Below are 57,671 nucleotides of genomic sequence, written 5' to 3'. Positions count from 1 at the left end.
TCAAATAAGGCTGGTAAACGTGACAATGCTTTACGTAAAAATAAGTTGTTATCATCTACAACATTAAACAATAAATAATAACCATGAAGGCTAGGCTCTGCACAAACACCAAACTGCTCTCTTGCCATGTAAGATCCACTCTTAAACAAATCGATTAATACCTAATTTTACACAGTTTATGACTAATGGCAGTAAACTTTGAAAAATATTTCAAGGTTAAACTGTTTTATCACGCAAGATTAGGCTGTTAATCTTGTAAAAAAAAGCCCGTGTAGTTAAGTACACAGGCTTATTGGTTTTTAAATTAACTGTTATCGCGATTTAGCCACGGGTAAACTCAGGGTAAGCTTCCATGCCACAATCAGACTTATCACAGCCTTCATACTCGTCATCTTCACTTACTCTAATACCGATTAACTTCTTCAAGATAAACCAAACTACTAAGCTCGTTGCAAATACCCAGACAAAAATTGTTGCTGCACCAATTAATTGACCGCTAAAGCTTGAGCCGCTGTTTGTTACTGGTACTAATAATAAACCTAGTAAGCCCACAACACCGTGTACAGAAATAGCACCAACTGGATCATCAATCTTAATTTTGTCTAAGCCGATGATTGATAATACAACAACAATACCTGCTATAGCACCAAATAAAGTGGCTTGCATAGGTGTTGGCGTAGAAGGCTCTGCAGTAATTGCCACTAAGCCTGCTAATGCACCATTAAGCGCCATAGTTAAATCGGCCTTTTTAAAGAGTAACTTAGCAAAAATTAATGCAGCTACAGCGCCTGCAGCGGCAGCAGCATTGGTGTTTAAGAAAACCATAGCAACTGAATGTGAGCTAGCAATATCGCCAAGTTTTAAAACTGAACCACCGTTAAAGCCAAACCAACCCATCCATAAAATAAATGTACCTAAGGTTGCCATAGGTAAGTTTGAACCTGGTATAGCGTTTATTTGACCATTTTTACCATATTTACCCTTACGAGCACCTAATAGTAAAACACCGGCTAGAGCTGCTGCTGCACCAGCCATATGAACAATGCCTGAACCAGCGAAATCTGAGAAACCAAGGTCAGATAATGTATACAAACCGAATACCGCATTACCACCCCAAGTCCAGCTTCCTTCCATTGGGTAGATAACACCTGTTAATACTACCGCGAACGCTAAAAATGCCCATAATTTCATACGCTCAGCAACAGCACCTGAGACTATAGACATCGCCGTTGCCACAAATACTACTTGGAAAAAGAAGTCTGAAGCGGCTGAGTATATTGCCCCACCGGTGAAACCGTCTTCTCTTGCAGAAAAATCAGCTAACACTTTTGCTGGGTCAACAGTTTCTATGCCCGATAAAAACATACCGCCACCGTACATAATGTCGTAACCAACAAATAAGTACATCATGCAAGATATGGCATAAAGTGCGACGTTTTTCGTTAAAATTTCTGTGGTATTTTTAGCTCTAACTAAGCCGGCTTCTAACATTGAAAAGCCAGCAGCCATCCACATGACTAAAGCACCACAAATTAGAAAATAAAAAGTGTCCATTGCGTACTGAAGTTGAAAAATATTTTGTTCCATGATTATCTCCTAGATCGCTTCTACATCTTGTTCGCCAGTACGAATTCGTACAGCATGTTCAAGGTCATAAACAAATATTTTGCCATCACCAATTTTGCCGGTATGTGCAGCTTCTGCTATTGCATCAACTAATCTTTGAACAAATTCATCATTCACGGCGATTTCAAGTTTTACTTTCGGAAGAAAGTCTACTTGGTACTCAGCACCACGATATAATTCGGTATGGCCCTTCTGACGACCAAAACCTTTAACTTCACTTACGGTTAACCCTTCAATACCAATTTCAGAAATAGCCTCTCTGACATTATCAAGCTTGAATGGCTTTATAATTGCGCTTACTAGTTTCATGTTATTTTCCCTTAATTATTATTGATTATTACTTATCAAGCTTTGTGCCAAAGAATATTAACAATAAAAAACAATACGTTAGAGGTTTTCTCATTCAGGAGGGCGCACCACAATAGTGCGAATAAAATTGATTTGTGAGCAACTGGTGCAATATTTACGCCGTTACCTAGCGGTTATAAAGTAGCTACTGATAGAATGTTGTTGAAGATAGTAATTAATTAAAAAAGTAACGCGCTGCAGCAAAGCATACTCAGTTTCAGAAAACGTTAGGTTAGGGAATAAGGGGGGGGAACTGTCAAAAAAACAGTAAATTTGATAATGTCTAGAGAGGTATTCTAAGTAATTAATTTTGTTAAGGTTAGCTAAAACTCGCGAAATTATATCGCACAATTGACCAGCATGTGAATCGTTCAATAAAACTTAACCTTGCTTAAATTCAACATAGGTTAAGCCACTAACTAATATATAAACTATAGCGCAGGATAATGGCCACTAGCCGCTAAAAAATAGTGGCTGCGCCTGGATTTATAATCGATAAAATAGTTAAACGTTCAAAATCACAATAATTAATCGCTCCTTGCAGCATTTCGTCAGTAATAGGTAACTGTTGCATAGCATCTTCAGTAAATAACAACTCAGTGTCATGTGCACTGCAATCAAATTGACTTAACATAATTCTTTTTGATAAGTAGAGTAGTTTTATTTCATCTGTGCTGTAAGTAAAGTCGCTATTATCTTGGTTGCGAATAGGCTCGATAATACTAAATGGCAATTGCCATTGTTTTAATAACTCAGCTGCACATTCACCGTAGGTAAAGTTGAGTGTTTGTTGTTGCTTATCCCACGGTAACTCTGTTGCAGTAAATTTATTGGCAACTAACGCCTTTTCCGGAGAAAGCTGTTGAATAACAAGCTCGCCTAAATTATGCAGCAATCCAATGATGAATAGGCGTTCTGCGTTTGGGATCCTAAGGTTTACCCCGAGATATTTAACGATAAGGGCACAATCAACACTCTTACACCAGAAGTCATCCAAGTAGTCTTGTTCAACGTTTAGGGCTTTAAAAGCACGACTAGTGAAAAATGCGATGACTAAATTGTATACCTCAGTAATGCCTAACACTAATACCGCTTTAGAGATGGTATCAATTTTACCCGGATAGCTAAAAAGTGAACTATTAGCGAGCTTTAATATAGTGCTGGTTAATGCAGGGTCTAATATGATTACGTCGGCAATATCGTCAATCGTAGAGCTGTCATCGTCAATTAACTCTTTTATACGAATAAATGAATCTGACAGTACAAATATTTCACTCGCCTGTTCTGCATAATCGTTCACATTCATCATAATGATCCTAAAAACTCTTCGTGGGGTAATTAATTAGACTGAAAAATAATCTCACGTTCTAAACTCAGTCTAGCTTATGTTATTTCAAATAAAATATTTAATTTACCTGCAAGCTAACATGATAAGAGGTAAATTTTCTCATATTAATAACACCAGTATCAAAAATTAAATACTGCCCTTTTATGCCCAGTAATGTTCCAGAAACCTCAGCCGTTTTATCGAAGTTAAAAGATGAAATCTTAGTTAAATATTGTTGCACTGGAAAATGCAAATCAACAACGTTTTCATCTAAAGCGATAACCGCATCTTCACCATACTTAAGACTAATACTTGCTAACTTTTCTGCTATTTTAGGTTTCAACTCTTGGGCAATAGCTTTTAGGTCCATATTTTCAGCACTACCTTTGAGCATTGCACGCCAATTGGTTTTATCTGCAATGAATTCAGCTAAAGCTATTTCAACTAACCCCGACTGTAAGCGAGTACTCACTTTAAAAATAGGTAATGCTTGAGTTGCGCCTTGATCTATCCATCGTGTTGGAATTTGTGTATGGCGCGTAATACCTACTTTTAAACCTGAGGTATTAGCTAAGTAAACATAATGAGGGATCATACAATTGCTTTCCCCCCATTCTGGCTCTCGACAAGTACCTTGCTCGAAATGACAGGTTTCAGGTTTCATAATGCACATGTCGCATTGGGCGAGTTTTTGCATACAAGGATAACAATAACCTTGAGAGTAACTTTTTTTAATTTTTCTACCACAATGCAGGCAATCGATATGGCCATTAAAATTCAGTGTTAGGTGCTTTGAAATTAGTGGATTTAATTCGACTTCTTGCTCGCCTAATACCATACGATAATTTACCGTACCGTTTTCATCTAAATCCGCTCTCATTTTGCGCAGAGCACCCGCTTCTATTTGCAACATATCTCAACCTTTTGTGACTTTCAGTGGCTAATAATATAAAAATCAACTTCTAGCAGCTAGCTTTAATTCAATAATACCTCGAAAAACAAGGAAAAAATTGCGAAAATATCTTAGTCGCTCACTAACTAGACATTAAATTTTATGTGGTATGTTTATTTTCTTCGCTGTGCTGATAACAGCCTATATGCGGGTATAACGACGTCATTAGAACGGCGTTTACTTGAACACAACGAATGCAACAAAAAGGCGGCCAAGTATACTCGCGTTCGTCGCCCTGTTGCTTTAGCCTATGCAGAATCGCAACCAAACCGTCAACAGGCTAGCCGCCGAGAATATCAACTAAAGCAATTGAGCAAAAAAAACAAAGAACAGCTCGTTTCTAATTACGTGTTTAATCCATTAGCAGAATAGTCCCCCTTCGCTATAAAGCCCAATATTACTGGTCTGCTTTGTCTATTAAACATTAATAAGTTTCGATTTTAATTTAGCATACTGATAGAATGGCGCCGATTTCAACAGCTTAAAGTGATGACAAATAGCCATGTTTTTAGAGAATTATTGCCGAATTACGGATGATAAAATTAGTTTCACACGTCAACAGGCGAGCGATTTTGCAAAACAAATTGCTGACGATTTTAATCCTTTGCATGACATACAAGCTAAACGCTTTTGTGTTCCAGGAGACTTACTGTTTTCATTAATTTTAGAGCGTGCTGGTTTACATCAAGAAATGAGCTTTAAATTTTCTGGCATGGTAACTGACACGACAAAGTTAACTATTCCAACAGAAATAGCGCAATCAGCAAGCATCGTCGACGATAATCAAAAAGAATATTTAAATATGTCTGTTGCTGGAAACAGCACAAAAGATAGCAAGGCAATTTCAGCATTAACACGTGCTTACGTCGAGTTTTCAGGCCATACATTCCCACATATATTGGTTGAATTAATGAAAGATTGTCAGGTAATGATCAACCCTGCCCGTCCGATGATTATGTACGAAAGCATGTCAATTCATCTCGATAATTTAGACTTTCAAGACATTACATTAAAGTTATCTTCTACAACATTAGATATAGACGGTAAGCGCGGGAATGCCTGCCTATCATTTGATTTAGTTTCAAATAGTGTGGTGATCGGACACGGCAAAAAGTTTATGCTTTTAAGTGGTTTACGAGATTACTGCCAAGACACTATTGATAATATTGTTACCCAATACAATGATACTAAAGCACAATATTTCGCACAAAAGTAAACAATAAGGGCTGTTAACTTAATGTGTTGACCCTAGCATTTATAGTTGAGCCTCTTAATGCTTTTAAAAATTATGAGTAATGGCAATTAAAACCAATTACTCATTTTATTTAACCTCTACTTCGTTAGCATTTATTAGCTGCAGATGATTAATTCTGGCAATAAAATTTTTCTATCGCATCGTATTTAAGAACGTAATTTCTTACCTAACCAATATAACGTTTGATCGGCTTTTACTGCAGCTTGGCGAAAATAACCTTGGCTTTTTTTCAACCAAATTTTAGCCCAATCAAACTCCAAGCTTAATAAGGCTAGGCCTAAAGGAATAAATATTACCGCTGGGCCTGGTAGCAAAATAAACACAATGCCTAATAATAAACATATGCAACCTAATAAAGTGAGTGCTATTCGTTTTATTTTTTCGGGGAAATAATGAGTCATATTAAGCCTTAAAGTAAATGTTTTATCTCTTACATAACCTAAAGCAAAGAGTATTCCAAAATAAATTACGCCTATTTATCAAGCGCTTAATAAACCCGAATTTTAACTGTAGCTAAAAGAGTGGCGTAAAAGGCAAGATAATAGTCTAAATAACAAGGGTTTTTTAATAGCTATTCTCAAATTCAGCCTGTTGTCGACGCTTATCTTCAACGCACGCGGCAAACTGTTGCGTAGACTTTGGTCGAGCACACATTTTTGCCGGTTGATAAAACGCCAACCAAGCTTGTAACTTTTTATATTGATCGCTAGATCGCAATTCAACCGGTTGCTCACCCGCAAAGGGCATTAAAGGTTTTAGTGGTGTGTCTGGCATTTGCTTTGCCAACATTTTTATCGGTTTGGGCGCGCTTATTTTTTTCTGCTTTAATTTTTTTTTCTTACTTTTTTTCTTAAGCTTAGGTTTAAGCTTACCGGTTTCACATTGCCACCAAGTTTTACGTGCTTTATCTTCCTTGTTAGCTAAGCTTAGGCTACGTTTATTTGAGTTCGATTGTCGCTGCTGCGCTTGAACATTATCGAGTTTATTTCGATATCCTTGACAGTGTTTTTTACCAGCAGTTGCGCTATGAGAAAATAAAAAACAGGTGAGTATTAAGCTTAAAGTGATTAATTTTTGCATCGGTTTTCATCCATTGAATTCCTTAGTAAGCAAGAGTGTAGTCAAAATTTTGAAAAAATCGACCCGAGTTTTACTGTTGAATAAACAGCAAGCAATAATATCGACAATGCGAAGTTAAAAAGTATTCTCCTCAAATACATCTATACTGTGCTGAACAAAGCAGAAAACACTGCTTAAAACTTTAAAACTCAATATAAATTAAGGAACACGGATGTTTCATTTAATTAACTACCATAATTTTATTTGTGCTTTTTGTCTTATCTCGATATTACCCAACTTGTATGCACAGCAAGTGGTCCTCGATAAAAATAAACCAAACAAACCGCCGCTGCAGCACGCCACTAAATATGACAGTAGTATTGATGTTAATGATTATTGGGTTAGTGAGAAACTCGATGGCGTTCGTGGATATTGGACCGGTGAAAAGCTAATAACCCGCAGTGGTAATAACTTAAACCCACCAAAGTGGTTTGTAGAACATTGGCCCAAAGTAGCAATGGAGGGTGAACTGTGGAGCACAAGAGGACAGTTCGAACAAATCAGCGCCTGTATTCGGCGTAAAAAATCAAATAAGTTGTGTTGGAAAAATATCAAGTTAATGATTTTCGATTTACCGCACCAATCAGGAAATTTTACACAGCGAATATCCATGATGAAATTACTAATTGAAAAGAACAGGTCAGCTCACCTATTCATGATTGAACAAAAAAAAGTCTCGAATAATACCAAGCTAACGGCTTGGCTTAGCAAAGTTGTTAGCGATCACGGTGAAGGCTTAATGCTCCATCTTGCAAATGCAAATTACCATAGTGGCCGTACTAAAAACTTATTAAAACTTAAACAACACCAAGATGCTGAAGCAGTGGTGATAGCCCACTTACCGGGCAAAGGTAAATACAGTGGATTACTTGGCGCAATTAAAGTTAAAACACCAGATGGCATTGTTTTTAAAATAGGTAGCGGCTTTTCTGATCTTGAACGTAAACATCCCCCTAAAATAGGCAGTGTAATAACCTATAAATACATTGGTAAAACGCAACGAGGTGTGCCAAAATTTGCCAGTTTCTTACGTATTAGACATACACCTTAGCTCGTCAATTAATTATCCCCATAAGGCTTTAAAATATGGAATTTCATTTATGGTTATCTCTGGTAGCAATTTGTATCCTGGGTGCGCTATCCCCTGGGCCTAGCCTTGCTTTAGTGATAAAAAACACCTTAAATGGTGGTGCTTATCAAGGGTATGCCACCGCGATTAGCCATGGCTTTGGTGTTGCACTATATGCCGCCATAACCGCTACGGGTATTGGCTTACTCATAGTACAATCACCGATGATATTTTCGACCATAAAATATGCTGGTGCTGCATTTTTGCTGTACTTAGGCATTAAAGCCTTAATGAGTAAGCAGCAAAACATTCAATTTGATCAAAAAAGTGGGGCTATAGACCCAACGATTAATGGTTGGCGAGACGGCTTTTTAATTGCTTTTCTCAACCCTAAATTAGCCATTTTTTTCTTAGCATTATTTAGCCAGTTCGTTGAACCTGATGCAGGGTGGCAGCAAAAAGGCGTGATGACAGCTACGGTAGGCATTATTGACATGCTTTGGTATGTTATTATTGCTTTTACACTCTCACGAGGGCCGATATTAGAAAAACTAAAGAAGCATAGCCATGTTGTTGATAAAGTTACCGGCAGTTTTTTAATTTTATTAGCTGCGCGAGTGGTACTCAACTAGTAAGCTAAAATCGTGCTTACTAGGAAGTTATTTGCTTGAGCCAACTACTTACTCAAGCAAATATAGCACTTAAACGTTTGGGTTATAAATAAAGTACAAACACTTCAAACCTTTGCCTTCATGGGCTTCTTTAAAAACCTCCGGCGCTTTAAGTTGATATTGAAATTCACATTCTGGGCATTCTCTAGCGACTTCTGCCAATAAAAAATCAATATTGAGATCTGGCGAGTTTAAGCATAACAATACATCACCATTTTCAGACATTAAATCAGGTAAGCGTCGAATAATTTTCTTATAATCTCGTTCAATATCAACACTGCCTTTTTGAAAAGATGGCGGATCAGAAATTAATAATTGATAAGGACCATGCTTTTTCAAGCGTCCATAAGACTTAAAAATATCAACCCCTTCAAAAATCACTTTATCAAGATCTTGCTTATTCAGTCGATGATTCTCGCGGCCTTTACTTAAAGAGCTTTTGCTCATATCAATATTAACCACTTTACTTGCGTTACCTGCTAAAGCCGCAACGGAGAATGCACAAGTATAAGAGAACAAGTTTAATACTCGTTTATTTTCGCTATGTGTTTTAACCCATTCTCGGCCATTGCGCATATCGAGAAACAAGCCTGAATTTTGAGCTTTACCTAAACTAATATGGTATTTCAAGCCATGCTCTAATGCCGTTAGATGGCTAATTTCTTTACCCCAAACTAATTCACAGGGTGCAAACTTACGACAACGATATTGCACCTGAATAGATTGGCATCTATCGGTTAACGTGCGCAATTGCGTAACCTGCTCAGTTAACCATGCGGCTTCAACTTCCTGATATAAAGTAATTAAAATAACGGGTTCAAACCAATCAATATTGACATGCGAAAGCTCAGGATACGCATGTCCACGGCCATGAAATAGTCGCTGGCTTTCATCGAGGTTACATGGTTGGATAAATTCAATCATTTTAAGATGCTCTCGCTAGAAAAAATAAGGCCGGATAATAACAAATTATCCGGCCTTAGGTATTATGCTTGTGCAATTATATTTTCAAGCGCTGTGTACTAAAACAGGCTAAAAACCAAAAATACTGTAATTAAAGAACTTTTGCATAACGGTATTAATAAAAATACCAAAGACTACAACGGGGATAAATGTCCCAAGAGAGAAGTTAATGTATTTTTCAGCCCATGAGCCTTTATAGTTTGCATTACCTACCGACAACTCTTCAGATAATTGTAACCTTTTCCAGCGATAGCTCACAAAAACACATAACAAGAAACCGTTAAGTGGCAATATAGTGTCGTAGAAAACATCGTAAATTACATCGAAAAATGAACGTGTTCCTCCAGCATAAGAGGTAAATTCAGTGAAGTAAGATGCCATACCAAAAGACAAGGTAGCGAAAACAGTTAATACACCTGCTGTCATCAACAAAATAGATAACGCTTTTTTACGGCTATGTTTTTTCTCAGTAACTAAATAAGATACTGGCACTTCTAAAATCGAAACCAATGATGTTATGGCAGCAAAAAATACCAATATAAAGAAGAAGGCTGCTACTGCGCTTGCGCCGATATAACCAATAGACGTTTGCAGTGCTAAAAATATTTTAGGTAAAAATGTAAAGATTAACGAAACAGAACTATCGCTTAACTCTGCAGGGTTAACATTAGGATTAAAAGAAAACACTGCCGGTAAAATCATCAAGCCAGCTGTAAATGCGACAGCAGTATCGGTTAATGCGACCAGTTTTGCAGAGCCAACAACATCGGTTTTACGATCAATATAAGAGCCGTAAGTAATTAAAATACCCATACCTAATGACAAAGAGAAAAACGCTTGTGATAGCGCACCATTTATCACCGCGGGGGTAATTTTAGAAACCTCTGGAATTAAGAAGAATTTAACGCCTAAAAGCGCATTGTCTAAGGTTAAAACATACACCACCATAAGCAGTAGCATAATGAAAAGGGTCGGCATTAATATTTTAGATGCACGTTCAATACCGTCTTTAACACCGGCAACCAGTATAAAGTTAACAATACCGGCTACAACCACCATACCTGCAAAAATATAAGGGCTATTTACAAACTCACCAAAACCATTACTACTGGCAAGGTAGTCTAAGTTACCGCTTAGGGTTAATGCGATATAGCCAAAAATCCATACCGTTAATACCATATAAAATACAGCAATCATAAATGGTGTTAGTACACCTAAAAACCCTGCAGCACCCCATGCTCTGCTACCACCGCTTAACTCTTTATAAGCGCCAACAGGCTCTTTAGCTGTTTTTCGGCCAACGGCCATTTCAGCAACCATTACAGGTAAACAGATAAAAAATACGAAAAGAGCGTACATTAATAAAAATGCACCACCACCATTTTTAGCGGCATTTACTGGAAAGCCAACCAAGTTACCAATACCAACGGCTGAGCCTGCAGCCGCTAAAATGAACCCTAAGCGGGAACTAAAATGCTCTCTTTCTGTACTCATAAGTGTCCTTCATTGTATTTTTATAGGGCTAATAATTATAATTTTTATTCACAGCGCCCACTTTTATTAAGGTGGATAACCAGTTGATGCTAACAAGCTTTTTTTCCAAAGTCTTGCTTTTAATAAACGTCAATTGTTTGCAGGTGTATCGTATTAATTGCACCTGCTAGCCTGATTACCCGTAAAACTTAGCATTCATTATATTAAGGATATTTTCCGTTTCTATGTTCGCAAATTTAGCCGCAGCCTCTAAGTCTCCTGTTGATATTTTTAAGGTATTACATATTTGTGCATCAATGCTGTCGTCATAGCTAAATTCATCAGGATGACATTCCACTAAGGCTAATCTCGATGCTAAATAAAGCACCTGCACATCTTTATTAATTTGTATGTTATGCGCGTTGTTATAATGGCGAATCGGCAAAATTATTTTTTCAGGTATTTGCCAAACTTTTAATAACTCGGCCGACACTTCAGTATACGTAAAGCCCAGCACTTGCTGTTGTAATTGCCAAGGTAATAAGTCGGTATTGTAAGCTTCACATTGTTGAGCAAGTTCTGGCGAAATTTTTGCCACAATTAGCTCGCCAAAATTTTGCAGTAAACCCGCAACAAATAAGCGTTCTATATCTCGAATACCGGCGGTTATTGCTAGGTTTTTAGTTGCTAAACCACAAAAAACGCTCATGTGCCAAAAGCGTTTTAAATCAATCGAGTTGCTTGAGAAGTGCTTAAACGCTGTTGCTGCAACATCGACTAACATCATGTTGTAAATGGCTTGCGTTCCAATAATAGTAATCGCTCGTGAAATAGTGCTTATTTCGCCAGGAAAGCTATAAATTGCACTATTGGCAATTTGCAATAAACGTGATGTCATTGAAGGATCAACACTGATCACGTTAGCGAAATCTTCGATTGTTGAGTCGTCGTCTTCCATTAATGCTTTTATTTTAAAGCACGCGTCTGGTAACGCAAAAGAACCATTTGCCTGTTGGGCATATTCTAGGGCATTCATTATTTAGTTATTCCTAAAGTAAGTGTCGACAATTTTTAGTCAATATTATTGTGCGAATGTTAGGCCAAAAAAGTCACCTTTATGCCATTGCGGTCGTTCAGTTTGGTTTGCTATTTCTAAACCTATCATCATGTTTACTAACGCAAAGTTAGCCGCGGCTTGATAATTAATTGGTAATGTTATTTCGTCGCTGTGTTGATGGTAATGGTTTTTCAAAAAGTCACCAAATACGGCACCACCATCGATATTTTCATCTGTCGATTTAAAACCTGTCATCAAAAATACTGAAGGTATACCCGCTTTTACAAAACTGTAATGGTCACTGCGAGTAAATAGTGCCTGTTCAGGCATTGGATCTTCACTCAATTCTATATCGATTTTATTTGCCGCTGTTGCTACAATTTCACCTAATGTTGAATGAGTCGAACCAAAAGCGATAACATCAGCAAATGGATACAAAATTAACGGCATATCTAAGTTAACATTCGCAACAAGTTGCGTTACTGGCAACGTAGGGTTATTTGCAAAATAGCTAGATCCTAACAAACCTTTTTCTTCACCAGTAACAACAACGAATAATACTGAACGTTTCGGTTTTACTGGCATTTCAGCTAATAATCGTGCCGTTTCAAGCAAAATAGCAACACCTGATGCATTATCAAGCGCCCCATTGTTAATTTTATCTTCGTTATCGCCATGCGAACTTATGCCAATGTGATCTAAGTGAGCACTAAAAACAACATATTCATTTTTTAATTGGTCATCACTTCCTTCTACTGCCGCAATAATATTCGGGCTAGTAATTTGCTCATGACGCGAGCGATTTTTCAAGGTTACTTGGTGTGGTAAGTTAAAACCTTGAATTGCCGTATTATTAGTGTCTGCGGTATAAATATCAGCTAAATTAAACTCAGCTCCTTCAAACAGTGCTTTCGCTGCATCTTGCTGAATATATGCACTTGAGATTATTTCTGGGTGTTTACCAAATGGCGTATTATCTTTTTTTAACCAACTTAGGCGTGGCGCGCTAGCATTTTTTGAAGATTTTTCGAAACTTCTAACTAATTCTCGTTTTGGTGTATGAATAGTTATAAAACCTACTGCGCCTCGTTCTGCAGCATGGCGACTTTTCTCTGCGCTTGAGCCTATGTGCGCTCCTTCTTCAGAAGGTAAGTCATCAGGTCTCCCTGTTAGTGCTACTACAATTTTTCCTTTAACATCAATGTTTTCATAATCGTTATAGCCAAATTCATCAGAGATAACCCCATAACCTACAAATACAGTTGGCGCTTTAATGATACTTTCATTTTTTAAACTAGAACCTGACATCAAAAACTGAGTCACATACTCAAGTTCAGTATCACCTTTTAAACCATGAACAATGGCACTTGCCGAGCCATCAACAAGGTAAGATTTACGAAAGCGCACTTGTTGTTCAAAGCCTTGAGACTCACCAATATTGCTACCTTTTGGCGTTAAACCTAATTGTTTAAAATATGATTTTACATAGTTAGCTGAGATTTGATATCCAACACTGCCGGTATCTCGACCTTGAAGAGTGTCATCAGCAAGAAATTCAATATGTGCTTTGATGTTTTGCTCGTTAACTAAGCTTTCATTGCTACTAACTTCTGTTGGCGTTGTTGACTTATTACAAGCTGATAATGCGATGAAAGCGAAGGCAACAAGGCTAGTTTTATGGAACATTTTTGGTGGGAATATATTCATGGTGTCTCATTAACTTTTACCAAGATAACGAATAAACTTGGTATTTATATTTTAATAATTACATCTCAGCTTTTTTAATTAAACCATCATATAAAAAGCTAAAAAACGTCTTAAGACACTATATCGAGTGTTATCTCAAAAAACTAGCACGCAATGCGAAAAGCAAACACACTTGAAGTGATTGGGTGTTACTATAACTTTGCATCGCTGATTTTTTGTTCAAAAAATAGGAATACCTGAGTGGCGTTTTACATGTTCCATAACGACATAAGTATGGGTTTGTGATACACCTGGTAGCTCAACAATTTTCCCGAGTAATACACGATAAGCATCCATATTTTCAAAGCGTAATTTAAGTAAATAATCAAAACCACCTACAACCATATGGCATTCGGCAACTTCTTTTATTTCAATAACCTGAGTTCTGAACTCATTAAAATTATCTGCGGTTGTTCGATCTAGCGTTACCTGAATGAAAGCCGTCATACCACAATTTAACTTACTGGCATTTAAAAAAGCACCGTATCGTTCAATGTAGCCTTCTTGTTCGAGGCGCTTAACACGTTCTAAACATGGGCTAGCACTTAAGTTAACGTGCTGTGCTAACGTGTTATTAGATATGCGACCATTTTTTTGTAATATGTCTAAAATGGTTAAATCAATACGATCAAGCGTTCTAGGTTTGCTGCTCATCATTTGTCTATCTATAGTAAAGTTAATGGTTGGCTTTAAGCGTAAATTATCGTGAAAACCTTAATACTGTCAATATATTCTCTGCCACGGTTTTGCGGAAAGAAATGAGTAGACTTAGCTTGAATGATTTAAAAATAAAACACGCTTTTATATAAAAAATCCGTTAATAATATACTTAACCTGAACTCTGGATAAGCAGCACTTGCTCAATGCTCCCTTTTAAGCCATTTTCTGCGTTAAAACGTCGATAAATAGCCCGCTATTCATAAACGTTTTGCCTTGGAAATGGCATAAAATGAAGCATTGATGATATCTATTCGTGATGTTCACCTGGCTATAGCATTTACTTTATTACCTAAGCTTTTGGTTCAATTGAGTTTCAAGCACTCATTATCCAGAGTTCAGGTTACTTATTAACGGATTCGTAGTATCTCAGTTATGTCTCAGATTAAATGTTAATTTTTGTCTATTAAAAGCTGTTTAATTTCTTGGCCCGGCAAAGGCTTATAATAGTAATAACCTTGGCCAAAAACGCAGCCCATGGTTTTTAATAATTGTGCATCGGCTGCGTTCTCTATGCCTTCACCTATTGTTGCCATATTTAAGTTAGCCGCTAAATCGATAATGGTTTTAATTATCGCTTGGTGATTACCCCGTTGGTGAACATTATGAATAAAAGAACGATCAATCTTTAACACATCGATTGGGAAGCGATGTAAATAACTTAAACTCGAATAACCTGTACCAAAGTCATCAAGCAGTATGGTAACGCCCAAATCTTTCAATGCTCGCATGTTATCTAGTACAACTTCACTGTTTTCTAGTAAGGCTCGTTCGGTTAGTTCAACACGAATTTGATGAGGCTCTACGCCCGTTATATCAATAATATTTTGAATATCTTGCGGTAAACTTACATTAAAGAAATGATTACAATATAAGTTACAACTGACATACAGGTGCTCTACTCCAAGCTGTTTTTGCCAAAGCATTAATTGTCGACATGACTTTTCAAGAATTTGAAAATCAATCGCCATCACTAAATTAGTTTCTTCTGCTAAGGGAATAAAGTCGTTCGGGTATACAAAGCCTCGTTTCGGGCTTTCCCATCGTGCTAGTGCTTCAAAGCCAACTATTTTGCCATCAGACATTGCTATTATTGGTTGAAAGTATGGCGTAAATTCACCGTTATCAATACCTTCGCGCAAGTCTGTTTCCAGAGACATCGCATTTTGAACTTTGCTGTGCATACTAGAATCGAACACTTCAAAGCGACCTTTGCCTTTGTCTTTGGCGTGATACATCGCGATATCTGCATCTCTTAACATAGTGTCTGCATTTTCATAGCGCATGTTATTAAATAATACGCCAATGCTGGTGCCGATAAAAACAGTCTGGTTGTCAATTGTAAAAGGTAAAGAAAGTAGTTCAGTTATACGTTTAGCAATTTCATACGTGCTTATTTCACTTTCTATATCTTCAACCAAAATAACAAATTCGTCTCCGCCTAAACGTGCCACCGTATCTTTATCTCGAATGACATCTTTTAAGGCGATAGATATTTCTTTTAGCAAGTCATCGCCGGCATGATGACCTAAATTATCGTTTACAACTTTGAATCGGTCTAAATCAAGAAATAATATGGCAAACTTAAATTCTGGGTGGCGTTTATTACGTGCAATAGCGCGATTTAAAAGATCGATGAAAATAGCTCGATTAGGTAAGCCGGTTAAAATATCATGCGAGGCGGCATGTTTGAGCTTTTCTTCAGCATCTTTACGTTGTTTTATTTCTTCTTCTAACGCATGGGTTCGAAGTTTTACTTGATGCTCAAGTTGTTCATGAGCTTTTCTTTCGTCATCAGAGATTTCACGACGATTCATGGCAGATGCCACGTGTCGTGATACAAACCTTAATAGTTCAGCATCTTGTTCGTTAAAACAAACTTTAGGTTGGTAGCTTTGCAATACCATAGCCCCAAGTAACTTACCCGAATGAATTAAGGGTACGCCAAGCCAAGATACTACGTCTGCTTCTGGCTTAACTGTTTTACCTTTATGATAAAGGTCGAGCATAGCTTCTTGGTCAAGCAATATGGTTTCAGAGCTTCTTAATACTAACTCGGTAAAGCGATTTGAAAGTTTTCGAGCTTGATAGTAGTCAGCGTTATGATCAAATTGCTGATCAAGAAAATAGGCAAAAAACAATTCATCGCTTTTGGCATTGTATTTAGCAATATAAAAATTTTCGGCGTTGATTAACTGCCCGACAATGTTGTGAACTAAGCTGTAAAATTTATCAATATCTAAATCAGGGTCGTTGGTTAACTCTGAAATACGATACAAAGATTCTTGTAATAACTCTGCTTTTTCACGGTCACGAATTTGATGCATTAATTCTTTAGTACGAGCATCAACGGCTGATTGTAAGCGACCTCTATCTTGTAGGCGTGTTAAAGCGGTTACTATGTGTTGGGCAGTAAACTCTAATAAATCTCGGTCTGACTCTTGATAACGCATGTCGGCTGAATAGCTCTGAACTGCCATAACACCAATCACAAAGCCATCGCTCATCAGAGGTACACCAAGCCAATCTATGCTATCTTCACCGACAGATTTAATTTTTTGGGCTTGCTCTAACTGGGCTATCACTTCCGGTGTAGCTAATAAAGCTTTTCGACTTTCTATAACATAGTTTGTCATTGAGCCTTCAAAGTGATCAATAGGATAAACACCAAGTACTAGCTCATCTTTTTCATCTACATGATAAACCAATTCCAACGTAGATAAGGTTTGATCATACATTACGATATAGAAGTTGTTGGCTCTCATTACTGAAGCAATAGAGTGGTGAACTTGCTCAAATAATGCGTTTAAATCGGCACAGTCAATAGAAAGTTGATTCAATTTTAATAAAGCAGTATAACGATCTTGAAGCTTTTGATATTTATTTAGTAAGGCGATCGATTCTACGGCTAAATCTACATCTGAATTAGTTAATGGATCAGCGGGGTCTAATGGGTCTGTCAACTTTTTCACCATACTAAACGGATAAACTTTAAAAAATAGATCAGGTAAATGACCTTAGTGCTTTAATACTGATAAAAGTAACAAATATTCAGCGAAAAATCCATCTAAGCTATTGTTTTATTTGTTAAGTTTTCGTAATTCTTCGATTTTCTCTTTATTTCCACAAACCCCTACTTGCTTATCGTCTCGATAATAGCGAATATCGATGCAATCTTGTTGGTATCTTCGTTCCAACTCAGTACGAATTATCGGTTTATTTTTCGCGTTAATTATTTGTTTATGTAATGACTGGCATTGCTGCACTTGCTCTGAAGCTAGTGTGACATCTTCACAAGCGTTATCATTGGAACTACATGCCGAAAAAAGCACTACTGAGGAAATCATTAAAGTCAGATTTTTTATCATTCTACTACTCTTATTTTTAAATAAACTTACTTAATAACAAACAATTACTTTTTTTGAATATTATTAAAACGACTCGGCATAAATAAAAACCGCTAACGACGAGATTATTGCTATACAACTTTGCAGAAAAAAGGGCGTTAATGTGATTCATTCATTATTGACAATGATTGAATTCATTCACTTCCTTTAAGTTTGGTATATAATACGTAAAAATAAAGATTAAGCATTAATATTATTGTATTAGGGGAAAAATATGCAAGTACAAGTTGTTGATTATCGCGCTGAAGACGCCGCAAAAAAATTCGTAGAAAGTCTGCGCAATACAGGGTTTGGTGTATTAACTAATCACCCTATTCAACAGGCTTTAGTAGATAAAATATATCAAGATTGGTATACCTTCTTCTCGCAAGAAGAAAAAAAAGAATTTGCTTTTGATCCTGAAAAACAAGATGGCTACTTCAGCTCTGAAATTTCAGAAACTGCTAAGGGCCATACTAAAAAAGATATTAAAGAGTACTATCATGTTTATCCTTGGGGCCGAATTCCTGAGCAACTAAAGTCAGATATTCTAACTTATTATAAAATGGCCTCAGATCTAGCCAGTGAACTGCTAGATTGGGTTGAAAAATATAGTCCTGCAGAGGTGACAAAGCATTATTCAGAGCCGTTATCGAATATGATAATGGACACGCCTAATACCTTGTTAAGAATACTCCACTATCCTCCGCTACAAGGTACGGAAGAGCCAGGTGCTATTCGCGCAGCAGCACATGAAGATATTAACCTATTAACCATTTTACCTGCCGCTAACGAGCCGGGTTTACAAGTACAAGCGCAAGATGGACAGTGGCTAGATGTTCCTGCAGATTTTGGTCACCTTATTGTAAATATTGGCGATATGTTGCAAGAAGCTTCACAAGGTTATTTTCCTTCAACGAGCCATAGAGTAGTCAACCCAACCGGTGAAAATGCGACAAAATCTCGTATATCTTTACCGCTATTTTTACATCCTCGTAATGAAGTGGTTTTGTCAGATAAACACACGCATGAAAGTTACTTGTTAGAGCGATTAAGAGAGTTAGGCGTTAAATAACATCTAATAGCCTTTTCCAAAAAAGCTTAATATAGCTTGGAACGGATTAATTAATAAAAAAGCCATCACAAAGTGATGGCTTTTTAGTTTTAGCTTTTTGTCGCTAGATTTAATTAACTTATTTCATCTAACGACCAATAACTACTTTTGCCTAATGAAAAAGTCGAGTTATTCACTGTTTAACTTTTTGCCTTATCTAGCATAGATGCTTCAACTTGCGATGAAGTTTTCTTGCGTTTGAATAAGCCTTTAATATCTTCAACGATAAGATAAAGACAAGGTATTAACACTAAGGTCACTATGGTTGCAAACAACACGCCGAATGCCAACGACACCGCCATAGGTATAACAATTTGTGCTTGAGCGCTCACTTCAAAGAATATAATAGGCACTAAACCAATAAAGGTCGTTATTGACGTCAGCATGATAGCTCTAAAGCGCTTATTACCCGCATGCATTACCGCATCTTTAAGGCGTACACCACGCTTTCTGGCTTTGTTAACGTAATCAACCATAACTAAGGAGTCATTCACCACCACCCCTGCGGCGGCTAAAATTCCCATTACTGATAAAGCGCTTAAATCCATGCCTAAGATAAAGTGGCCAAGTACTGCACCTATAATACCAAACGGAATTACCACCATGATCATCATAGCTTGTGAATAAGACTTTAACGGTATGGCTAGCAGTGAGAATATAATCATTGAAGAAATAACAAAATCTCGCAACTGACTATCAGCACTTTCCATTTCTTCTTGAATACTGCCGGTAACCTCACTTTGCACTTGTGGATATTTTCTTAATAGATCAGGAATGAAATTATCACGAATGTCATTAGCAACTTTAAATGGCTCTACTTGTTCAGCGTCGACACTGGCCCAAACATTAATCGTACGATTACCATTTTCACGGCGTATGCGTGTAACACCTTCCTGTAATGTAATAGTGGCTAATTCAGACAAAGGTAACTCAGCACCATTCGGAGCTTGGATCATAACATCGTCTACATGACCAACAGAGCTACGTTGTTCAAGTGGGTAACGTACCATTACTTTAATTTCTTCAGTGTCACGCAATATACGTTGAGCTTCTAAACCGTAAAAACTATAACCCACCTGCGAGGCGATATCTGCTAACGATAAGTTCAAACTATAGGCTAATGGTTTTAATGCAAACTGCACTTCTTTAGCACTTGTTTGGCGACTGTCGTTAACATCTCCTATGCCTTTAAGAGAATTAAGTTTCAGCTTTAATTCTTTCGCTGCAGCGAGTAGTTGGGCATCATTTTTACTTTCTAATCTAAAAGCAATATCACCATCATCTCGGCCACCACCAAATAAATTATCACCTATAGTGAAGGACTTAACGCCAGGATAATTAGGAATAGCTTCTCGCCATAAATCGGCTAACTCAAATGTATTAATTGGGCGAAGTTCAGGTACCACTAGCTTAACCATAAGCTGACCACTGGTTCTAGTGCGCAAATCAACCTGCATATCAGAGATCATTGAATTGCCATATTTAGCTTCAATGTCTCTATCAATACGGTTTATTACCCCTTGAATATTTAACAGTGTATCTAAGGTTGCTTTTTCAGATGCATCAACATTCATTTCAACAGTCACACGTGGAAAGTCATGCGGAATTTTTGGCTGGCCAACAAAGCGAACAAAACCACCACTAAATAAACCTGCACTTATGAGCATTAAGCTGATAAAAAACATGAGTATCGCATATCGATATTCAATAAATACCGCTAAAGCCGGACTATAGTAGTTATCAATAAATTTCTTTAAATTAACGTCGATCCAAGCACGTAATCTATCGATTGGGTTTCTAGGGTTGAAAGCTTTCATTTTCATTTTAACCAGATGCGCTGGCAAAATGAGTTTAGATTCTATCAATGAGAAAATAAGACAAAGTATAACAACCGAGCCAATTGCTTTACCAAATGCTGAAGACGGCCCTTCACCAAAAAGAAATGGTAAGAAAACGGCGATCGTGGTCAGTACACCAAACGTTGCAGGCATGGCAACACGCTTTACACCGCGAATAACATTGTCGGTACTATGGCCATGCTCTTCAATTTCATCATGAGCACTTTCCCCCATCACAATGGCGTCATCCACCACAATCCCGAGTACTAAAATGAAAGCAAAGAGGCTAATAACATTAATCGTAACATTGACAAACTCAAGCGGCATTACTAGTAATGTACCAAGGAAACATACCGGTAAGCCCATCATTACCCAGAAAGCTAAACGTACACGAAGAAATAATGCCAACATGATAAATACCAATACGGCACCACTTTTCATGTTGTCTACCATCATATTCAAACGGCCTTCGAGGTAGTAAGTCATATCTACCCAAGTTTCTAATTTCACCCCTTGAGGTAAAGTCTCAGACTTATTCTCTACATATTTTTTAACGACTTCGGCGATACCTGTAATACTTTGATTATCAGCAGCACCAATAAATAAGGTTACCGAATTTTCGCCATTAAACTTTGAATATTGCAAGCCTTCTTCAAAACCGTCATTAATGGTAGCAATTTCGCCTAAAACGATTCTGGTACCGTCTGCTAAGGTTACAACCGGGATTTGTTCAAATTCATGACCACGATAAGCTTGGTTCTCTACACGCAAGTTAATGTAGCCATTTTCGGCTCGAATTTGTCCAGCCGACATGTTGCGAGAGTAATTACGCACTGCATTAGCAATACTATTAAAGCTCAAGCCATATTCACGCAGCTTGTCTTTACTTACCTCAATAGATATTTCGTAAGCTAAGCCACTATATAACTCTGATATATTGACCATGGGTAACTGTTGAATTTCATTATGAACTTTACGGCCAAGCTCTTTAAGTTCACTATTACTTAAATCGCCATATAGGCTTAAATACATCACTTCTTGACGAAATTTTTCGCGCTCGACTTTTATGCGCTCCATACCATCTGGAAAACTAGAAATTGAATCTATCGCAGATTTAACTTCTTCAAGCACCACTTGGGGATCATAATCAAGCTCAACTTCAAACCAACCATTAGAGAAGTTTCTGTTTGAATAAGTAATAACACGCTTAAGGCCCTGTATGGTTTCCAATGCCTCTTCAATCTTAATGGTTATCCCTTCTTCCACTTCTTGAGGTGCAGCTCCTGGATAAGGTGCATTATAAGAAATCCAGTTAATCTTAACTTGCGGAAACATTTGCTTGTTAATGGTTTGAATAGTTAGCAAGCCACCAACTAAAATAAAAATCATTAATAAGTTAGCCGCAACGCTATTGCGTGAAAACCAGGCAATGATGCCGACATTTGTGTCAATAGTGTGATCAATTTCCGGCTTTTCTTTAGGCGTTACCGTTGTCATGATTATTCCCCTGAGCCAGTGTCATTTTGTGCCACTTGTGATTCACCGTTTGTATCTTCTGGGTTTTGCTCTTTCTTTTTAATTTTTTTATCGCCAATCAAAGCTAACTTCATGCCATCAATAGGGTAATCAAGCGCCGAAACAATAAGCTTGTCTCCATCAGCTATACCACTTGAAATGATAATATTTTGGCCATCTTGACGAACAATAGTGACCGGTGAATAATGCAATCTTGACTCATTATTCATTAAGGCGACGCGGCCATCATTAACTAAGTAGCGAGGTACGCTAGCCGCTTGAGCTATTTCGATACCCAGTACTTTGGCTTTAACGTACGAACCAAAACGCAATGGCGTTTGATCATTTTTTTGTACTAAAGCATAAGGGTCATGAATTTCAGCAACGAGATAACTCATTCGACTGGTATCGTCAATGACACCTTCGCCACGAGCAATTTTAGCGCTCCATTGTGTTTTAAGACCTGAAAACGTCCCCGTTAAGTTAACCGTGGCACCTTCCCCTTGATTAATCAAAAATTGTAATTGATTATCTGCCACGGGAAGTCTTACTTCAGCAATGGCTGTACCTAATAACTTGCCAACCATACTACCTGTGCTTACAAATGAGCCTAAGCCAACATTACGGTTGTCTATCATGGCGTCGTATGGTGCCCTAATTTCTGTACGTTCTAGGTTACGTTTAGCACGTAATATTGAAGCTTGCGCAGATTTAACACGGGCAATTTCTTGTGCTAATTGCGGCTTACGTAAACTTAGCTCTGTTGGAGAGGTATCTGTTATTTGTTTCCATTCTTCTTTCGCCACTTGGCCTTGTGCACGCTCTGTTTCAAGCGAAGCGCGAGCCGATGCCATAGTCGCTTCCGCTTCTATAAGTGCCGCTTCATAATCACTCGGATCTATACGTGCGAGTAACTGTCCTGCTTTAACAAAGCCACCACGAACAAATGTTTCAGATAACTCAACAACTTGCCCACTAACCTGAGCAACTAGTTCTGTTTCATATTTAGGTTTAACCACCCCGTATGAATCTACATCTAAAGTCATGGGTGAAAGTGAAATCGATTCAACAGACACAATAGGCGTATTATCAATTTCTTCTTTTTCTGCAGGCGGTTTTTTCATACTCGAAAATACAAAGAAAATTAATAAACCAGCAATTAGAATGACAATTGGTATAATTATTTGTTTTTTCCGTGTCACAATGACGTCCTCATAAAATCTAAATTCAAAAATTTCTAGTTTAATTAGCAATAGGATACATAATTTATTGGCTACAAAAACTAACAAAGTTGTAAATGCTTATTACAAAATTCGAGCCGACTTTAAATACCGTTGAAGATTAACACTATAAATCATTATAAAACAAACAGATAGACTGTATTACTTTTACCTTTGCAATTATTAACTTACAAAAATAAATGTAACTAAAAATAAATAATTGGTTTATTTCACCAAATAATTTATTTTTTAAAATTTTTTAGTCGATATGACTACTTGCCCACACTATTAATCAGGATGATTAAAAGTACTCGTTTTTTAATGTTAACTATAAATACATTAACATTTAATTAATAGCGGCTATGCGACAACAAATATTAACTGCATGCTTCTACTTATAGGGTTTCTCTGGAAAGTTCATTATTATGATATTCGCTTACTTTACAGCGAAGGCTTGAAGATTACTGTACGCCGACACCAGAAAACACTACTGACTATTTATTTAACCTAATCTGGATAAGCAGCACGTGCTCAATGCTCCCTTTTAAGCCATTATCTGCGTTAAAATGTCGATAAATAGCGCGCTATGCATAAACGTTTTTCCTTGGAAATGGCACAAAATGAAGCATTGATGATGTAAATTCGTAATATTCACCTTGCTATAGTATTTACTTTACCCCCTAAGACCCTGATTCGCATGAGTATTAAGTAATCATCATTTAAAATTCAGGTTATTTACTCACATCAAGTATTAACAATAGGCTTTTTAACAAAGTTACATATTGGTGACGAAATACATACTTTGATGACTTGTACCTGAAAGTAAATACTTTAAAATCAATAGTAATTTCATTGGAGGATAATTTATGTTGTCAAAAATTAATGCATTTTTTCAAAGCTTAGGCGCTCAAGAAAATTCACAAGCGCATGAAATAAGCCTCGAAATTGCCTGTAGTGTTTTATTATGTGAAGTTATGCTTGCTGATGGTCAACTTGATAGTGCAGAACAGCAAAAATTAAACGATATTATTTCAAGCCAATTTCAATTAACGCCAGCGGAAGTAACAGAAATAGTTAAGCACGCACTCGTACTTTGTGAAAATGCCACTGATTTTTATCAGTTTACTTCTAAAATAAACCAACATTACAGTCTAGAGCAACGCATTAAAATGTTAACGTTATTGTGGCAAGTTGCTTACGCTGACGGCGAGCTCGCTAGTATTGAAGAGCATATCATTCGCAAAATAGCTGATTTATTGCATTTACGTCATAGCGAATACATTGAAACTAAATTAAATATTCAAGCAAAGATTAATACCGCTAAATAAAAAATCACTACAACATGGAAAGTTATAGTTAACTTACGGCTAAATCGGTTATTATAGCCGCAAGTTAACTGACCTCAAGAAACCATATGGCAAGCATCGGCAAATACAACACTCTTCCTGTAGTAGCAATAACAGATAAAGGCGCATACTTAAATGCGCATGATTTAGGTGAGCTATTATTACCTAATCGCTTTGTACCTGAAGATTGCCAAGTTGGCAGTGAGATTAAGGTTTTTATTTATGCCGATACCGCAGATCGCATTGTTGCCACAACCGAAAAACCTTTTGCTGAAGTTGACGAATTTGTGTCGTTAAAAGTTAGCCAAGTAAACAAAATGGGCGCCTTTCTTGATTGGGGGTTACCAAAAGACTTACTTGTTCCATACAACCAACAACATAGCGAAATGGAAGTGGGAAAATATTACCTAGTGAGAATATTTCTCGATTTAACAACTGATCGCTTAGTTGCTTCAAGTAAGCTAGACAAGTTTATTGATATTTGGCCAGCAGAATATCAAAAGTGGGATAAAGTTAAATTAACCATCGCTTCTAAAACAGATCTAGGCTTTAAAGCTATTATTAATGATCTGCATTGGGGCTTACTATACGATAATGAAATTTTTAAACCATTACGTACAGGTAAGAAAATTACAGGTTATATTAAGCAAGTTCGAGAAGACGGCCGTATTGATCTTTCGTTAACTCGCCCTGGCGAGGGTAAAGTAAAAGACTTTAGTGAAAAATTGTTAGCTCATATTGCTGAAAATGACGGCTTTAGTCCGTTGCATGATAAAAGTGATCCTGAATTGATTAAACGAGTTTTAGGGGTAAGTAAAAAGACCTTTAAAGCTACGGTAGGTAACTTAATGAAAAATGGTAAAATCACCATAGAAGCAAACGGTATACGCTTGAAATAAACTGCACTGACTTCACTGCAAAACCACAAAAAAAAAGCCCTTATGGGCTTTTTTTTGTGCGTTACTTAACCGTGGCGAAATAGCGATTAGGAATATAGCTGACTTAGCTTATGACTTAACTTATGACTTAACTTGCGCACTAAGCTATGTACTAACCTATGCTCTAATCTATGCACTAACTAAAGTCATTCAACTAAAGTCATTCAACTAAAGCCTTCTCAAAAAGTAGATTAAATCAAAGAAGTTCGCAGTAAGTTTTATTGATTTACTGTGTACCGCCTACAGTCATTTCGTCAATTTTCAAGGTTGGCTGCCCAACGCCTACAGGAAGGCTTTGTCCGTCTTTACCACAAACACCCACCCCGGCATCAAGCTTTAAGTCATTACCGACCATGCTGACACTTTTCATTGCTTCAGGGCCGCTACCAATTAAGGTCGCCCCTTTTATAGGTGAAGTAATTTCGCCATTCTCTATTAAATAAGCTTCTGAGCTAGTAAAAACAAACTTACCTGAGGTAATGTCGACTTGCCCACCAGCAAAGTTAGGGGCGTAAATACCTTTCTTAACTGACTTAATAATATCTTCAGGTTTGTGTTCACCTGCCAGCATATAAGTGTTTGTCATACGTGGCATAGGCAAGTGGGCATAAGATTCTCTACGACCATTACCTGTGGGTTTAACGCCCATTAAGCCTGCGTTATGTTTGTCTTGCATGTAGCCTTTTAACACGCCTTTTTCAATCAATACGTTATATTGTCCCGGCGTACCTTCATCATCAATACTGACTGAACCACGACGATTAGCCATAGTGCCATCATCAACAATAGTACATAAGTCAGAAGTAACTTTTTGACCTACTTTACCCGAGAACGCAGAAGAGCCTTTACGGTTAAAATCGCCTTCTAAGCCATGTCCTACGGCTTCATGCAATAAAACACCAGGCCAACCTGCGCCAAGTACAACCGGCATTAAGCCGGCTGGAGAATCAATAGCAATTAGGTTAACCAACGCTTGTCTTACCGCCTCTTCAGCATAAGCTAAATAGCGTGGTTTGTTATTGTCTAACTCAAAGAAATAACTATAGTCTGTACGTGCACCGCCACCTGAACTAGCACGCTCTCGTTTACCATTTTCTTCAACTAATACAGAACAATTAAGTCGTACTAATGGTCGAATATCAGTGGCATAAGTACCATCACTAGCGGCGACTAATATTTTCTCGTATACACCTGATAAGCTAACAATAACTTGTTTAACACGTTTATCCACACTACGGGCATGTGCTTCTACTTCATGCAAAAGCGTAATTTTTTGCTCTTGGGGTAAGCTTGCCAACGGATCCATAACGTTATAAAGCATTGGGTTTTGTTGCATTGTTTTGCCATCAAAAACCTGTACTCGTGCAGATTTTTCGGCAATAGCGATACCTTTAGCAGCATCGGCAGCTTTTTTTAATGCCGCTGGAGAAATATCATCTGAGTAGGCAAAGCCCGTTTTCTCACCTGAAATAGCGCGAACACCTACGCCACGTTCAATGTTATAGGAAACTTCTTTGACAATACCATCTTCTAACATCCAAGACTCATGACTGCTAGATTGAAAATATAAATCGGCTAAATCAATTTTACGTTGGAAGATATTATCCAAGGTATCCATCAACATACTTTCATCAATTTTACTATTGGCTAAGAGCTCAGTCTCAACATTATTCATACGACATCAACTTATTTTTAAAACGATTATGAGTGGCAACAGGCATAGCTTTACGCACCTTGTCTAATTCTTCTGCTTGGTATTTAGCACAAATTATACCTTTACCCGTATCTAGCTGGGTCAAGATTTCGCCCCAAGGGCTAATAATCATACTGTGGCCCCAAGTTTCACGGCCATTTAAATGCACGCCTTCTTGACCTGCAGCAATAATATAAACTTGATTTTCAATTGCACGAGCTTGTAATAATGTTTGCCAATGCGCAGCACCAGTTACACGGGTAAAGGCACTAGGTACGGTAATAATTTTTGCTCCCTGCTGAGATAATTGTCGAAACAATTCAGGAAAGCGTAAATCATAGCAAATAGACAAGCCGACCTTAACACCAGCAACATTAACTACGCTAACATGGTCGCCCGCTTTAGCGTAGCGAGATTCACAGTAATTTTTTTCGTTGTCTGCTACCGCAACATCAAATAAGTGAATTTTATCATAACTGGTGAGTTCTTCTCCATCAGGAGAAAAAACAAAACAAGTATTGGTAAATTTATCAGCAACATTAGATAACACAGGAATACTACCAGCCACTAAAAAAACATTATATTTTTTTGCTAGTGCGGCAAGTTTTACTCTTAAACTACCTTTTGCTTGATGCTCTTGCGCTAAGGTTAATTGAGCTAGGTCTTTACCCCCAAAAAATAAACAGCATTCTGGTAAAACAACTAATTGTTGTTCAGCCTGTTCTAGGGTTAATAATTGTTGCTCGATATCACTAATATTGTCATCGACTTTAGTGCTTGAGGTCATTTGAATTGCACAAATTTGCATTACTTTACTGCCATGTTCAAGATCCATCAAAGTTATCACTTTCAGGATTAGGTTCTATTGGATTTTCTGAGCCAGATAAACCAGTATCGCTCTCTGGCAACTTATCGACTATTTTAGGTGGTGATGATTTGCCAACACTAATGTTTTTGTTTTTTCTGCTCACTTGCTTAAACTGTGGTTCATCCAAGTTACCTGTTACTTCGAAATTTATTTCCGCGATAACTGAAGATGTGATCACTTCATCAAGTGCAACACCAGCTAAAAATGTTACTGGATTTAAAGTCGCTATCCAAGCTAGCACGGGCAAACTAGAAGTTAAATTTGGCTTATAAGTCATCCGGTAGTCTAATTCGCTATTATTTAGGTTGGTATTACCGACAACACTTAAGTCGCCAGCGGCACCTTTCATTAAGACATTATCGGTATAAGCTACGCCATCTTTTAAAGAGAAATCACCCTTTAGTTCACTATAGAACATGCCATCGCTGAAAATATCTCTAAAGTCGAAACTGAGCTTACGCACCAACGACTGCAGGCTTAAAAATGAAAATATACGAACGCCTTTATCATCAACATCAGCTAAATAGCCATCATTAAAGCTTGTAGATAATGCTCCGTTAAGTGTTGCCATGGCAAAGTCATGTGGGCCGCCTTGCCAAGTAAGGTCATAATCCATATTTACCCCACTGTCTTTTATAATCGACACTAAGCCTATATTTTCAATTTCACGTGCAACGTTATTCGTCGCTAAACTGCCTTTAATTGAGGTAATAGATTGGCTGCTATTTAGTTGCCACTTCGCATCAAAAACAAGGCTACTTTTATCCCTGTCCGCTTTAAAGTTATTCAGTAGCAGTGTGTCGTTATTCTCACGCGTTATAGTGAAGTTAACCTCTCCAAAGTCAAAGTTATCAAATTTACAACTAGCACAGGCAACCTTCAATGGCGGGAAGGCGGTAAATATTTCTGCATTACTCTCTTGGTCGATAATAGTGGGAGGCGTTTGTGGAGCAGCGCTCAATACTTCTCCGTCTGAATTAGCATTGGTTGTTGCTTGAGTATTTTCAGTATCCGCTGTGGGAATATTTGCTTTTGGCTTACTACTCTCTAGACTATCGGCTTGTGTCACAGCAGTGTTCTGCGCAATATCTTCACGCGTATTGTCGATGTTTGCTGCTGGCCCGATTTCAGGCTGAGTGGTAATTAAGTGAATAAAGTCAGCATCTATATCTATTCCTTGCGATAACCAGTCAGGATAAAACTTGGCTGAGCCTCTAAGTTCTTTGGCATTAATGTCCAGTAGCCACCAATTTGGTTGAGGAACAAAATCAAAGTTAATTTCTTGAAAGTTATGCCCATAAACATTTAAGTTTGCTACTTGTCCGTGTATCTTTTCAGGGATAGAAAACAAACTTGCTTGAGTTACTTCAACACTGGCTAAGTTATTTGATGGTGGCTTAGCTAAATTCGGTTCACTTGCCTCAGCATTTACTGCTGACAGTATATCTACTACCAATGGCTGCCATTCTTGGTAATCAGCATCCACTAAATCCGCCGTTATATTAAACCCTTGTGTAGGCAGCCAAGATTGTTGCTTACCTAAGACCAAATGCGCTAATGAAAACTGCTGTTTCTGGTGCTCCAGTAAGCCATAAAAGTTAATATTGTTGCCTACTCTAGCATTGATAGTGCTGTTTTTGTCATCGCCAAAAGCATGTAAATTAACTGTAATGGCTTGCTCTGCAGCTTTACTAAAGGGTAATGGCAACGCCAGCGCTACATCATCTAAATTAGGGCTGATTTTATAGTCATAAAAAAATTGTTCGCCAATAAACTCAAGCTCAAGCATGCCTTGCCAAGCGACTTTACCATTAACATATTTAATCAATTCTTCAGGTAATTGCGCTTGCCACTGCTCGGTTTGCCATTGGCCTAACGTTTCAATGTTAACGTTATAAAGTTCAGATTTTTGCTGTGCTGTTACATTAATTGTTAATGGCATACCTCGCCAATCAAGCTTAACGCCAGTCGCTGTTATTTTATCATTATGGTAGTCAAGGCGACCGTTAACTTGTTTGAAGTTCATTGCTGGCGTTTGCAGTGCCACGGCATTATTCTTAAAATCTACATGGCCTTTCGCTATTACATTTTCAGGTGCTGCTAAGGGCAGTATTAATGAAAAGTCGCCATCGATAGGCGCCGAAACAATCACTTGGTCTAAGGTTGCTCCAACCGAATCCTGCATTGGGCTAGCGTTCATTAATTGCCTAACTAATTGCGGCTGTGTTTGTGTAAAACTGGCATCTACGGTTAATACACCTTCACCGGCTAAGTCAGCAATTGCGGCCTCAACACCGGTAACATCAATACCCGTTAACGTGCCTTCGCGGCCGGTAATGAGCATACTATTATTGGTAAAATTAAGGTTAGCTGAAAAGTTTTCTATTGCTGGCCACTCAGGATCAAACCTAAAGGTGCTTTCTGCTAATTCTGCATCTACAACAAAAATACCTTCGTTGTTATTAAATGGGAAGCTTTGTAGCGGACCATTAAATAAAACCAATGCTTGGTTAACTTTTCCTTCGATAATAGCACCGTTGAGGTAGTTAACTAAGTTATCACCCATCAATAAATGCGGATAAAAGTATTCCGCAAATTTAGCATCGCCTTTACTCACACTGGCTAACAATGCCATGCTCGCAGGTTCATCTTTTACACTATTTACGGCTAGGTCAGCTGTTAACGATATTTGTGATGACGTAAATGCAATATCTTCTACCGAAAGCTGCCAGCCATCAGCTAGAAATTTAGCATTGATCAAACTACGTAAGCGCGTATATGGAATAGGATATTTAAAGTGTTTATCAAAATGAAGCGCCCCATCAACTGCATTTAGCGATATTTGCAGTTGATTATTGGCATAAACAAGCTCGCCACTGACATTATCAATTCCAGGTATACCTTGACTGAAATGACTATCAATATCATTAAAGCTTGCGGTAAATGCCGTGTCATTGGCATTAGTGCGAAAGTATATATCTTCAACTCGACCAACGGCGTCAAGATCAAAGAGTAATTTCTCTAGACCCACATCATCGGATAAAAGTGGTGATATCCCCTCAAAACTGGCAAGTTCTATGGTATTGATATAGCCATTAATGTTTTCACCATTCGCATTGGCTGTTAATGATATTTTATTGGTTTCTACGCCGTTTCTTTTCACGGTAATTGGCGATGTTACCGCGCTAAATGCTAATGATTCAGACACCTTTATTTGAATATCACCACCAACAGCTTCAAAAGTTTGCGCCTTGTTTTGATGTTGCCAAATAATTTCATTTTTACCTAAGGTAAACTGAATAAGTTCAGTTTGACCCGCGTTAACGGTTAACCATGCGTTAAAATTAATGGCGGAATGTGTATTAGTATCTTTAATGGCTAAAACTCGGTCCAACCATGGAGTAATATCAATTTCGTTAGCTTCAAGGTAAGCTTGGCCACTTAATCTATCAAACTTAGGTCCTTTAAAGTCTAATAAGACCTTTAGGTTATTTGAGCTAAGCCCATCAACAATAACCGTACCATTCGCTCGATGGCGGTTATCTTTGTTAACCCAAAACAATTCATTTATGGTAAAAGCGCGTACACCAGACGATGTGCGATAAAGCACATGACTATCGCGAATAGAAAAACGAGAAATTTGCTCGAGAAAGATAACCGAAAGTGAGTCAAGTAGACTATCTTCACTGGCTTTTTCATCATCAAGTTCTTCGTCAGAATCTGCTAAGGCTAGCTGCTCAAATTCTAACTCGACACCTGAAATAACAAAGTCTTGTGTTACCCATTGCCTTGTTCGTATACTGCGCCAAAAATCGAGTTCAACCGCTAAGCTATCAATATAAATTTGACTATTATTATCGGCTAAAAGCTCAACTTGCCTACTAATTAATGTCGGGCCTGACTTGCCCCAACCCATAGCTAATGAGCCAATTGATATATTGCTGTTGTAACTATTATTTAAGAAATCTTCAACATCTTCACGATAATTATGCGCGTAGGGTAAAAATAAGCGTAATGTACTAATTAACACGGCAAAAACTACTAACAATACTGCAAGTAGTTTATACAGACGTTTAAGCCATCTATTTAGCACCGTGGAAACACTCATTACGTTTTTGCCATACCTTACTTTACTTAAATTGACTTGATTACTGCTTGTGAAGTGTCAGTTATAGCTACATCATTACCACATCAAACTGCTCTTGATTATACATGTTTTCTGTTTGTACTTTAATTTGCTTACCAATGAATACTTCAAGCTCGGCTAGGTTATGATATTCGTCATTCTCAAGTGACTCACTGACTGAAGCTGAGGTATAAACAATAAATTTATCTGCATCATAAGCGCGATTTACTCGCACAATTTCTCGTAAAATCTCAAAACAAACCGTTTCAACGGTTTTCATATAACCTCGGCCATGACAAACGTCACACTCTGCGCATAAAATATGCTCTAAACTTTCACGCGTACGTTTTCGGGTCATTTCCACTAGTCCTAACGAAGAAAATCCAGATATGCTGTATTTCACATTATCTTTTGACATGGCAACGTCTAAGCTATGTAAAACACGGCGTTGATGTTCTTTGTCATGCATATCTATAAAATCAACAATAATAATACCACCTAGATTTCTTAATCTAAGTTGGCGAGCAATGGCTTGTGTTGCTTCAATATTAGTATTAAAAATGGTTTCTTCTAAATTACGATGCCCAACAAAAGCGCCAGTGTTTATGTCTATGGTAGTCATAGCTTCGGTTTGATCTATGATTAACGAACCGCCTGACTTTAATTCTATTTTACGATGCAGCGAACGTTGTATTTCGTTTTCAACATCGAACAAATCAAAAATTGGCCGTTCGCCAGGGTAATATTCGAGTACAGCAGTTAGATTAGGGACAAACTCAGTGGTAAATTCAACTAATTGTTCATAAGTGAGTTTTGAGTCAACCCGAATACGTTCAAGCGAAACGCCAACAAAGTCTCTTAACATGCGAAATGCTAAAGATAAATCTTGATAAATAGGATCTTTGGTTTGTTTACGTTCTTTTCGTTCAATGACTTTTGCCCACACACGACGAAGAAACTCAGCATCGTGTTCTAGCTCATCTTTACCTGCGCCTTCAGCCGCTGTTCTGACAATAAAGCCATGGTTTTTGCCACAATACGGCGTAACAATTGATTTTAAACGATTACGCTCAGCGGGATCATCTATACGTTGTGATATACCGGCATGGCTAGCATCGGGCATTAAAACTAAATATCGTGCTGCAATAGTAATATCGGTTGTTAACCTTGCGCCTTTGGTACCTAGTGGATCTTTAACAACTTGTACAACAATATATTGCCCTTCGTGAACCAAGTTTCTAATGTCTGGCACCTGATCGCTATTATGTTCTTCATTTAAAATTAATTTAGAATTGATATCTGAGGCGTGCAGAAAAGCAGCTTTACCTAAATTGATGTCAACAAACGCGGCTTGCATACCAGGTAATACACGAATAATTTTACCTAGGTATATATTACCTACTAAGCCACGACGAGCTTCACGTTCAATATGAACTTCTTGCAGTGAACCGTTTTCGATTAATGCTACCCTGGTTTCGCTTGGTGTAACATTGATAAGTAATTCACCGCTCATGTTGTTTCCCGTTTAGTTTTTTGTCATTGAAGAATGTACGCCGAATGTCGACAGTAATTGTGCAGTTTCATATAACGGCAAACCAACTACGGCGGAATAACTACCACGAATTTGTTTAACAAACTGCCCAGCTATTCCTTGAATACCGTAAGCGCCTGCTTTGTCTTGTGGTTCACCGGTTTGCCAATAACGAATTATTTCTTGTTCGCTCAGTACTTTAAAATCTACTTCAGTTCTGACCACAATAACTTCACTACGTTCACCTTTTACTACCGCAACAGCCGTAATAACTTGATGTGAATTACCCGATAACATACTGAGTATAGCGATGCATTCATCAAGCGATGCCGGTTTTCCTAAAATATGAGTACCAAAAACCACGCTAGTGTCTGAGCCTAGCACCGCAACATTTTCATCATATTGTTGGGCAATAACACTCGCCTTTTCAACGGCTAAACGGGCAACGTATTGCTCAGGTGACTCTTGAGGTAAAACACTTTCATCAATATCAGCAGGTAAGCAAGTAAATTGATAACCCAGTTGTTCGAGTAATTCTTTTCGACGCGGAGATTGCGACGCTAAAATCAAAGTAGTAGACATGTTATTTAATTCTAAAATTTCGTCTTATTTTACGTAAAAGTAAAAAAGCCCAAGGCCAGAGGATTATGGTTGTGAATACCGGATATAAATAGCTCGGTAAAAAAACTGCATCGGTTAAAAATCGTTGCAGCCAAAAAACAATTAAGTGATATAACGCTGATAGCACACCAACAATAAGCGCTTGTTGCCAAACCGAAAAGTTGCGTATTTTTTGAAAATTACCGGCAACTATGTAAACAGCAATAGCCATTGCGCCAGCATGTACACCTAAGGTTGAGCCTAATAGCACATCGAGTATAAAGCCTAATACCCATGCAGAAATAACATTGACGCGTGAAGGCAATGCCAAACACCAATACAGTAAAACCACTAATACCCAGTCAGGTCGAAATGCATCAACACTTAATGGTAATGGCATAATACTAGCCATTAATGCCACTAAAAATGTCAAAAGAATAATTAAGCGACTTGCTATGGTCATTGTTTTTCTGCCTTTTTATTTGGCAAACTTTCCGCTGCTATTGGCTGTTGCTCATTAGGCTGTTCTGGCCATAGCAATAACACATAACGTAAGCGATCAATCTTAGCAACAGGTTGGCTTTGAATTTGAGAAAAGGCTCGCGATTCATCTTGGATAACCGAAGAAACTTTTGCTACAGGATAACCTTCAGGAAATTTACTGCCTAAGCCAGAGGTTACTAATAAGTCACCTATGCGAATATCACTACTGTGAGGTACATGGTTATGTGTTAAACGGTCAATCACACCAACACCACTGGCAATTAAGCGTAAGCCGTTGCGACTAATTCTTACTGGCACAGCATGTGTGACATCAGTGATCAATAACACCCGGCTACTGGTAGTACCGACATGCAAAATTTGTCCAACAATACCTTCATCGTCAATAACGGCTTGGCCTTCATAAACGCCATCATTCGCACCACGGTTTATGACTACTTGATGGGTATAAGGGTCACTATCAACGGCAAGAATTTCGGCAACCATTTTTTTGGCATCGCTTCGAACCGGTGAAGCCAGTAAGGCTCGTAATCGATTATTTTCACGCTTAACAATATCTAATTGCAACGCCTGTTCATGGAAGACTAATTCGTTGATTTTGTATTGTTCATTGTCATCAATAAGCTGACGACGGGTAACAATATTTTCTGCCGCCCAGTTCATCATTTGTTTGGGCGCGGTAGCTAAATATTGTAAAGGGCTAACCATAGATTGCAAAAAGCCTCGAGCGGACTCGAAGCTATTCATTTTATGGTCGAAAAAAATTAATGCCGCAGAACAAAGCAGCACCAAAATAAGTCGGTGCTGCGGGGCCGGTCCATGCTTAAAGATAGGATTCATAAATTAAACTTGTATAAACACTAATTTAGTATTTTATTCGTATGAGAATAAATCGCCGCCGTGCATATCAATCATTTCAATCGCTTTACCGCCACCACGAGCTACACAAGTTAATGGGTCATCAGCAACAACAACAGGGATACCGGTTTCTTCCATTAATAAACGGTCTAAACCTTTAAGTAAAGCGCCACCACCCGTTAGGATCATGCCACGCTCTGAAATATCAGACGCTAATTCTGGAGGTGATTGTTCTAGGGCAACCATAATAGCACTAACTATACCGGTTAAAGGCTCTTGAAGCGCTTCTAGAATTTCATTGCTATTTAATGTAAAACTACGCGGTACACCTTCGGCTAAGTTGCGGCCACGTACTTCAATTTCAATCACTTCTTCGCCTGGATAAGCAGAGCCTATTTCATGTTTAATGCGCTCAGCAGTCGCTTCACCAATTAAACTACCAAAATTACGACGAACGTAATTGATTATGGCATCGTCAAACTTATCACCACCAATGCGCACTGAAGAAGAATACACCACACCATTGAGTGAAATAATACCAACTTCAGTCGTACCACCACCAATATCAACCACCATTGAACCGGTAGCTTCTGATACTGGCATTCCAGCGCCAATTGCTGCAGCCATTGGCTCATCAATTAAATAAACTTCACGTGCGCCAGCACCTAATGCCGACTCACGAATTGCACGGCGCTCTACTTGTGTTGATCCACAAGGAACACACACTAAAACACGTGGGCTAGGTCGTAAAAAGTTATTGCTGTGTACTTGTTTAATAAAGTACTGCAACATTTTTTCAGTGACAAAAAAGTTAGCAATAACGCCATCTTTCATTGGTCGAATTGCTTCAATATTCCCAGGAGTACGGCCTAACATTTGTTTGGCAGCAGTACCTACAGCGGCTACACTTTTAGAGCCACCAGAACGGTCTTGACGAATAGCAACAACTGAAGGCTCATCTAAAACTATGCCTTGGTCTTTTACATAAATCAGGGTATTTGCGGTTCCTAAGTCGATTGATAAATCGTTAGAAAACATGCCGCGTAATTTCTTAAACATATTGTCGAAATGTCCTTTAAACATCACCTAGGCAACAAACTGCCAGAATATTATTGTACTGAATTTGCAAGCCTTGCTTTACTTACACATAGCTTACAAATGATATTTTGTATTATTAACACGCTATCATACCGCAGACTATAGTACTTGTGTTATTTCAATAACAAAAATATCATTAAATTTTAAGATATTTTTGTTATTAGTGAAGCTAAACCATGGTTTGCTCGCTCAAATTCCTACCTTTGCGCTAATACAAATAATATGACGAACTAAATGACGAACTAATTCACCACTTCGCGCCATGAAATTATTCGGTCATTGCCTCGATACATACCAAAACTTAATAGCGCACTAGGGTTGTCATCGTAAAAATTACCATCACTGTCTGTATCAATGTCGTTCCATTTAAATTTCAACCAGCTTGGCACTTCATATTCCCATTCCAGTGCACCTTGTTGTGCCGGAGCTGAATAAAGTAATTGATTTTGTCGACCGTTAATAAAAAGCCCAGAAATACTTGCCTCGGTATGACTAACTTGTATTGCATCATTGCCTATATCCAGCAAACGATAATCCCAAAGATTCATGTTTCCTGAGTATTTTGCACCCGCCACTTTATTGCCTATCTGCGGTGCTAAACAGCTTTCATCTTGATGCTCATTAAAGTTTGTTCCGTCATAAACCTGAATGCTCATTGGCACTCTTAATTTAGCATTTTCTGAGCCATAAGCATTGTCTAATACCATACGAGCAAAGCGAATATTTACCCCGCCAGTGGTAAATTTCTCAATGGCAGATTCATCAACTATATTCGTTGTAGCTTCAGTTAATAAGCTAATATTATCGGTATCGGTTATTTGCTCTGTCACAAAAGGTACTTTTGCATCAAAGGGTGGCAATAAGCTTGTATCATTATGGTTATAACTAAAATGGTCATTGTCAGAAAAAGTATAAAGCCACTCGCCTGGAATTAAATTACCATCGTCATCAATACTTGCGCTTAAGCTACCTGACTCCATTTCAGCAGTTAAAGCAACCGGGTTATCAGGTATATTTCCAACCATTGGCTGACTGTCGTCATGTGTTGGCAAAGTAATGTCTATTCCTGATGGCGTTAACTTCATAAAGCCTTCAGACTCTCCTAAGGTATAGTTTTTCGTAATTTCATTGTTCGCATTGTAGGCTGTTATGGTTATTTTTGGTGCAAGGCTATAAGCAATGGCGCCTTTGTCTTCACTGGTACGTTGCCCGGTATAAGCCCAATCAGAAAATGCACAAACACCGACAGCATCAGGATAAGCATAGGCATCAAAATTACCTTTATGATCTTCCTTTACTGACTGTTTAAAGTAGGCTGGTGTAAAACGACCAATATCTATCCCTTGTGCACCCGTTGAGTTGCTTGCCGTAACTAAACCATTGGTATTGCCTAGGCCACCATAATTAATATCTTGCAAGTCTATATGAATGATCCCTACTTCATCGTATTGAGCACCATTAAATAGCGATTGGCCTTTTACATCATCGCTAAAGCTATTCAGTACAACATTTTTAGTCTCAGCTTGAATAGTCTGCCCTGGGGCGAAAGTAAAATTCCCTGCAACACTTCCGTTAAGCGTAGGTGCAACTTTATAAGCCGTCATTTCTAACTGGCCATCAGCTTGACGATAATTCTGTGTTAAATCACCGGCTAAGTTAAGCGCTTCAACCTTAAAATTAAAGCTATCACCCGCTTTGTGCGTGATTGTACTTGTACTGCTATTACCCTTTATTTCCGCTGTAGCATGCGTAGCCAAAAGCTGAAACCGAGCTGGTTTCACCCAAAAGTCGATTGAGCTATCTGATATTGAAATATCAGCATTAGTATATTTTGCATGTAAGCGAATCTTACCCGCGTCTAAGTAATTAGGTGTAGGAATAACAGCAATGCTGTCATTGCCAAAATTCAACAATACATTATCGCTAAATTGTGGATACTTCGCGATATTAGTATTACTTGTTTGAAATGCTAAGCCGGCATTAAACGAAGCGTCAGGCGTAACATTTTCCTGAGCAATACTGATATTGACCTCGCCATTAAATATACCTTCACACACACCATTATTATTCTTTACCGCTTGTAACTTTAAGGTTTCTCTGAATACTTTACCGGCTGTTTGATGACTAATAATTTCACTATTACTATCGCCGTAAAGAAACCTAAAGCCAGCGTCTTCAAAAGACATATCACAACTTGTACCGAACCCAAAACATTCAACAGCGTTACTGGCTGCTACACTGGCGTTGTCTATAGATAAAATAATGGTTTCTGCGGTGGTATGACCGAAGTTAATATGGGTACTACCGGTAAAAGTAGGGGTCGCTTTAGTTACTAAACCGCTTACTGGACTGGTTATATTGAAGTCTACACTAACTGGTTCTGTACTTTCAGTTGTGCAGTCAATGTCAACACAGGCTTTTATCGTAATAGGTTCAGGCGCGCACGTTAAACCTCGGCCATCATGGCCTATTTCGAAATGATGAATGCGTGCACAATCACTTGCTGCTCGAGTTGAACCATCATAGTTTTTGTTCTTTGACTGGTTATTATAAATTCTAGTCACGTCGTCAGCAGTCAAGACACTGTCAAAAACAATAAACTCATCTAGGGGGGCTCTGAATCCTTGCGGGTTACTTGAACTAACATCATCGAAAGATGTACCGATAAATTTCAAAGTTCCAGCGGGCGCTAAATTTATTGTTTCAACAAAACTGCCGTCTATGTATAAGCTTGTTTGATCATTACTATAAATTAATGCCAAATGATGCCAATCATTATTAATACTATTAAAGCTATAGTTACCATTAATTGCTCTTCTGGTATCACCGTCATAAACTCCCCAACGCCAACTATTATTTCGATCGAGATACAGTAAATCGCCACCTGCGGCCATTGCGCCTAGAATAAAGTAACGATTGCCCGCGGTATCTGTTGGCTTTTTAAACCAAGTTGAAACACTAAAATCAGCCGGTAAGGGAATACTGGTTTGTACATGTTGAAGCGCATCGCTAATGGCTAATGCTTTTTCAATTTTTGCATCATAGCTTGTGTTAACACCATTATGACTTGTTCCAGAATAATTCCCTAGTTGATCAATTACTTCATTGCCTGAGCCAATGTAGCTGCACTGATCAAACTGAAAATTAGCGATAGGACTTACACAGAAACTGCTATTTAATTTGAAATCGGCAGCACCGGTGAATGATCTATCGCCATGATTATTCATGCTATGAAAACGAAAAATTTTAGTGTTAACGGGCGTAAAATTAAACGTTTGTGCCGGTGTTATATTTGCCGCAGTAAAAATGTAGCTTGGCGTAATGGCCTCACCTAAAAACTTAAAGTCGGCTAAGCCGGTAATAGAAGGATCGCCATGGTTTTTAATCGTAACAATACGCGCACCCATAACGCCAGAAACCGTATCTTCATCATCAAGCACTATTTTAAAAGGTGTTGAAGTCATTGGTAAGTTAAACGTGCTCGCGGCTGTTACTGACTTACCTAAAACTTCAAATTCTCGAAGACCCGTAATAGAAGGATCACCATAATTATTAATAGTAATTAATTTAACATCGGTTACATCTATAGGAATGTCGTTACTATCAAGTTGAAAGCTTTCTAGGTTACTTTGCATAGCGGCGATGAAGGTTTTAGTTTCAGTGACCGAAGGCCCCTGTATTTTAAACTCTTTAGCGCCAACATATGTTGGATCGCCATAGTTGCTGATGGTAATGAGTTTCACATCGGTAACTTGAGTTGGAATATCAACATCATCTAATATATAGCTTTCACCATTGTCATGCATAGCGGCGACAAAGGTTTTCGTTTCAGTCACTGATGGTCCTAGCAGCTTTAACTCTCTTGCGCCTACGAATGAAGGATCGCCATAATTACTTATAGTAATTAATTTTACGTCGGTAACCTCTTCAGGTACATCATTGCTATCAAGGGAGAATGTTTCGCCGTTTCTGTGCATTGCGGCCGTAAAGGTTTTAGACTCATTTACTGACGTACCTATAAGCTTAAGCTCTTTAGCACCGATAAAAGAAGGGTCACCATGATTAGTAATAGTTCTAAATCGCACATTTGTTACACCAACCGGCTGATCAGCTGATGCAATAGTAAAGGCTTCACCATTATCATGCATAGCTGCAGAATAGGTATATAACTGCCCCGATAAGGTGCCTATTACTTTAAACTCTATCGCACCCGTGTAGGTTGCATCGCCATAGTTTGATAATGTTCTAAGGCGAAGAGCGGTTACATTACTTTGTGGTGTTATAGCCCAATTTTGTTGGTTACTATTCATAGCTGCAGTAAATACAGTGCCACCTGCCGGCGCCTCTATGGTTTGCCACACACCGCCTGAAATTTGAATATCAACTTCAAAAGTTTGTACTGAGATATCATTATTACCATAATTAATCAGTGAAATGGTATCAATGCTGATGGCATCGCCAGCAATGCCATCAAAGTTACTGTCAAAACTAAATGACAAAGTGTTGGTCTGTTTTCTAGAAAGCCAACGGGTGCTGTTATCACCATCGTGCATATTTTTAGCACCATAGCTTGTTGAGTTATACTCACCGTCAATTCCAGTTAAACTACCGCCATTGGCTGATAAAGCGAAGTTATAGTTAGGCGTATTTGCTCCGGCATCGGATACTGGTAATTTTGTCCAATTACTATTAGCTAAGGTTTTAACTTCTACTTGGAATTTATTAATTGCGCGATCGTTATTACCATAGTTAACCAAGTAAAAACTCTCTAAGGTGAAAAGATCTTCAGCGCCTGCTTGAATACCGTCTTCATTAACATCAAATTGAAAATCTAATGTGTTATTGCTTTTTCTGCTTAGCCATAGATTATTTTGGTCACCGTCATGTATATTTTTAGCACCATAACTTGTTGAGTTATACTCACTGTCAATAGCACTTAACACGCCTCCTTGTTGCGCTAAAGCAAAGTTATAATTAGCTTCTCCTGCAGTTGAGCCTGGCACGCTTATTTTAGACCAGTTAGGGTTGCTTTTTGTTTTCACTGCAATTTGAAATGTTTTGATTGAACGATCATCGTTGCCATAGTTAACTAAATAAAATTTCTCTAACGTAAATAAGTCTTCAGCTGAGGCGAGAGCACCATTTTCATCTGCATCAAATTGAAAGGCTAATTCATTATTGCTTTTACGGCTTAACCATAATGTATTTTGATCACCATCATGAATATTTTTCGCGGCATAGCTAGTCGTATTATATTCACTATCAATGCTAACTAATTTGCCACCGTGATGTGACATAGCAAAGTTATAATCGGCTTGCCCAATACTGGCACCTGGAACATTAATTTTCGTCCAATTAGGGTTATCGCTAGTTTTAACCGCTAGCTGAAATTGTTGAATTGCTCGATCGTCGTTGCCATAGTTTCGCAAGTAAATACTGTTTAGGGTAAAAAGGTCTTCTGCTGCGCCAAGGGTACCGTTTTCATCTGCATCAAATTGAAAAGCCAATTCATTATTACTTTTGCGACTTAACCACCTTGTGTTTTGGTCGCCATCATGAATATTTTTAGCACCAAAGTTCGTTGAATTATATTCGCTATCAATTTTAACCAAGGTGCCACCATGATGTGACATGGCGAAGTTATAGTTTTCCTCACCAATTATCGCACTTGGCACATTAATTTTATGCCAATCAGGATTTGCTAACGTTTTAACGGCAACTTGAAACTGCTTCACTGAGCGGTCATTATTGCCAAAGTTCTCAATATTAATTTTATCTAGGGTAAAAACATCTGCAGAGTCACCTTCTGCCCCCGTTATGCCATTGTTGTTAGGGTCAAAGGTAAACTCAATCGTGTTATTACCGTTACGACTTAACCATAGAGAGTTTTGATCACCATCTTGCATGTTTTCAGCATGGTAACTTGTTGTATTATATTGGCTGTCGATGGCACCGAGAACGCCACCATCTTGGAGGCGAGTATAAACATACTCTTCATCGCCAGCGGCGGTACCTGGGACCTGTAATTTTTGCCAAGTTGAACCATCATAGGTAATTTCAACTTGAAACTGTTTAACTGAACGATCATCTATTCCATAGTTGGTTATTTCGAGTTCATTAATGGTAATACCATTACCCGTTGATCCATCCCAGTCTGTATCAAAATCATATTCTATAACATTGTTTGATTTACGAGACAGCCAACGAGAATACCGATCACCATCATTAATGTTTTCTGCTGAATAGGAGGTAGAGTTATATTCTGCATCAACAGAAACTAGTCGAGCCCCTTGTGCCCAACTTAAATAATCTAGATAGCCTACAGGATTTTCATCAGCAATCATGGGCTTCCAACCTGCTGAACCTGCGTTTGCACTTAGCCCTTCATCTTCAGTGCTCAATAATACAAATTGATTTACACCACGATCATCGCCACCATAATTAGTTAATTCAAAGCCATTAAAACACATGGCACCGTTACTTGCTGACAATTGAAAGTTTAAATTATTGCTTTGAGAGCGTGATAGCCAACGTGTTGAGGGATCATTATCGAGTAAGTTTTCTGCTGCCCATGTTGTACTGTTATATTGCGAGTCAATCAGGGTGATGTCTGATGAAGATAAAGCATCGGCATAAGCATAACTAGTCAATAAACAAGCTATTACAATGATCTTTTTCATATAAGGAATGAAGGTTCCCTGCTGCATATGTGTTGTAACCTTTAATCTGAAATTGTACTTGGTGAGGTAATGTAGAGATAACTTGAAGTGTTGAATTCATGAATGAGTTGACATAAAAAACCTTAATATTATCGATAAAACCACTGTAATTTGTTTAATTGACTCAGTGACTAATACTTACCTTTCTGCTTTTTATAATATTTCATGCAATAATAACATGTTATTTAATTATTTCATCTTAGAAGGCATAGTGAATGTACATCGCAGTAATCAAGAGAAGTGTAATTATTTTTTTAATCGCCGGTTGTAGCCCGGAGCATAAGTCGAATACGATGGATAATAATACAATAAATGAAGCTATAGCCGTAGATGAAACTCTAACCTTAGATGAAGCTGAATTAGCAAAAGAACGTGAAAAACAAGTAGAGTTACTTGACAAAGAACTTCAGTTATCAGTTAAAAACCAACGTATTGAACATGAAAAGCAATTACTTCAAAATGCGAATAATATTCAAGATAGCGCTGAAACCCAGTTATTGAAAACGCAAAAAGAAGAAACTATGTTAGCCGAGGAAGCGCTTTTAGAAAATGCTAAAAGCCGAGCAAATAATTTAATCACTCAATAACTAAAATAGATATTTCTAAATAAGCTCAGCATAAAAGTATCGCTATATTGCGCAATTCAATATAGCTATTGTTATAGGTCAAAGCTTAATTAATGCTTTATTTTTCAATCTCTTGCCATGAAATAATACGGTCGTTTCCACGATAAATACCAAAGCTTAATAAGGCACTAGGATTGTCATCATAAAAGTTATTGTCAGAACCTGTATCTAGCGCATCCCATTTAAACTTAAACCAATCAGGTACTTCATACTCCCACTCAAGCATGCCTTGTTTATCTGGACGACTAAATAGCAATTGATTCTGTATACCTAACTCAAAAGTACCTGAAACGCTCGCGGTGGTGTCTCCAACCTGTATGGCATCTGTATCAATATCAATTAAACGATAATCCCAAAGATCCATATTGCCAGAGTATTTAGCACCCGATTTTTTATCGGCTACAAGTGCTGTTAAACAAGATTCTGCGCTATGAGTGATAAAATTTGAACCATCATAAATTTCAATATTGAGTGGTGCTCGTAATTGGCTTTTTTCTGATCCATAAGAGTTTTCAAGCACCATGCGAGCGAACCGAATTTCGACCCCGTCTATCAGTAGCTTTTCTGTCGAACCAGTATCCGTGCTCAATAAAATACCATCGCTGTCTTCTACTTGCGCTGTAACAAGTGGAATTATTGCACCAAAAGGCTGTAGTAAACTTGTATCGTTATGATCATAACTAAAGTGGTCGTTAGCAGAAAAAGTATAAAGCCACTCGCCGGCATTGAACTCGCCCTCATCATCAATACTTGCACTTAACGTACCGGTTTCCAATGCAGAAGTTATGCCTACAGGGTTGCCCGCAACACTATCAACAACTTGTTGCACATCATCGTTAGTCGGCGCAATAGTATCGACGCCACTGGCTAGCAACTTCATAAAATTTTCGGGCTCACCTAACGTATAATTTTGAGTTACTTCATTTTGTGCATTATAAGCTGTAATCGTTATTTTTGGTTCTATGCTATATGAAATAGTGCCTTTATTATCACTAGTTTTTTGGCCACTATATGCCCAATCAGCAATAGCACAACTACCTATTGTACTATGAAAACTATCTAGCTTTCCTTTATGCTCTTCTTTGACACTTTGTTTAAAGTAAGCTGGGGTAAAACGCCCAACACTTACAGCTAAAGCCGACACTAACCCTTGGGTACTACCTAAACCACCATAATTAACATCTTGAATATCAAGATTAATAATACCCACTTCATTATATTGCGCAGCATTAAAAACAGACTCGCCTTTATCGCCTTCGGTAAAGCTAGTTAAGCTAGCGTCCTGAAAGTTCGCGTTGGTTGAAGTCGTAAGGTTTTTGCCTGCTGCATAAGTAAGTATGCCATCTACCGTTGAATTTAATACTGGTGCCGTACGTGTTACTTTGAGCTGTAACTGGCCATCAGATTGTCGGTAGTTTTGTGTTGGTTGACCGTCAAAATTAAGCGCCTTAACACTTAAGTTGAAATTTTCTCCAGCTTTATGTGTTGTTGTACTTAACGCAGTATTACCATTTAAAGGGGCGCTTAAGTAACTTGCTGATAGATCGAAATTGGCAGGTTTGACCCAAAAATCATTCGAGCTACCTGTAATGGCAATGTTACCGCTCGTGTATTTCGCATTTAAGCGAATTTTACCGGCATCTAAATATCTAGGGGAAGGGATAACTGCAATACTATCGTTACCAAAATCCAAAATAACATTATCAGAATATTGTGGGTGTTTCGCTATATTATCACCACCTGTTTGAAATGCTAAACCGGCATTAAAGGCTAAGTCTGGTGTAATATTTTGCTGCGACAAACTTATGTTAACATTGCCGTTAAAAATGCCGGCACAAACACCATTATTATTTTTAACCGCTTGCAATTTTAATGTTTCATTAAACTCAACACCGGCTGTTTGTGGAGCAATTGTTTCGCTATTATTATCGTCATAAAGAAATCGAAAGCCTGCATCAGCAAAAGTCATTTCACAACTAGTGCCAAAACCAGAACATTCAACGGCGTTACTTGCTGCGATGCTAGCATCATCAATCGATAAGGTCACTGTTTCGGCAATTGTGTGGCTTAAGTTAACGATTGTACTACCCGTGAAAGTAGGTGTAGCTTTGATTGTCGTGCCTGTTGTAGGGCTAATGATATTGAAATTTAAGCTTACCGACTCGGTACTTTCTACTGAGCAGTTACTATTGGTACAAGCTTTAATGGTAATGGCTTCAGCGTCACAAGTTAGGCCATTTCCATCATGTACAATCTCGTAATGATGAATAACCGGCTCGGCACATGCGTGTCGCATATTATAAATTGCATTAACTTCTGTTGAAGATAGTGCATTATCAAAAATGAAAACCTCGTCAATGTAACCAGAAAAAAAACGGCTCTGAATACCTTGATCCTGCCCTATTTGTAGTGGATCGTTATTGAGAATTAAGTCTCCGGTATGAGTTCTAGAGCCTTTCTCAACACCGTTGACGTATATTACTTGTTTACCACTTTTGTAGGTTATTGATATATGATACCAATTCCCTGCTGTTATACCTGCGCCCGACGTTGTAAACGATTGTGTTTGCCACCACCAAAGAATTTCACCCGATGAATTTAGATGAAATTCATAGTTTTCATCCTTAGAAACAATCGTTTTCAAACCTGATTGTGGCAGTGTTTTAGGATTAATCCAAACACTAACACTCAGCTCTTTTTGTAAATCTAACAGCGGGTCATCATTAATCTGAATAAAATCATCAACACCATCAAAATCACCATAACGACAAGTTCCTGGATTGCCAGTTAATGCAGGATTTTGATTAGCCGTAGTAACACCATTTTCAGCTTTAGTATTATAATTACCTGTTTCATCAATCACTTCACCTTGGCTGCCGTTCCATGACAATGCCTCCATCGAGTACTGAAGAATGGGATCATTACCACAAGAAATAGGCTCACCATCAAGTCCTAATCCATTGTCCTGAAATTCATATATTTGATCGATTTGGCTTTGTTCGATAACTTCATCAAAAATCACTAACTCATCTAATAAGCCGTTGTAAGCTTGCGCTGCTGAAAACCGACCGCCGACACTATCTTGCTCTTGCCCTAGAATTAAGCTTTGAATTGATAGCACGCTGGTCGTTTGATTTAAGCAACCTTGGGGAACTTTATCGATAAACAAACAGCTTTGGTTATTACCGTTTGTCCACACTAAATGACGCCATGTATCTCCTGCTATTGAAGATATTGGCAAGGTACCATTTTGCGTGTTTTGTAAATAAGGCCTAAAACGAGTAGCATTAGTAAACCACATTAGCAGTTCATTATTACTGCCTGATGTTGCACCTGACACTATGCTTTGAGCACCTGTTTTAGCCGTTTTCGCCCAAACAGAAATACTAAATTCAGTACGACCATCTAATACCGCCTCATCAAGCACAACATAGTCGCTGATGCCTGTTGCCGACAAATCGATAGCCCGACAGACTTTTCCTTCAACAGGTTGAGAAAATTTTGCTCTACTATGAAAAGTTCCAATGCTGTCTTTAACTTCGCCACTAACATCAGCGTACTCTTTTTCATCAAACTTAAAATTTGCAATAGGTTTTATTGCTTCAGGCTCTGGCCCACAAACTCGTCCAAATTCAGCATCAAAAACTGTTGCATCGTAAGTAAGTAAAGAGCCTTCCTCTATAATAACCTTTTCTCCCGCTGAAACACCGTATAAAAAACTTGCTGAAGTGTAGGTAAGATCTTTAGCATAAAGTGCGCCTGAAAAAGTTACACCGCTTTTCAATACCGTATTATTATCAACATGCATAACTAGTTTAGTTACATCTCCACTGGCTTTAATCGGCGAGTTCACTTGAGTATCTGCTGGAAAAGTTAATGCTTTTTTAACGTAAACAATGGCGGTGCCATCACCAACCACATTAATGGTTGTTGCTTCTTGAATGGTGAATTCTTCAAAAAAATAACTCTTACCCGCCAAAAGATTAAGCGTGGTATTAACCCCTAAATTAAATTGCTTAAAATGGTAACTATCATAACCACTGCCGAAATTTAAGGTTGCAAAATTCGGTACGGGTTTAGGATCTGCATTGGTGTCAATAATATTAATATTTACATTTCTATATTTATTAAGTCCTCTAATACCAAAAGTAATAGAACCACCATCTATAACGCTAACATCTTGTGAGCTGTTATTTTCATCAAACGCAGGGGTAGAAGTGGCCGAAGATGTGTTAGATGCCGTGCATTCAACACTATCGCAAGTAGGAAAAAAAGGAGTGCTAGTGAATTGTATGGCGCGAGTAGTTAAAATGCTATCAGGGTTATTCTTAACTTGTGCCGCTCTTCCAAAAGTAATATTGCTATCAACTGCTTGTGTACCATGAGTGGCAATAACATCGGGAAATACGGCAGGACAAAGTGCAGCAAAAAGCGGATTAGAGAAAACTGAAATAACCGTGATAATAAAAGCTAGAAACCATCTTGATAAAATCATCATACCAACCTTAGCGCTACAGTTTTGATTTACAAAAATACTACATATTGTCTATTTAATCCTATCACAATTTATAAAATGCGGAGAAATAAAGCTCTACCGCTAAGAAAAAATAAAAATACACATAATTAACAATAGCTTAAAATAAATAGTAATATCGAATTAGTTAATAATAACCAACGTATTAAAAATTTGAGCTTAAGCTTATGTAGAACTCTATTCAAGCTCAAGACGTGTAATTTAACAGTGCCGCCCTATTGTGCTTGATTACTGCGTAGGAAATTAAATTGGTACTAAATTGAGGGTGATAAAAAATTAAACCGTTTTCATAAGCCTCTTTAAAGCTGCTAACTCGATAATAATACAAAAAAAACCCGCGGTTAGCGGGCTTTAGTAAATTCATTTTTCAATTACTTACGCATATTTCAATTACTTAGTTTGCGTTGGCGTAATGCGAAGCCGGCCAGACCTGCTGCAAAAATAAGTAACGTTGTTGGCTCAGGCACAGTAGCCGGAGCTTGTGTGTTAGATGCACGAACATAGAAAGTTTCGTAGTTAAAAAATTGATCATCACCTTGGTCATTTTTTTTACCTAAGCGTTCATTAAATTGTGTAACATCAACGTCAGTAAACAATGTATTCCAATACGATACCGAGCTAATTATGACATTATTAACATCGATAAAATCTGATAGCTCTAAATCTAAAAATAAACTTTCTAGGTCAGGATTATTTGCGCTATTTACAATTTCCATCCAGCCAGCATGAAAATCAGCATCTTTAAATTCATTGGTTCTTTGACCATTTTGAAAGTCGTTAATGACGTAATTGGTGACATTTACAGGTGAAGCCCAAGTCCAATCATAGCCCCCATATGAAATATAGGTATCTTCTGTAAGATCAGTAGTAATTAACCCTGCCGAAGCTGAGCTAGAAGCCATCATGAAAAGTGCAATAATTAATGTGAATATATACTTGATCATTATAAAACCTCGATTAATGAAAAACAGCATCATTTGTATATTTGTTTTGATGATAAATTAAGTCAACCTAAACAATGCACAATTTATGCCAATAAAAATAAACCAAGTAAAATCAAAAGTTTATTTTTATATGAAATTTATACAACGTTTACATGGCGATAATGTGTAAAAAAATCTAACAGTTATAGGCTTCGTGCTTCTACCGCTACTGTTCTCGATGTTTTCTCACCATCTATTGTACACTGCCCCGTACTAGAAATGGAATAATAGCGCACATTATCTAATTCAAAATCAGAACATGTTACACTGACACTGCATTGCTTTAATCCTGGCACATTAACAAAGTTGGGCGTTAAACTGTTTATATCTGCTTGATTCTTACAAGATATTGCATTACTCCCCAAAGGAAAAGTTTCGGATAATTGCCACTGTAAACCACTTTGTGCGGCTGTGTAAGCTCTCGTACCTAAAACTTCATATGCCACACCTTCTTGGCTTGAGTCTAACATGTTTACTAAAGCAGCGCCGAGTGCCGACAAAACAATAATGATAAAAATGGCGATAACTAATGCACTACCCTTTTGCGTAGATCTACGCAAAAAAGAATCTGAGTGTTTTATTATGCGCTGGGGTTGTTTATGGGACATTAGGTACTTGTATTTCATTATTAAATACAATCTCCTCTAAATTAAGCACAAACTTTAACCTAGTGAGTGCTAAGCCATTTCTTTGCAATGTTGCCGGAAAAGTTCTAAATGGCGCAATATTGCCAGCAGATGAATAATTAGCAACATGTTCGGCCATTAATATACGAGCAGTTGTAGAGCCTAAATTTGGTTGGCCATTACTCGCGTAGTTAGAAAAACCATAATTTTGATAACGAAAAACAGCATTACTTTCAACACAATAACTCACAGGCGTTTCAATAAAGTATAATCTATTAGTGGGAGATTCTGCGTTAAACAACGTATTACTTGCAAAGTTAATGGTTGAAGGCGTTTGTTTGTTGCCAGAGTTATTTACTGAAGCGAAAGCCTCAATAACACCTGATGCCGTATTATAAATATCGCCACTGTTCAGTGCATAAACGGCTACATGCTCAGTTGTCGTTTTAAGAGGCTCTTCTAACATAACGACTTCAACACTGTTAGTTGCTGCTTCTGGCGCAACCGGAATATCCAAATAAATCGCACTTTTATCTATGGGTACAAATTCTAAACATTGATTATTATCGCCAATGGTACGAATACTATTAGGTAGTGCATGTCTTACTTCACGATTTAGCCTTTCAACAACAAACCTAGCGGTAGAAATTAATGCCTCGCGATCGGCAGCATCAGTATAGCTTTTAGTACCAAAACGTAAAAAAGAGGTAATACTACTCGCTAGCACACCTAAAATTACTATAACGGTTACTAGCTCTACTAAAGTAAAGCCTTGTTGATACTGTCGACTTAATGGCATTAGAAGTTCACCCGATAAACAGAAAAAACAAAATCAAAATCTTGCGGGGTTGTTACGGTAACGGTCACAAGCTTGGCGGTATAGTTATTATCGGCACCATCACTATCACCATCATAATCACTGTCGTTAATAACCTTTACGCTGATTTGGTAGCCAACATACATATCACCTAACGAATCACTATCACCCAGCGAACTTTCAATCAACGACAAACCATTATAGTCGTCAACATCGTCGAAGAGCTCTCTCTCATTACCCTCTTCATTTGTTAAAACTGTAGAACATGTTTCGTTATCAGCTGATTTAATTTCGCCGTCATTATTTTGGTCTTCTCCGCAACGATAATAACCACCTGACATTTCTGAGTTTTCATCAAAGGCTTTAGCTAGAATTTCATTGATCATTGATTGACCAAGCTCTGCAGCCTTAATTTGATGTACCTGTTCAGCGCTTTGGTTTGCAAGCGGGAAAATTAACGTGGTAAATATTGAGAAAGCGATAGATAGTACAACTATGCCTACAATGGTTTCAATTAAAGTAAAGCCTTGCTGACAACTGTTTGAAAATGCATTGAACAATGATGATTTTTTGCTACTAGAGCGCATGTATATAGCCCTCTGATTCTATTTGTACACTTATACTTTGCTCGCCATTGATGGTAATTATGCATGGTGCATTACAGGAAGGTCGCCCCATACTGTCAAAGTTGAATGTATTGCCAGAAAAATTAGTTGTAAACGTAATATTATCATTACTGTCTACCTGAAGCTTTGAGGCACTATCTTGCCAAGCAGAAGCAAAACTTGGCGTGGAAGAGCAATTATCTGGCGTACCTAGTTTTGTTGAGGTTACTAATACGCTATGGCAATAGGTACTATTGGTTTGCTGCATTGCTTTAGTTTGAATTAACCGTAGCTTTGCAATAACATCGCTACGATATGCAAACTCTGTAAAACCTTTAGAGGTGAGAAATTTTGGCACTACGGTAACCGAGAGAATACCTAAAATAATAATGACAACAATTAACTCGATCAAGGTAAAGCCCCGAGAAGATATATGTGGTGCACTACTTATGAATTTAGTATTTGCCAACGATACTGCCTCACTCATTTTATATTTCTAAACGCATTCGTTCAATGTAAAAGTTGGCAGTGAGTTTTCGTCACTTGCCACTTGATAATACAGCATACATGGATCATCAAAACTGGTAGGTTGTGCGTTTTCACTACGATAAATAATTAATGTATTTTCTGATGTTGAGTTCACAACTAGGTAACTAAAGTTATCATCAAGTTTAATAAGGCGTTGCCAATCACTCAACTTTGCAAATGGATAGCCATACCGAACAAAAATTTCGCCATTGTTACTAAAACCACCACCATCGCCAATGTTAATTGTACCCGTTGGCTGCTTTTGGTTACCTTTAACCAAAGATTTAGTATGGAGTAACGCTGCTGCACCCTGCATAGTTGCTTTTACACCTTCTAGTGTCGATGTTTGTGCCTCAGCTTTTAAATTAATAAATTTAGGTGCTGCCGTTGCAGCTAAAATACCTAAAATAACAATAACCACAATTAACTCGATTAAGGTAAACCCTTTAGAATTCATACTTCATACCTTTAATTGCTTTCAATAAGTAACTATAACGCTAAAATAGTTAAACTTTTTCGACAAACGCTATATTGTTAGCTTAATCTAATTAGCATAATTAATCTAAAAAATATCAAGCACTTTATTCTGAAAGCTAATAGCGCTCAAACCAAAACGTTTATAGGCAACATCTAACCATTAACCAAACTTATTCTGTAAAATTAGCGCAAAAAAAAGGAGAGCTAAGCTCTCCTTGATTTAATAGTGAATAACCTAACAGCTTGTTAAAACTGCCGCTAAACCAGGTGCTGTTTCAGCATCGGTCGCATTGGTATAAGATAATGTACAAACACCACTGTCTGGAGTACCAGCGTGCGTTACAACATTAGGAGATGCTTCTGAAAAACTAATGTCACTGCCGTCTTCAAGCTCTATTAGGCTTGAGATACCAAGACCTGCATCACTCGCAGAACCATTACCTACCGGCACAGCCGCTGGGTAACCAAACACAAGTGCGTAATGTTTAGTACCAATTTGGATAGATCCCGTAGCACCAGTTTCAGATTGAACTAATGCTTTAGCGTGGGCTAAATTAACTGCGCTGTTAATACTACCTTGAACGCCTTCCATAACAGAACGTCTAGCATCGCCAGTTAAATCGATAAATTTAGGTGCAGCTGTAGCAGCAAGAATACCTAAAATTACAATTACAACGACTAATTCAATTAATGTAAAACCTTTTTGTGCATTTAAACTATTACTTGTTAACTTCTTCATAACGTGAGCCTTTATTTTAAAAATTAATTATTGTTGATGTAAACAACGACCGAACTGTCCGCTGGTTGATAGGTGAAGCTATTACCAGTAGTTGTCGCTGTGCCTGGGTCTGTGAAATTATCTCCGTCTTTATTTAATGTTTCTTTTAAATAAAAATGACAAAGTGTTGTGGCACCTGTGCCTGATTTAGCCGCTAAGTAATCAATACTATTATCACTATTTAATGTTGCAATAGCATCAGTAATACGAGGAGGCTGTTGAAAAATACTTTGCCAAATATCAACACAGTTATCAGAAGTGAAGCCACCGCCTAATGTAGAGCCACTGCCACCGCCAGCAACTGAAGAAACAACATAACCAGGGCGAATACCCGTTGCTTCAGTAGTTAGCACTAACAATGTACCATCGTAATCTACCGAATTTTTACTATCAGAATCTTTTGGTCGTCCTTCAGCTTCCCATTGAGCGCGAGCTAAAGAAACTGCAGTAGCAAAACCACCAGCCATTCCTTCAATATTGGCTTGTTTAGCTTGGTCAGTTAAATCGAGAAATTTAGGAATAGCAGTTACTGCTAAAAAGCCTAAAATTACAACAACAATAACTAACTCGATGAGGGTAAAACCTGACTGCTTATTCATAACAACCCCTTAACAATTATATTACTTAGATTCTAACAACGAAATACTAGTAAAGTCACTTACTTAGTCGACTTTATTTCTCTTCCAAATTCTACACAACAAATTATATCCAACACATAAAGCCTAGTATGCTTGTTTAACCTCACTGACCTTGCCATTATTTTGTTGGTAAGTGAAGTATTCCCCACTAGGTAAACTATACTGACAATACTGCACTACTTCATTTTTATGTTCAACTAACACGGCACCAATTGGCTGCTTCATGTATATCAAGGGAGCCTCCATAACAATTTGCCAAATACGCTGACATAGCATGAATTCGTCTGCTGGCTCTATCCAACCTTTTTTATTCATCGGCACTTTTATTTTATCACTGCCATCCGGTTGAATATTACTACTTTCAATAACTATGTAGTTAGGCTTTTGATCCATAAACCACTGCGCATGTGTACCATTAATTCGTGCTGAAAATACCTGTGCTAATGTTTCGAAACCTGCTCGCGTGAGTTGCTCTTGCTGCTTAAAAAAATAAAATAGAAAGCTGGCCATTAACGAAGCAACTAACACCACAACAACAAGCGTTTCAGTTAACGACTTCTCATTTTTTTCAGCCACTTGTAGTGATGTCATGATGTTTTCTCACAAGAATAAAGCATCACTATTTACCTTGGAATGCTGACATCATATTCCACATTGGAGTAAATATGCCTAGCGCTAACACAAGTACCATGGCGGCTACAATTGCAATCATAATAGGTTCTATTCTAGCGGTTAATGTGCTTAGTTCATAATCAACTTCACGTTCGTAATAATCCCCAACTTCTGCTAGCAGCTCATCTACTCGCCCGGTTTCTTCACCAACAGCGATCATTTGAAGTACTAGCGGGGTGAATAATGTACTGGTAACCGCTGAGCGCAATAGACTTTCGCCGCTTTCAATGCTGCTTCTCATTGTTAAGATTTTTTCGCGCATATAAGTATTATCAACTGCGTCGGCAACCAACGACAATCCAGAAGTCATTGGTACACCTGCTTTAAGTATAATGGCAAAACTGTGTGCAAAACGTGACAAAATAGAACGTTCTATTACACCACCTACTATGGGTAATTTTAATTTTCTCTTATCCCATAAATACATACCTGTAGGTGTTCTTAAATAGTTTCTTAAAACGAAAAAACCAACAATACTGCCAATAAGCATATGCGGCCAATAATCGAGAAAAAAGTTTGAACTCGCTATCAGCATTTTTGTAGCCCATGGTAAGTCAGCACCCAATTTACTGAACATATTGGCAAAGGTTGGAATAACAAATATATTTAAAATAACTAATGCAGCAACAAGCGCAATTAAGACAAAACTTGGGTAACGTAGTGCAGTTTTAATGCGCTTTCTAGTTTCTTGTTCTCGTTCAAAATAATTAGCAAGCTTAAGAAACGCATCATCAAGGTTACCCGTATTTTCACCAACGTGTACTAGAGAGACAAATAATGGTGTAAATATTTTAGGGTGTTTGTGCAATGTTGTAGAAAGCGGAAAACCACCTTCTAATTGTGATGATATATCGGTTAAGGCTGACTTTAATTTTACGGAGGTACTCGACTCTGCCATACCTTTAATGGCTCTTAAAATAGGTACGCCAGACTTTACCAGTGCATACATTTGACGACAAAATACGATTAAATCATCAAGCGTAACTTGATTGAATCCTAGTAATTCGTTTAGGTCAATATTTTTAGAGGCTTCTGCATCATCGGATTGACTAGCATTTTCGATTGATATTGGAATAATACGCCTGCGAGATAGTTGCTCGGCAGCCATAGTTGAATCTGCCGCTTCAATAGCACCTTTAACTTGGCTACCACTGGCATCTCGCCCAATATAATTAAATGCTGGCATAATGTTATTATTTACCCTGTAACGTCAATGGTTTCTACTAATCGAAGCACTTCTTCAACACTTGTAATTCCAAGCTTAGCATAATCAAATGCAGCTAAAGCTAAAGGCCTAAATTCTGGGTGTTGTTTCGCAGCCTGCGTAAACGCTTCGGTATCATCGCGTTTTAAAGCGGCCATCATAGGTTCATTCATTTCTAATAACTCAAAAACACCAATACGACCTTTATAACCAGTATATTGACAAGTTTGACAGCCTCGACCATGACTAAACTCAATAGCGTTAACATTTTCATCAACCAGGTTAGACAACCACATTAACTCTTGTTCATCGGGTTGATAAACTTGTCGACAGCTATCACATACTTTACGTACCAGGCGCTGAGCAATAATGGCTCGTAATGAACTCCCCACTAAGAAACCGGCTGCCCCCATATCTAAAAGGCGTAAAGCACTCGTAATAGCATCGTTAGTATGCAGAGTTGATAAGACTAAGTGACCGGTTAATGCGCCTCGTAAACCTATTTCTACGGTTTCTTTATCACGCATTTCGCCGACCATTAGAATATCTGGATCTTGTCGTAATGCCGTTCTTAGTACACTGGAAAATGTGAGGTTAATTTTACTGTTTATTTGAACCTGATTAACGCGTGGAAGGCGATATTCAACCGGGTCTTCAACGGTAATAATTTTCTTACTAGCTTTATTAAGTTCACTTAACGCTGCATATAAAGTGGTAGTTTTACCACTACCGGTTGGGCCTGTAACTAGTACCATCCCATGTGGACGAGAAATTTGATGGCGGATACGATTAACGAAATGCTCAGGCATACCGGTTTCATCTAAAGACAACATGCCTGCAGACTGATCAAGCAAACGCATAACGACTGATTCGCCATATTGAACCGGCATTGTAGACATACGAACATCAATGTTATGCCCATTAATTTTTAAATTAAACCGGCCATCTTGCGGTAAACGTTTTTCTGATATATCAAGTCCCGCCATCAGTTTTAAACGTAATACCATTGCCGATGCAATTTTGTTTTCTTTGAGAATATTTTCTTGTAATACACCATCAATACGTTGACGAATACGTAGCGCTTTTTCGTCTGGTTCAATATGAACATCTGATGCGCGCATTTGTACCGCATCTTCGAATACTGATTGCAATAACTTACCAACCGTCGCGTCTCCGCCTTCCTCAAGAAAGTTATTTGACAAATCAAAGTCACTACTTTGATCGTATTCTTCCTCAAGTTGACTAGCAAAAGACTCAATATCAGCTGTTCGACGGTATAAGCCGTCAAAAGCATTAAATAGTTGTGTCTCCATTACAACAGCAAGCTTCAAACGCTTTGGTGCTAACATTTGTTCAAGCTGATCCAATGCACTTAAGTCAGCTGGGTCACTCATGCCTATCAGCACAGAGTCGCCTTGGTCTTCTATAATAATGGCACGTAAACGCCTTGCATGTACTTCAGGTAATAACAAAGCGACTTCAGAAGAAATTCTACGTTGGCTGATATCT

Annotated in this window: 45 protein-coding genes (2 of these 45 running past the window's edge); 8 read left to right on the top strand and 37 right to left on the bottom strand. The window is 38.0% G+C overall.

Annotation, left to right across the window (positions count from 1 at the left end):
• From B6A32_RS02375 to B6A32_RS02355, 5 genes are all read right to left on the bottom strand, one after another.
• Nucleotides 1-128, bottom strand: the 5' end (the start) of a protein-coding gene (locus B6A32_RS02375; protein ID WP_085301140.1) for a Dyp-type peroxidase. The gene continues 796 nt to the left of window position 1, outside the view; only the first 128 of its 924 coding nucleotides appear in the window; its start codon is at nucleotides 126-128; the stop codon falls past the left edge of the window.
• A gap of 193 nt (nucleotides 129-321) precedes the next feature.
• Nucleotides 322-1,587 (bottom strand): ammonium transporter, encoded by a 1,266-nt coding sequence (locus B6A32_RS02370; RefSeq protein ID WP_085301139.1) that lies wholly within the window; start codon nucleotides 1,585-1,587, stop codon nucleotides 322-324.
• Nucleotides 1,588-1,596: 9 nt separating this feature from the next.
• On the bottom strand, nucleotides 1,597-1,935 hold the full coding sequence (locus B6A32_RS02365; protein WP_085301138.1) for a P-II family nitrogen regulator: 339 nt from the start codon (nucleotides 1,933-1,935) through the stop codon (nucleotides 1,597-1,599).
• A 499-nt stretch (nucleotides 1,936-2,434) separates the two neighbouring features.
• Complete coding sequence (locus B6A32_RS02360; RefSeq protein ID WP_233131299.1) at nucleotides 2,435-3,283, bottom strand: HDOD domain-containing protein; 849 nt, start codon at nucleotides 3,281-3,283, stop codon at nucleotides 2,435-2,437.
• Between the two features lie 97 nt (nucleotides 3,284-3,380).
• Nucleotides 3,381-4,181 carry a DUF2797 domain-containing protein gene (locus B6A32_RS02355; protein ID WP_408607655.1) on the bottom strand — a complete coding sequence of 267 codons (801 nt, stop codon included), beginning with the start codon at nucleotides 4,179-4,181 and terminating at the stop codon, nucleotides 3,381-3,383.
• Nucleotides 4,182-4,355: 174 nt separating this feature from the next.
• On the opposite strand from B6A32_RS02355, the gene B6A32_RS02350 reads away from it, so the two are divergent.
• Both B6A32_RS02350 and B6A32_RS02345 read left to right on the top strand, forming a co-directional pair.
• Entirely contained in the window at nucleotides 4,356-4,625 is a 270-nt protein-coding gene (locus B6A32_RS02350; RefSeq protein ID WP_085301135.1) for a GIY-YIG nuclease family protein, read from the top strand.
• A 130-nt stretch (nucleotides 4,626-4,755) separates the two neighbouring features.
• The gene (locus tag B6A32_RS02345; RefSeq protein WP_085301134.1) at nucleotides 4,756-5,469 is read left to right on the top strand and encodes a DUF3581 family protein; all 714 of its coding nucleotides are present in this window, start codon (nucleotides 4,756-4,758) and stop codon (nucleotides 5,467-5,469) included.
• A gap of 185 nt (nucleotides 5,470-5,654) precedes the next feature.
• Here the strand turns inward: B6A32_RS02345 and B6A32_RS02340 are convergent, their stop codons facing one another.
• Both B6A32_RS02340 and B6A32_RS02335 read right to left on the bottom strand, forming a co-directional pair.
• Nucleotides 5,655-5,909, bottom strand: a complete 255-nt coding sequence (locus tag B6A32_RS02340; RefSeq protein WP_085301133.1) for a PGPGW domain-containing protein — start codon at nucleotides 5,907-5,909, stop codon at nucleotides 5,655-5,657.
• Nucleotides 5,910-6,072: 163 nt separating this feature from the next.
• On the bottom strand, nucleotides 6,073-6,588 hold the full coding sequence (locus tag B6A32_RS02335) for a hypothetical protein (protein ID WP_085301132.1): 516 nt from the start codon (nucleotides 6,586-6,588) through the stop codon (nucleotides 6,073-6,075).
• Nucleotides 6,589-6,799: 211 nt separating this feature from the next.
• Here B6A32_RS02335 and B6A32_RS02330 point away from each other — a divergent pair, with 211 nt between their 5' ends.
• On the top strand, nucleotides 6,800-7,678 hold the full coding sequence (locus B6A32_RS02330) for a DNA ligase (RefSeq protein WP_085301131.1): 879 nt from the start codon (nucleotides 6,800-6,802) through the stop codon (nucleotides 7,676-7,678).
• A gap of 35 nt (nucleotides 7,679-7,713) precedes the next feature.
• On the top strand, nucleotides 7,714-8,328 hold the full coding sequence (locus tag B6A32_RS02325) for a LysE family translocator (protein ID WP_085301130.1): 615 nt from the start codon (nucleotides 7,714-7,716) through the stop codon (nucleotides 8,326-8,328).
• Nucleotides 8,329-8,397: 69 nt separating this feature from the next.
• Here B6A32_RS02325 and B6A32_RS02320 read toward each other — a convergent pair whose 3' ends face one another.
• From B6A32_RS02320 to B6A32_RS02290, 7 genes are all read right to left on the bottom strand, one after another.
• Entirely contained in the window at nucleotides 8,398-9,291 is an 894-nt protein-coding gene (locus B6A32_RS02320) for a class I SAM-dependent methyltransferase (protein WP_085301129.1), read from the bottom strand.
• A gap of 108 nt (nucleotides 9,292-9,399) precedes the next feature.
• Entirely contained in the window at nucleotides 9,400-10,824 is a 1,425-nt protein-coding gene (locus B6A32_RS02315; protein ID WP_085301128.1) for a sodium-dependent transporter, read from the bottom strand.
• Between the two features lie 175 nt (nucleotides 10,825-10,999).
• Nucleotides 11,000-11,839: an HDOD domain-containing protein gene (locus B6A32_RS02310; protein ID WP_085301127.1), complete on the bottom strand. Its 840-nt coding sequence runs from the start codon at nucleotides 11,837-11,839 to the stop codon at nucleotides 11,000-11,002.
• Between the two features lie 45 nt (nucleotides 11,840-11,884).
• Nucleotides 11,885-13,567 carry a M28 family metallopeptidase gene (locus tag B6A32_RS02305; protein WP_085301126.1) on the bottom strand — a complete coding sequence of 561 codons (1,683 nt, stop codon included), beginning with the start codon at nucleotides 13,565-13,567 and terminating at the stop codon, nucleotides 11,885-11,887.
• 219 nt (nucleotides 13,568-13,786) lie between these two features.
• On the bottom strand, nucleotides 13,787-14,263 hold the full coding sequence (locus B6A32_RS02300) for a winged helix-turn-helix transcriptional regulator (RefSeq protein ID WP_085301125.1): 477 nt from the start codon (nucleotides 14,261-14,263) through the stop codon (nucleotides 13,787-13,789).
• A 452-nt stretch (nucleotides 14,264-14,715) separates the two neighbouring features.
• Nucleotides 14,716-17,286 (bottom strand): sensor domain-containing phosphodiesterase, encoded by a 2,571-nt coding sequence (locus tag B6A32_RS02295; RefSeq protein WP_233131298.1) that lies wholly within the window; start codon nucleotides 17,284-17,286, stop codon nucleotides 14,716-14,718.
• A gap of 117 nt (nucleotides 17,287-17,403) precedes the next feature.
• Nucleotides 17,404-17,691 carry a hypothetical protein gene (locus B6A32_RS02290; RefSeq protein ID WP_085301123.1) on the bottom strand — a complete coding sequence of 96 codons (288 nt, stop codon included), beginning with the start codon at nucleotides 17,689-17,691 and terminating at the stop codon, nucleotides 17,404-17,406.
• 253 nt (nucleotides 17,692-17,944) lie between these two features.
• Here B6A32_RS02290 and B6A32_RS02285 point away from each other — a divergent pair, with 253 nt between their 5' ends.
• On the top strand, nucleotides 17,945-18,784 hold the full coding sequence (locus B6A32_RS02285) for an isopenicillin N synthase family dioxygenase (RefSeq protein ID WP_085301122.1): 840 nt from the start codon (nucleotides 17,945-17,947) through the stop codon (nucleotides 18,782-18,784).
• 179 nt (nucleotides 18,785-18,963) lie between these two features.
• Here B6A32_RS02285 and B6A32_RS02280 read toward each other — a convergent pair whose 3' ends face one another.
• Nucleotides 18,964-22,158: an efflux RND transporter permease subunit gene (locus tag B6A32_RS02280; RefSeq protein WP_085301121.1), complete on the bottom strand. Its 3,195-nt coding sequence runs from the start codon at nucleotides 22,156-22,158 to the stop codon at nucleotides 18,964-18,966.
• A 2-nt stretch (nucleotides 22,159-22,160) separates the two neighbouring features.
• A complete protein-coding gene (locus B6A32_RS02275; protein ID WP_101685875.1) occupies nucleotides 22,161-23,378 on the bottom strand; it encodes an efflux RND transporter periplasmic adaptor subunit in 1,218 nt (405 codons plus the stop codon).
• An 884-nt stretch (nucleotides 23,379-24,262) separates the two neighbouring features.
• Here B6A32_RS02275 and B6A32_RS02270 point away from each other — a divergent pair.
• Both B6A32_RS02270 and B6A32_RS02265 read left to right on the top strand, forming a co-directional pair.
• Nucleotides 24,263-24,724, top strand: a complete 462-nt coding sequence (locus B6A32_RS02270; RefSeq protein WP_085301120.1) for a tellurite resistance TerB family protein — start codon at nucleotides 24,263-24,265, stop codon at nucleotides 24,722-24,724.
• Nucleotides 24,725-24,810: 86 nt separating this feature from the next.
• On the top strand, nucleotides 24,811-25,641 hold the full coding sequence (locus tag B6A32_RS02265) for a CvfB family protein (protein WP_085301119.1): 831 nt from the start codon (nucleotides 24,811-24,813) through the stop codon (nucleotides 25,639-25,641).
• A 265-nt stretch (nucleotides 25,642-25,906) separates the two neighbouring features.
• On the opposite strand, the gene tldD is transcribed toward B6A32_RS02265, so the two are convergent.
• The 9 genes from tldD to B6A32_RS02220 all read right to left on the bottom strand — a co-directional run bounded on the left by tldD (nucleotide 25,907) and on the right by B6A32_RS02220 (nucleotide 43,635).
• On the bottom strand, nucleotides 25,907-27,355 hold the full coding sequence (gene tldD / locus B6A32_RS02260; RefSeq protein WP_085301118.1) for a metalloprotease TldD: 1,449 nt from the start codon (nucleotides 27,353-27,355) through the stop codon (nucleotides 25,907-25,909).
• On the bottom strand, nucleotides 27,348-28,208 hold the full coding sequence (locus B6A32_RS02255) for a carbon-nitrogen hydrolase family protein (RefSeq protein ID WP_233131297.1): 861 nt from the start codon (nucleotides 28,206-28,208) through the stop codon (nucleotides 27,348-27,350). Before B6A32_RS02255 ends, tldD begins: the two co-directional genes overlap by 8 nt.
• The gene (locus tag B6A32_RS02250) at nucleotides 28,198-32,349 is read right to left on the bottom strand and encodes a YhdP family protein (RefSeq protein ID WP_085301117.1); all 4,152 of its coding nucleotides are present in this window, start codon (nucleotides 32,347-32,349) and stop codon (nucleotides 28,198-28,200) included. Before B6A32_RS02250 ends, B6A32_RS02255 begins: the two co-directional genes overlap by 11 nt.
• 67 nt (nucleotides 32,350-32,416) lie before the next feature.
• Nucleotides 32,417-33,880: a ribonuclease G gene (rng, locus tag B6A32_RS02245; protein WP_085301116.1), complete on the bottom strand. Its 1,464-nt coding sequence runs from the start codon at nucleotides 33,878-33,880 to the stop codon at nucleotides 32,417-32,419.
• Nucleotides 33,881-33,892: 12 nt separating this feature from the next.
• Nucleotides 33,893-34,480 carry a Maf family protein gene (locus B6A32_RS02240; RefSeq protein WP_085301115.1) on the bottom strand — a complete coding sequence of 196 codons (588 nt, stop codon included), beginning with the start codon at nucleotides 34,478-34,480 and terminating at the stop codon, nucleotides 33,893-33,895.
• Nucleotide 34,481: 1 nt separating this feature from the next.
• Nucleotides 34,482-34,961, bottom strand: a complete 480-nt coding sequence (gene mreD / locus B6A32_RS02235; RefSeq protein WP_085301114.1) for a rod shape-determining protein MreD — start codon at nucleotides 34,959-34,961, stop codon at nucleotides 34,482-34,484.
• Nucleotides 34,958-35,839, bottom strand: a complete 882-nt coding sequence (gene mreC, locus B6A32_RS02230) for a rod shape-determining protein MreC (RefSeq protein ID WP_085301113.1) — start codon at nucleotides 35,837-35,839, stop codon at nucleotides 34,958-34,960. The genes mreD and mreC overlap by 4 nt, the downstream gene beginning before the upstream one ends.
• A 33-nt stretch (nucleotides 35,840-35,872) precedes the next feature.
• On the bottom strand, nucleotides 35,873-36,916 hold the full coding sequence (locus tag B6A32_RS02225; protein ID WP_081148217.1) for a rod shape-determining protein: 1,044 nt from the start codon (nucleotides 36,914-36,916) through the stop codon (nucleotides 35,873-35,875).
• A 281-nt stretch (nucleotides 36,917-37,197) separates the two neighbouring features.
• Complete coding sequence (locus tag B6A32_RS02220; RefSeq protein ID WP_158088440.1) at nucleotides 37,198-43,635, bottom strand: DUF6701 domain-containing protein; 6,438 nt, start codon at nucleotides 43,633-43,635, stop codon at nucleotides 37,198-37,200.
• 254 nt (nucleotides 43,636-43,889) lie between these two features.
• Between B6A32_RS02220 and B6A32_RS02215 the strand changes: the two genes are divergently transcribed.
• The gene (locus tag B6A32_RS02215; protein ID WP_085301111.1) at nucleotides 43,890-44,261 is read left to right on the top strand and encodes a hypothetical protein; all 372 of its coding nucleotides are present in this window, start codon (nucleotides 43,890-43,892) and stop codon (nucleotides 44,259-44,261) included.
• A 97-nt stretch (nucleotides 44,262-44,358) separates the two neighbouring features.
• Here B6A32_RS02215 and B6A32_RS02210 read toward each other — a convergent pair whose 3' ends face one another.
• The 12 genes from B6A32_RS02210 to B6A32_RS02155 all read right to left on the bottom strand — a co-directional run.
• Nucleotides 44,359-48,798, bottom strand: a complete 4,440-nt coding sequence (locus B6A32_RS02210) for a DUF6701 domain-containing protein (RefSeq protein WP_085301110.1) — start codon at nucleotides 48,796-48,798, stop codon at nucleotides 44,359-44,361.
• Between the two features lie 422 nt (nucleotides 48,799-49,220).
• Nucleotides 49,221-49,778: a PEP-CTERM sorting domain-containing protein gene (locus tag B6A32_RS02205; protein ID WP_158088439.1), complete on the bottom strand. Its 558-nt coding sequence runs from the start codon at nucleotides 49,776-49,778 to the stop codon at nucleotides 49,221-49,223.
• 182 nt (nucleotides 49,779-49,960) lie between these two features.
• The gene (locus B6A32_RS02200) at nucleotides 49,961-50,377 is read right to left on the bottom strand and encodes a PilX N-terminal domain-containing pilus assembly protein (RefSeq protein ID WP_143327857.1); all 417 of its coding nucleotides are present in this window, start codon (nucleotides 50,375-50,377) and stop codon (nucleotides 49,961-49,963) included.
• Between the two features lie 37 nt (nucleotides 50,378-50,414).
• Nucleotides 50,415-51,242 (bottom strand): PulJ/GspJ family protein, encoded by an 828-nt coding sequence (locus tag B6A32_RS02195; RefSeq protein WP_085301107.1) that lies wholly within the window; start codon nucleotides 51,240-51,242, stop codon nucleotides 50,415-50,417.
• On the bottom strand, nucleotides 51,242-51,847 hold the full coding sequence (locus B6A32_RS02190; protein WP_085301106.1) for a type IV pilus modification PilV family protein: 606 nt from the start codon (nucleotides 51,845-51,847) through the stop codon (nucleotides 51,242-51,244). The genes B6A32_RS02195 and B6A32_RS02190 overlap by 1 nt, the downstream gene beginning before the upstream one ends.
• Complete coding sequence (locus B6A32_RS19555; protein ID WP_085301105.1) at nucleotides 51,837-52,352, bottom strand: prepilin-type N-terminal cleavage/methylation domain-containing protein; 516 nt, start codon at nucleotides 52,350-52,352, stop codon at nucleotides 51,837-51,839. Before B6A32_RS19555 ends, B6A32_RS02190 begins: the two co-directional genes overlap by 11 nt.
• Nucleotides 52,353-52,361: 9 nt before the next feature.
• Complete coding sequence (locus B6A32_RS19550; protein WP_085301104.1) at nucleotides 52,362-52,850, bottom strand: type II secretion system protein; 489 nt, start codon at nucleotides 52,848-52,850, stop codon at nucleotides 52,362-52,364.
• Between the two features lie 255 nt (nucleotides 52,851-53,105).
• Nucleotides 53,106-53,609 (bottom strand): type II secretion system protein, encoded by a 504-nt coding sequence (locus tag B6A32_RS19545; protein WP_085301103.1) that lies wholly within the window; start codon nucleotides 53,607-53,609, stop codon nucleotides 53,106-53,108.
• Between the two features lie 23 nt (nucleotides 53,610-53,632).
• Nucleotides 53,633-54,247, bottom strand: a complete 615-nt coding sequence (locus B6A32_RS19540) for a type II secretion system protein (RefSeq protein WP_085301102.1) — start codon at nucleotides 54,245-54,247, stop codon at nucleotides 53,633-53,635.
• A gap of 123 nt (nucleotides 54,248-54,370) precedes the next feature.
• Nucleotides 54,371-54,877: a hypothetical protein gene (locus tag B6A32_RS02165; protein WP_085301101.1), complete on the bottom strand. Its 507-nt coding sequence runs from the start codon at nucleotides 54,875-54,877 to the stop codon at nucleotides 54,371-54,373.
• 28 nt (nucleotides 54,878-54,905) lie between these two features.
• Nucleotides 54,906-56,144, bottom strand: a complete 1,239-nt coding sequence (locus B6A32_RS02160) for a type II secretion system F family protein (protein WP_085301100.1) — start codon at nucleotides 56,142-56,144, stop codon at nucleotides 54,906-54,908.
• A gap of 11 nt (nucleotides 56,145-56,155) precedes the next feature.
• A protein-coding gene (locus tag B6A32_RS02155) for a GspE/PulE family protein (RefSeq protein WP_085301099.1) crosses the window boundary here: on the bottom strand, nucleotides 56,156-57,671 show its 3' portion. It continues 200 nt past the right edge of the window; 1,516 of the gene's 1,716 nt are visible here — the last part of the coding sequence; its start codon lies off the right edge, out of view — the gene reads right to left on this strand; the stop codon is at nucleotides 56,156-56,158.

Origin of the sequence: Colwellia polaris, from assembly GCF_002104515.1 — a bacterium.
Lineage (GTDB): Bacteria > Pseudomonadota > Gammaproteobacteria > Enterobacterales > Alteromonadaceae > Cognaticolwellia > Cognaticolwellia polaris.
Note: the sequence above shows the minus strand (reverse complement) of the source record. Positions and strands in the feature narration are given on the sequence as shown.

Coding starts and splice junctions, on each gene's coding strand:
- B6A32_RS02370 (WP_085301139.1), bottom strand. CDS start 1,587: ATGGAACAAAATATTTTTCAACTTCAGTACGCAATGGACACTTTTTAT.
- B6A32_RS02365 (WP_085301138.1), bottom strand. CDS start 1,935: ATGAAACTAGTAAGCGCAATTATAAAGCCATTCAAGCTTGATAATGTC.
- B6A32_RS02360 (WP_233131299.1), bottom strand. CDS start 3,283: ATGATGAATGTGAACGATTATGCAGAACAGGCGAGTGAAATATTTGTA.
- B6A32_RS02355 (WP_408607655.1), bottom strand. CDS start 4,181: ATGAGAGCGGATTTAGATGAAAACGGTACGGTAAATTATCGTATGGTA.
- B6A32_RS02350 (WP_085301135.1), top strand. CDS start 4,356: ATGTGGTATGTTTATTTTCTTCGCTGTGCTGATAACAGCCTATATGCG.
- B6A32_RS02345 (WP_085301134.1), top strand. CDS start 4,756: ATGTTTTTAGAGAATTATTGCCGAATTACGGATGATAAAATTAGTTTC.
- B6A32_RS02340 (WP_085301133.1), bottom strand. CDS start 5,909: ATGACTCATTATTTCCCCGAAAAAATAAAACGAATAGCACTCACTTTA.
- B6A32_RS02335 (WP_085301132.1), bottom strand. CDS start 6,588: ATGCAAAAATTAATCACTTTAAGCTTAATACTCACCTGTTTTTTATTT.
- B6A32_RS02330 (WP_085301131.1), top strand. CDS start 6,800: ATGTTTCATTTAATTAACTACCATAATTTTATTTGTGCTTTTTGTCTT.
- B6A32_RS02325 (WP_085301130.1), top strand. CDS start 7,714: ATGGAATTTCATTTATGGTTATCTCTGGTAGCAATTTGTATCCTGGGT.
- B6A32_RS02320 (WP_085301129.1), bottom strand. CDS start 9,291: ATGATTGAATTTATCCAACCATGTAACCTCGATGAAAGCCAGCGACTA.
- B6A32_RS02315 (WP_085301128.1), bottom strand. CDS start 10,824: ATGAGTACAGAAAGAGAGCATTTTAGTTCCCGCTTAGGGTTCATTTTA.
- B6A32_RS02310 (WP_085301127.1), bottom strand. CDS start 11,839: ATGAATGCCCTAGAATATGCCCAACAGGCAAATGGTTCTTTTGCGTTA.
- B6A32_RS02305 (WP_085301126.1), bottom strand. CDS start 13,567: ATGAATATATTCCCACCAAAAATGTTCCATAAAACTAGCCTTGTTGCC.
- B6A32_RS02300 (WP_085301125.1), bottom strand. CDS start 14,263: ATGATGAGCAGCAAACCTAGAACGCTTGATCGTATTGATTTAACCATT.
- B6A32_RS02290 (WP_085301123.1), bottom strand. CDS start 17,691: ATGATAAAAAATCTGACTTTAATGATTTCCTCAGTAGTGCTTTTTTCG.
- B6A32_RS02285 (WP_085301122.1), top strand. CDS start 17,945: ATGCAAGTACAAGTTGTTGATTATCGCGCTGAAGACGCCGCAAAAAAA.
- B6A32_RS02280 (WP_085301121.1), bottom strand. CDS start 22,158: ATGACAACGGTAACGCCTAAAGAAAAGCCGGAAATTGATCACACTATT.
- B6A32_RS02270 (WP_085301120.1), top strand. CDS start 24,263: ATGTTGTCAAAAATTAATGCATTTTTTCAAAGCTTAGGCGCTCAAGAA.
- B6A32_RS02265 (WP_085301119.1), top strand. CDS start 24,811: ATGGCAAGCATCGGCAAATACAACACTCTTCCTGTAGTAGCAATAACA.
- tldD (WP_085301118.1), bottom strand. CDS start 27,355: ATGAATAATGTTGAGACTGAGCTCTTAGCCAATAGTAAAATTGATGAA.
- B6A32_RS02255 (WP_233131297.1), bottom strand. CDS start 28,208: ATGGATCTTGAACATGGCAGTAAAGTAATGCAAATTTGTGCAATTCAA.
- B6A32_RS02250 (WP_085301117.1), bottom strand. CDS start 32,349: ATGAGTGTTTCCACGGTGCTAAATAGATGGCTTAAACGTCTGTATAAA.
- rng (WP_085301116.1), bottom strand. CDS start 33,880: ATGAGCGGTGAATTACTTATCAATGTTACACCAAGCGAAACCAGGGTA.
- B6A32_RS02240 (WP_085301115.1), bottom strand. CDS start 34,480: ATGTCTACTACTTTGATTTTAGCGTCGCAATCTCCGCGTCGAAAAGAA.
- mreD (WP_085301114.1), bottom strand. CDS start 34,961: ATGACCATAGCAAGTCGCTTAATTATTCTTTTGACATTTTTAGTGGCA.
- mreC (WP_085301113.1), bottom strand. CDS start 35,839: ATGAATCCTATCTTTAAGCATGGACCGGCCCCGCAGCACCGACTTATT.
- B6A32_RS02225 (WP_081148217.1), bottom strand. CDS start 36,916: ATGTTTAAGAAATTACGCGGCATGTTTTCTAACGATTTATCAATCGAC.
- B6A32_RS02220 (WP_158088440.1), bottom strand. CDS start 43,635: ATGAAAAAGATCATTGTAATAGCTTGTTTATTGACTAGTTATGCTTAT.
- B6A32_RS02215 (WP_085301111.1), top strand. CDS start 43,890: ATGTACATCGCAGTAATCAAGAGAAGTGTAATTATTTTTTTAATCGCC.
- B6A32_RS02210 (WP_085301110.1), bottom strand. CDS start 48,798: ATGATGATTTTATCAAGATGGTTTCTAGCTTTTATTATCACGGTTATT.
- B6A32_RS02205 (WP_158088439.1), bottom strand. CDS start 49,778: ATGATCAAGTATATATTCACATTAATTATTGCACTTTTCATGATGGCT.
- B6A32_RS02195 (WP_085301107.1), bottom strand. CDS start 51,242: ATGCCATTAAGTCGACAGTATCAACAAGGCTTTACTTTAGTAGAGCTA.
- B6A32_RS02190 (WP_085301106.1), bottom strand. CDS start 51,847: ATGCGCTCTAGTAGCAAAAAATCATCATTGTTCAATGCATTTTCAAAC.
- B6A32_RS19555 (WP_085301105.1), bottom strand. CDS start 52,352: ATGAGTGAGGCAGTATCGTTGGCAAATACTAAATTCATAAGTAGTGCA.
- B6A32_RS19550 (WP_085301104.1), bottom strand. CDS start 52,850: ATGAATTCTAAAGGGTTTACCTTAATCGAGTTAATTGTGGTTATTGTT.
- B6A32_RS19545 (WP_085301103.1), bottom strand. CDS start 53,609: ATGAAGAAGTTAACAAGTAATAGTTTAAATGCACAAAAAGGTTTTACA.
- B6A32_RS19540 (WP_085301102.1), bottom strand. CDS start 54,247: ATGAATAAGCAGTCAGGTTTTACCCTCATCGAGTTAGTTATTGTTGTT.
- B6A32_RS02165 (WP_085301101.1), bottom strand. CDS start 54,877: ATGACATCACTACAAGTGGCTGAAAAAAATGAGAAGTCGTTAACTGAA.
- B6A32_RS02160 (WP_085301100.1), bottom strand. CDS start 56,144: ATGCCAGCATTTAATTATATTGGGCGAGATGCCAGTGGTAGCCAAGTT.